Annotated in this window: 53 protein-coding genes, 7 pseudogenes and 1 riboswitch (2 of these 61 cut by a window edge); of the genes and pseudogenes, 37 read left to right on the top strand and 23 right to left on the bottom strand. The window is 60.1% G+C overall.

The window, feature by feature from the left end:
- The 3 genes and pseudogenes from V9K84_RS25915 to V9K84_RS25905 all read left to right on the top strand — a co-directional run.
- Positions 1-580, top strand: partial view of an integrase domain-containing protein gene (locus tag V9K84_RS25915; RefSeq protein ID WP_088513987.1) — the final stretch only. The gene continues 641 nt to the left of window position 1, outside the view; 580 of the gene's 1,221 nt are visible here — the last part of the coding sequence; the start codon falls outside the window, past its left edge; it ends in the stop codon at positions 578-580.
- Positions 581-672: 92 nt separating this feature from the next.
- A pseudogene (locus V9K84_RS25910) lies at positions 673-852 on the top strand (transposase domain-containing protein); the annotation flags it as partial.
- A 239-nt stretch (positions 853-1,091) separates the two neighbouring features.
- A complete protein-coding gene (locus tag V9K84_RS25905; RefSeq protein ID WP_338793195.1) occupies positions 1,092-1,478 on the top strand; it encodes a hypothetical protein in 387 nt (128 codons plus the stop codon).
- A gap of 15 nt (positions 1,479-1,493) precedes the next feature.
- On the opposite strand, the gene V9K84_RS25900 is transcribed toward V9K84_RS25905, so the two are convergent.
- Positions 1,494-2,644 (bottom strand): IS3 family transposase gene (locus V9K84_RS25900; RefSeq protein WP_095160079.1). Its coding sequence is split into 2 segments (ribosomal slippage): positions 1,494-2,401 and positions 2,401-2,644, totalling 1,152 coding nucleotides; the frame shifts between segments, so codons are not numbered across the junction.
- Positions 2,645-3,222: 578 nt separating this feature from the next.
- Between V9K84_RS25900 and V9K84_RS25895 the strand changes: the two genes are divergently transcribed.
- The 3 genes from V9K84_RS25895 (at position 3,223) to V9K84_RS25885 (ending at position 6,348) form a co-directional block, all read left to right on the top strand.
- Positions 3,223-4,385, top strand: a protein-coding gene (locus V9K84_RS25895; RefSeq protein WP_338793193.1) for an IS3 family transposase whose coding sequence is annotated in 2 segments (ribosomal slippage) — positions 3,223-3,475 and positions 3,475-4,385 — 1,164 coding nt in all. Because the reading frame shifts where the segments join, the coding sequence is not laid out codon by codon here.
- Between the two features lie 132 nt (positions 4,386-4,517).
- Entirely contained in the window at positions 4,518-4,949 is a 432-nt protein-coding gene (locus tag V9K84_RS25890) for a hypothetical protein (protein ID WP_088513844.1), read from the top strand.
- 361 nt (positions 4,950-5,310) lie between these two features.
- Positions 5,311-6,348, top strand: a complete 1,038-nt coding sequence (locus V9K84_RS25885; RefSeq protein WP_088513845.1) for an ABC transporter substrate-binding protein — start codon at positions 5,311-5,313, stop codon at positions 6,346-6,348.
- 63 nt (positions 6,349-6,411) lie between these two features.
- On the opposite strand, the gene V9K84_RS25880 is transcribed toward V9K84_RS25885, so the two are convergent.
- Positions 6,412-7,026, bottom strand: coding sequence for an XRE family transcriptional regulator (locus V9K84_RS25880; RefSeq protein ID WP_088513846.1), 615 nt, complete (start codon positions 7,024-7,026; stop codon positions 6,412-6,414).
- A gap of 180 nt (positions 7,027-7,206) precedes the next feature.
- Here V9K84_RS25880 and V9K84_RS25875 point away from each other — a divergent pair, with 180 nt between their 5' ends.
- From V9K84_RS25875 to V9K84_RS25855, 5 genes are all read left to right on the top strand, one after another.
- Positions 7,207-8,343 carry an FAD-dependent oxidoreductase gene (locus tag V9K84_RS25875; protein WP_088513847.1) on the top strand — a complete coding sequence of 379 codons (1,137 nt, stop codon included), beginning with the start codon at positions 7,207-7,209 and terminating at the stop codon, positions 8,341-8,343.
- Between the two features lie 28 nt (positions 8,344-8,371).
- Positions 8,372-8,752, top strand: a complete 381-nt coding sequence (locus tag V9K84_RS25870; RefSeq protein ID WP_088513848.1) for a RidA family protein — start codon at positions 8,372-8,374, stop codon at positions 8,750-8,752.
- Positions 8,753-8,848: 96 nt separating this feature from the next.
- Positions 8,849-9,904 carry a membrane protein gene (locus tag V9K84_RS25865; protein ID WP_043863850.1) on the top strand — a complete coding sequence of 352 codons (1,056 nt, stop codon included), beginning with the start codon at positions 8,849-8,851 and terminating at the stop codon, positions 9,902-9,904.
- Between the two features lie 118 nt (positions 9,905-10,022).
- The gene (locus V9K84_RS25860; RefSeq protein WP_043863851.1) at positions 10,023-10,802 is read left to right on the top strand and encodes a class I SAM-dependent methyltransferase; all 780 of its coding nucleotides are present in this window, start codon (positions 10,023-10,025) and stop codon (positions 10,800-10,802) included.
- A gap of 290 nt (positions 10,803-11,092) precedes the next feature.
- A complete protein-coding gene (locus V9K84_RS25855; protein ID WP_088513849.1) occupies positions 11,093-13,384 on the top strand; it encodes an autotransporter outer membrane beta-barrel domain-containing protein in 2,292 nt (763 codons plus the stop codon).
- 61 nt (positions 13,385-13,445) lie between these two features.
- On the opposite strand, the gene V9K84_RS25850 is transcribed toward V9K84_RS25855, so the two are convergent.
- Entirely contained in the window at positions 13,446-14,456 is a 1,011-nt protein-coding gene (locus tag V9K84_RS25850) for an NAD(P)-dependent alcohol dehydrogenase (protein WP_043863855.1), read from the bottom strand.
- Between the two features lie 141 nt (positions 14,457-14,597).
- On the opposite strand from V9K84_RS25850, the gene V9K84_RS25845 reads away from it, so the two are divergent.
- The 3 genes from V9K84_RS25845 to V9K84_RS25835 all read left to right on the top strand — a co-directional run bounded on the left by V9K84_RS25845 (position 14,598) and on the right by V9K84_RS25835 (position 18,624).
- A complete protein-coding gene (locus V9K84_RS25845; protein WP_043863856.1) occupies positions 14,598-15,098 on the top strand; it encodes a sigma-70 family RNA polymerase sigma factor in 501 nt (166 codons plus the stop codon).
- A 1-nt stretch (position 15,099) separates the two neighbouring features.
- Positions 15,100-16,047, top strand: a complete 948-nt coding sequence (locus V9K84_RS25840; RefSeq protein WP_088513850.1) for a FecR domain-containing protein — start codon at positions 15,100-15,102, stop codon at positions 16,045-16,047.
- Positions 16,048-16,152: 105 nt separating this feature from the next.
- Positions 16,153-18,624, top strand: a complete 2,472-nt coding sequence (locus V9K84_RS25835; protein ID WP_088513851.1) for a TonB-dependent receptor — start codon at positions 16,153-16,155, stop codon at positions 18,622-18,624.
- Positions 18,625-18,690: 66 nt separating this feature from the next.
- Here the strand turns inward: V9K84_RS25835 and V9K84_RS25830 are convergent, their stop codons facing one another.
- The 4 genes from V9K84_RS25830 to V9K84_RS25815 form a co-directional block, all read right to left on the bottom strand.
- Complete coding sequence (locus V9K84_RS25830; protein WP_043863858.1) at positions 18,691-19,281, bottom strand: HAD family hydrolase; 591 nt, start codon at positions 19,279-19,281, stop codon at positions 18,691-18,693.
- Positions 19,278-20,147: an acyl-CoA thioesterase II gene (tesB, locus tag V9K84_RS25825; RefSeq protein WP_043863859.1), complete on the bottom strand. Its 870-nt coding sequence runs from the start codon at positions 20,145-20,147 to the stop codon at positions 19,278-19,280. The genes V9K84_RS25830 and tesB overlap by 4 nt, the downstream gene beginning before the upstream one ends.
- 75 nt (positions 20,148-20,222) lie before the next feature.
- Positions 20,223-20,792 carry a GNAT family N-acetyltransferase gene (locus V9K84_RS25820; protein ID WP_043863860.1) on the bottom strand — a complete coding sequence of 190 codons (570 nt, stop codon included), beginning with the start codon at positions 20,790-20,792 and terminating at the stop codon, positions 20,223-20,225.
- A gap of 65 nt (positions 20,793-20,857) precedes the next feature.
- Complete coding sequence (locus V9K84_RS25815; RefSeq protein WP_235384365.1) at positions 20,858-22,903, bottom strand: TonB-dependent siderophore receptor; 2,046 nt, start codon at positions 22,901-22,903, stop codon at positions 20,858-20,860.
- A 384-nt stretch (positions 22,904-23,287) separates the two neighbouring features.
- On the opposite strand from V9K84_RS25815, the gene V9K84_RS25810 reads away from it, so the two are divergent.
- Both V9K84_RS25810 and V9K84_RS25805 read left to right on the top strand, forming a co-directional pair.
- Complete coding sequence (locus V9K84_RS25810) at positions 23,288-23,980, top strand: histidine phosphatase family protein (protein WP_088513852.1); 693 nt, start codon at positions 23,288-23,290, stop codon at positions 23,978-23,980.
- Positions 23,981-23,982: 2 nt separating this feature from the next.
- A complete protein-coding gene (locus tag V9K84_RS25805) occupies positions 23,983-24,828 on the top strand; it encodes a phosphatase PAP2 family protein (protein ID WP_088513853.1) in 846 nt (281 codons plus the stop codon).
- Here V9K84_RS25805 and V9K84_RS25800 read toward each other — a convergent pair.
- Positions 24,794-25,219, bottom strand: coding sequence for an EamA family transporter (locus tag V9K84_RS25800; RefSeq protein WP_088513854.1), 426 nt, complete (start codon positions 25,217-25,219; stop codon positions 24,794-24,796). The two genes, V9K84_RS25805 and V9K84_RS25800, sit on opposite strands and share 35 nt — an antisense overlap.
- A gap of 98 nt (positions 25,220-25,317) precedes the next feature.
- Between V9K84_RS25800 and V9K84_RS25795 the strand changes: the two are divergent.
- The 5 genes and pseudogenes from V9K84_RS25795 to V9K84_RS25775 form a co-directional block, all read left to right on the top strand.
- Positions 25,318-25,707, top strand: a pseudogene (locus V9K84_RS25795) (histone deacetylase); the annotation flags it as partial.
- Positions 25,708-25,919: 212 nt separating this feature from the next.
- Positions 25,920-26,294: pseudogene (locus V9K84_RS25790) on the top strand (arsinothricin resistance N-acetyltransferase ArsN1 family A); the annotation flags it as partial.
- A gap of 234 nt (positions 26,295-26,528) precedes the next feature.
- Complete coding sequence (locus V9K84_RS25785; RefSeq protein WP_232858673.1) at positions 26,529-26,861, top strand: transposase; 333 nt, start codon at positions 26,529-26,531, stop codon at positions 26,859-26,861.
- Complete coding sequence (tnpB, locus tag V9K84_RS25780; RefSeq protein ID WP_088513857.1) at positions 26,858-27,193, top strand: IS66 family insertion sequence element accessory protein TnpB; 336 nt, start codon at positions 26,858-26,860, stop codon at positions 27,191-27,193. Before V9K84_RS25785 ends, tnpB begins: the two co-directional genes overlap by 4 nt.
- 81 nt (positions 27,194-27,274) lie before the next feature.
- A pseudogene (locus V9K84_RS25775) lies at positions 27,275-28,821 on the top strand (IS66 family transposase).
- 52 nt (positions 28,822-28,873) lie between these two features.
- Here V9K84_RS25775 and V9K84_RS25770 read toward each other — a convergent pair.
- Positions 28,874-29,299 carry a DUF6691 family protein gene (locus V9K84_RS25770; RefSeq protein ID WP_088513858.1) on the bottom strand — a complete coding sequence of 142 codons (426 nt, stop codon included), beginning with the start codon at positions 29,297-29,299 and terminating at the stop codon, positions 28,874-28,876.
- A gap of 2 nt (positions 29,300-29,301) precedes the next feature.
- A complete protein-coding gene (locus V9K84_RS25765) occupies positions 29,302-29,736 on the bottom strand; it encodes a YeeE/YedE family protein (protein WP_088513859.1) in 435 nt (144 codons plus the stop codon).
- Positions 29,737-30,089: 353 nt separating this feature from the next.
- Here V9K84_RS25765 and nhaA point away from each other — a divergent pair, with 353 nt between their 5' ends.
- The 6 genes and pseudogenes from nhaA (at position 30,090) to chrA (ending at position 36,039) form a co-directional block, all read left to right on the top strand.
- A complete protein-coding gene (gene nhaA / locus V9K84_RS25760; RefSeq protein ID WP_088513860.1) occupies positions 30,090-31,448 on the top strand; it encodes a Na+/H+ antiporter NhaA in 1,359 nt (452 codons plus the stop codon).
- A 463-nt stretch (positions 31,449-31,911) separates the two neighbouring features.
- Positions 31,912-31,973, top strand: a riboswitch (Fluoride riboswitch).
- 141 nt (positions 31,974-32,114) lie between these two features.
- The gene (crcB, locus tag V9K84_RS25755) at positions 32,115-32,498 is read left to right on the top strand and encodes a fluoride efflux transporter CrcB (protein ID WP_014753597.1); all 384 of its coding nucleotides are present in this window, start codon (positions 32,115-32,117) and stop codon (positions 32,496-32,498) included.
- Between the two features lie 10 nt (positions 32,499-32,508).
- Complete coding sequence (locus tag V9K84_RS25750) at positions 32,509-32,832, top strand: DUF190 domain-containing protein (protein ID WP_041167213.1); 324 nt, start codon at positions 32,509-32,511, stop codon at positions 32,830-32,832.
- Positions 32,833-33,029: 197 nt separating this feature from the next.
- A complete protein-coding gene (gene ppa, locus V9K84_RS25745; protein ID WP_088513861.1) occupies positions 33,030-33,572 on the top strand; it encodes an inorganic diphosphatase in 543 nt (180 codons plus the stop codon).
- Between the two features lie 403 nt (positions 33,573-33,975).
- Positions 33,976-34,507 (top strand): annotated as a pseudogene (locus tag V9K84_RS25740) (type I glyceraldehyde-3-phosphate dehydrogenase); the annotation flags it as partial.
- A 332-nt stretch (positions 34,508-34,839) separates the two neighbouring features.
- Complete coding sequence (gene chrA / locus V9K84_RS25735; protein ID WP_088513875.1) at positions 34,840-36,039, top strand: chromate efflux transporter; 1,200 nt, start codon at positions 34,840-34,842, stop codon at positions 36,037-36,039.
- Between the two features lie 826 nt (positions 36,040-36,865).
- On the opposite strand, the gene V9K84_RS25730 is transcribed toward chrA, so the two are convergent.
- Positions 36,866-38,008: an NAD(P)-binding domain-containing protein gene (locus V9K84_RS25730; RefSeq protein ID WP_088513862.1), complete on the bottom strand. Its 1,143-nt coding sequence runs from the start codon at positions 38,006-38,008 to the stop codon at positions 36,866-36,868.
- A gap of 44 nt (positions 38,009-38,052) precedes the next feature.
- Entirely contained in the window at positions 38,053-38,391 is a 339-nt protein-coding gene (locus tag V9K84_RS25725) for a metalloregulator ArsR/SmtB family transcription factor (RefSeq protein ID WP_088513863.1), read from the bottom strand.
- Between the two features lie 128 nt (positions 38,392-38,519).
- Between V9K84_RS25725 and V9K84_RS25720 the strand changes: the two genes are divergently transcribed.
- The 6 genes and pseudogenes from V9K84_RS25720 to V9K84_RS25695 all read left to right on the top strand — a co-directional run.
- A complete protein-coding gene (locus V9K84_RS25720; RefSeq protein ID WP_019752756.1) occupies positions 38,520-38,876 on the top strand; it encodes a metalloregulator ArsR/SmtB family transcription factor in 357 nt (118 codons plus the stop codon).
- A gap of 20 nt (positions 38,877-38,896) precedes the next feature.
- A complete protein-coding gene (locus tag V9K84_RS25715) occupies positions 38,897-39,367 on the top strand; it encodes an arsenate reductase ArsC (protein WP_088513864.1) in 471 nt (156 codons plus the stop codon).
- Positions 39,368-39,385: 18 nt separating this feature from the next.
- A complete protein-coding gene (gene arsB / locus V9K84_RS25710; RefSeq protein ID WP_088513865.1) occupies positions 39,386-40,447 on the top strand; it encodes an ACR3 family arsenite efflux transporter in 1,062 nt (353 codons plus the stop codon).
- Positions 40,448-40,451: 4 nt separating this feature from the next.
- Complete coding sequence (arsH, locus tag V9K84_RS25705; RefSeq protein ID WP_088513866.1) at positions 40,452-41,168, top strand: arsenical resistance protein ArsH; 717 nt, start codon at positions 40,452-40,454, stop codon at positions 41,166-41,168.
- A gap of 12 nt (positions 41,169-41,180) precedes the next feature.
- Positions 41,181-41,684: a cyclin-dependent kinase inhibitor 3 family protein gene (locus tag V9K84_RS25700; protein WP_088513867.1), complete on the top strand. Its 504-nt coding sequence runs from the start codon at positions 41,181-41,183 to the stop codon at positions 41,682-41,684.
- 2 nt (positions 41,685-41,686) lie between these two features.
- A pseudogene (locus V9K84_RS25695) lies at positions 41,687-42,139 on the top strand (MFS transporter); the annotation flags it as partial.
- Between the two features lie 6 nt (positions 42,140-42,145).
- On the opposite strand, the gene V9K84_RS25690 reads toward V9K84_RS25695, so the two are convergent.
- The 5 genes from V9K84_RS25690 to V9K84_RS25670 all read right to left on the bottom strand — a co-directional run bounded on the left by V9K84_RS25690 (position 42,146) and on the right by V9K84_RS25670 (position 47,567).
- On the bottom strand, positions 42,146-42,355 hold the full coding sequence (locus V9K84_RS25690; protein WP_088513868.1) for a hypothetical protein: 210 nt from the start codon (positions 42,353-42,355) through the stop codon (positions 42,146-42,148).
- A 72-nt stretch (positions 42,356-42,427) separates the two neighbouring features.
- On the bottom strand, positions 42,428-42,841 hold the full coding sequence (locus tag V9K84_RS25685) for a hypothetical protein (RefSeq protein WP_088513869.1): 414 nt from the start codon (positions 42,839-42,841) through the stop codon (positions 42,428-42,430).
- Positions 42,838-44,925 (bottom strand): integrase, encoded by a 2,088-nt coding sequence (locus V9K84_RS25680; RefSeq protein ID WP_143516605.1) that lies wholly within the window; start codon positions 44,923-44,925, stop codon positions 42,838-42,840. Before V9K84_RS25680 ends, V9K84_RS25685 begins: the two co-directional genes overlap by 4 nt.
- Complete coding sequence (locus V9K84_RS25675; RefSeq protein ID WP_178075054.1) at positions 44,918-46,465, bottom strand: site-specific integrase; 1,548 nt, start codon at positions 46,463-46,465, stop codon at positions 44,918-44,920. The genes V9K84_RS25680 and V9K84_RS25675 overlap by 8 nt, the downstream gene beginning before the upstream one ends.
- Entirely contained in the window at positions 46,425-47,567 is a 1,143-nt protein-coding gene (locus tag V9K84_RS25670) for a site-specific integrase (protein ID WP_168186814.1), read from the bottom strand. Before V9K84_RS25670 ends, V9K84_RS25675 begins: the two co-directional genes overlap by 41 nt.
- Before the next feature lie 269 nt (positions 47,568-47,836).
- Here V9K84_RS25670 and V9K84_RS25665 point away from each other — a divergent pair.
- Positions 47,837-48,364, top strand: a pseudogene (locus V9K84_RS25665) (histone deacetylase); the annotation flags it as partial.
- Between the two features lie 151 nt (positions 48,365-48,515).
- Positions 48,516-49,751, top strand: coding sequence for a TIGR03862 family flavoprotein (locus tag V9K84_RS25660; RefSeq protein ID WP_088513872.1), 1,236 nt, complete (start codon positions 48,516-48,518; stop codon positions 49,749-49,751).
- 81 nt (positions 49,752-49,832) lie between these two features.
- Here the strand turns inward: V9K84_RS25660 and V9K84_RS25655 are convergent, their stop codons facing one another.
- The 3 genes from V9K84_RS25655 to yedA all read right to left on the bottom strand — a co-directional run bounded on the left by V9K84_RS25655 (position 49,833) and on the right by yedA (position 53,014).
- On the bottom strand, positions 49,833-51,164 hold the full coding sequence (locus V9K84_RS25655) for a DEAD/DEAH box helicase (RefSeq protein ID WP_054916356.1): 1,332 nt from the start codon (positions 51,162-51,164) through the stop codon (positions 49,833-49,835).
- 66 nt (positions 51,165-51,230) lie between these two features.
- The gene (locus tag V9K84_RS25650; RefSeq protein ID WP_143516606.1) at positions 51,231-52,085 is read right to left on the bottom strand and encodes a hypothetical protein; all 855 of its coding nucleotides are present in this window, start codon (positions 52,083-52,085) and stop codon (positions 51,231-51,233) included.
- Positions 52,082-53,014, bottom strand: coding sequence for a drug/metabolite exporter YedA (gene yedA, locus V9K84_RS25645; protein WP_058540581.1), 933 nt, complete (start codon positions 53,012-53,014; stop codon positions 52,082-52,084). The genes V9K84_RS25650 and yedA overlap by 4 nt, the downstream gene beginning before the upstream one ends.
- Positions 53,015-53,166: 152 nt before the next feature.
- Between yedA and V9K84_RS25640 the strand changes: the two genes are divergently transcribed.
- Positions 53,167-53,625, top strand: coding sequence for an Lrp/AsnC family transcriptional regulator (locus V9K84_RS25640; protein WP_043863869.1), 459 nt, complete (start codon positions 53,167-53,169; stop codon positions 53,623-53,625).
- Here V9K84_RS25640 and V9K84_RS25635 read toward each other — a convergent pair.
- The 3 genes from V9K84_RS25635 to V9K84_RS25625 all read right to left on the bottom strand — a co-directional run bounded on the left by V9K84_RS25635 (position 53,622) and on the right by V9K84_RS25625 (position 55,577).
- Entirely contained in the window at positions 53,622-54,227 is a 606-nt protein-coding gene (locus V9K84_RS25635) for a 3'-5' exonuclease (protein ID WP_088513874.1), read from the bottom strand. The genes V9K84_RS25640 and V9K84_RS25635 overlap by 4 nt on opposite strands.
- An 18-nt stretch (positions 54,228-54,245) precedes the next feature.
- Positions 54,246-54,725, bottom strand: a complete 480-nt coding sequence (locus tag V9K84_RS25630; RefSeq protein ID WP_043863871.1) for an NYN domain-containing protein — start codon at positions 54,723-54,725, stop codon at positions 54,246-54,248.
- A gap of 96 nt (positions 54,726-54,821) precedes the next feature.
- A complete protein-coding gene (locus V9K84_RS25625; RefSeq protein ID WP_054916353.1) occupies positions 54,822-55,577 on the bottom strand; it encodes a DUF2076 domain-containing protein in 756 nt (251 codons plus the stop codon).
- A gap of 152 nt (positions 55,578-55,729) precedes the next feature.
- Between V9K84_RS25625 and V9K84_RS25620 the strand changes: the two genes are divergently transcribed.
- Positions 55,730-56,251, top strand: the 5' portion of a protein-coding gene (locus V9K84_RS25620; protein WP_043863873.1) for a hypothetical protein. It continues 153 nt past the right edge of the window; 522 of the gene's 675 nt are visible here — the first part of the coding sequence; its start codon is at positions 55,730-55,732; its stop codon lies off the right edge, out of view.

The following is a 56,251-nucleotide window of genomic DNA, read 5'->3' as shown; positions in this document are numbered from 1 at the left end:
CGCCCCCGATGAGCTGCAAGAGCTCATGCTTGCGGTTGCCAACGCCAGCATAAAAAGGACTACGCGATGCTTGATCGAATGGCAACTGCACACCATGACTCGCCCAGCAGAAGCAGCCACGACTCGCTGGGCAGACATCGATATCGAGAAGAAGATCTGGATTATTCCACCCGAGCGAATGAAGAAGCGACGTACTCACATCATTCCACTTACCGATCAGGCAATCGCGCTATTAAATGCGATAAGACCCCTCAGTGGTCACCGGGAGTACGTTTTTCCGGCAGACCGCAACCCCCGTACACACTGCAATAGCCAAACGGCAAATATGGCACTGAAGCGCATGGGGTTCGAAGGCCGACTCGTAAGTCACGGCATGCGATCAATGGCTAGCACCATTCTCAACGAGAAAGGGTGGGATCCTGAACTGATCGAGGTAGCACTTGCCCATGTGGATAAGGACGAGGTGCGCAGCGCTTACAATCGTGCGGATTACATTGAGCGTCGACGGCCGATGATGGCTTGGTGGAGCCAGCATATTCAAGAAGCTGCCGCGGGCAATCTAGCTATCTCCGCCGTTTGAAAACCTTCCATAGGGAATCTAAAGCAAGGCATTCCCTATGGAAGCCTTTTTCTCGCAGATTCAATGTTCTACTAACGAGCCGTATTTCTGACCGTACGACCTGACTCTTCGCCGGATCTCTGCGCATCGACAAACGGGCGGCGGCAATCATGAGCCTGATCCACTCGACGCGAATGTACGGGCATGATCCTCAAGCCTACCTCAAAGCGATACTGCCGCACTTGCCGGCTCAGAGGGCCTGTGAAATTAAGCAATTGCCCCCGTATCGCTAGATGCGGGTCCGGCCTGCGCAAGGTCTATTGTCGTAGCTTACTCTTGGAAAACGAAAAGCACTGTGAGGCTCAAGTATCTATACAGGGGGCCGATACGGACTAGCATCTATCTCCTGATGCCGCTGCGCCGCAGTGCCACACTGAGCACATCCATTTGCATTACCTAGGCGGCCACCGGCCGGCGCGCGTGCCGAAGCTCACATGCAGCGGCACCTTGATGATCGAACGAGGAAACCACAGTGCCCCTGCAGTCCCCGGAAGCCCTACTTGAACACCTGAACAATGCCCTGCGTCATCTGCGTGGCGCCTGCACTGTCTTGGACAGTGAAGACATCGACAGCAAGCTGTTGGCCGTGATGCGCCGTTTGCTGCTGGCTCAGGTACTGGGGGACACCTGGGTGGTGGCGGTGGGCGGCTCCCAAGGGGCGGGTAAAACCACACTGATGGCCAGCCTGTACGGCTTGCTCGGTGCCGAGCAAAAGTGGCTTGAGGGCAACGAGGGGCGTGGAGAGAAAATGCCCGTGCTGATTCTCGAACAGGACGGCTCGAAGCAGGTGCAAGGCTTCGTGCGCCGCCTAGTACAAAATGAGGGTGCAACGGGCTTCACTTTGCAGGATGAGCAGTGAATCGCCCCTGGTTTCCTAGACACTCTCCAAGCTCAGGAAATAGCGTTTCTCATACTCTACTGGAGACAGCTGCATAGCACTGCTGTGTCGGCGTTTAGGGTTATAGAACATCTCGATGTAATCGAAAATATCACTTCGGGCTTCTTCACGGGTTGTGTAGATCTTTCGTCGGACTCGCTCCCGCTTCAAAAGCTGGAAAAAGCTCTCGGCTACGGCATTGTCGTGGCAGTTTCCCCGCCGGCTCATGCTGCTGATTACATTGTTGGCCTTCAAGAAACTTTGCCAATCCGAGCTACTGAACTGACTGCCTTGATCTGAGTGAATCATCACTTGCTGCTGAGGCTTGCGTCGCCAAACAGCCATCAACATCGCGTCGATAGCTAGGTCGCTGCTCATCCTTGGCTTCATTGACCAACCAATTACTTGGCGTGAGAACAGATCCAGCACTACCGCGAGGTAGAGCCACCCTTCATAGGTGCGGATGTAAGTGATATCTGTCACCCAGACCTTGTTCGGCTCACTGACCTTGAACTGCCGCGCGAGGTGGTTGGGCGAGGCCACTGTTGGTTTTCCACCATAGAACCCTGGACGCCGCCGATAGCCCGTTTGAGAACGCAGCCCCTCCGCCTGCATCAAGCGCCCGACTCGATTTCGACCGCATTCCTCTCCCAGCTCACGCAGGTCATCGTGAATTTTGCGGTAGCCGTATACACCTCCGCTTTCCAGCCAAGCGTGTTTGATCAAGCCAAGCAGACGTTGATCTTCTTTTGCTCGGGAAGATTGAGGCTCGGCCAGCCAGGCGTAATAACCGCTGGGGTGCACCTTGAGGGTATGGCAAAGGCGCCGCACCGGGTAATCAGTCGAGTGCTTCTTGATGAAGGCGTACTTCAGCCGCACTCCTTGGCAAAGTACGCGGCGGCCTTTTTTAAGATGTCTCGCTCTTCCGTCACGCGCTTGAGTTCAGCGCGTAGCTTGCGCAGTTCGGCCTGCTGATCGTCGTCTTGCTGACGCTGCTCTTGGGGCTTGCTGTAGACCTTGATCCAGGCGTAAAGGCTGTGCACGGACATACCCAGGCGCTGGGCGACATCGGCGACAGGTTTGCCTTTCTCGGTCACTTGCTTGACCGCTTCGATCTTGAATTCTTCGGGGTAACGCTGACGACTCATGGCTCCTCCTATTTGGGCCTCATTATGAGGCTTGGAGGTGTCTACGAAACTAGGGGCGATTCACTCCGATGTACCGCATGAGGCTGTCGTAGTTTTTCTGGACGGGCCTACGGTAGTCTCTTAACCGCCGTCTGAAATCGAAACTGCGGGTTATCTGGCGGATGTCTTCCACGCATCTGTTAAGACGGCCGACAAGATACGGGACATGCTCTCCCCTGGCATTCGTGATATGGAACTCGCCAAGCATCAACTCTGAGCGGTTCACGCAGGTAAGAAACGCTTCGAAATAGGGGTTAAATCTAGAATTTGGGAATTGGTCGAAGATGTCTTGTATCTCACCTCTCAAGCAAGAGAGGAAGCGCTTACCCAAGCGGCTAGCTTTCACTCTTAGGTTACCATTATGGTCAGGCTCTCCGATAAAGAGATCATGATCTGTTTTCATTATCGTTTCCAGCACGGGCTTTAACCGGTACACAAGGTCAATCCTTACCCGGTGCTCTTCACCAGGAGTAAGTGTAGTGGTCTAATGAAACCGGACACCCATTTAGGCGAGAATGCTCGCCATAGAGAGGTGTCTGATGACCAAGCAACGTCGTACCTTTACCCCTGAGTTCAAGCGCGAGGCTGCGTGCCTGGTGCTCGACCAAGGCTACAGCCATATCGAAGCCGCCCGTTCGCTCGGATTGGTCGAATCGGCGCTTCGTCGATGGGTGAGCCAGCTTCAGCAAGAACGTAGCGGTGTTACTCCCACCAGCAAGGCTCTGACACCTGAGCAGCAAAAAATCCAGGAACTCGAAGCCCGTATCAATCGGCTAGAACGGGAAAAATCGATCTTAAAAAAGGCCACCGCGCTCTTGATGGCCGAGGAACACGAGCGTTCGCGTTAATCGATCAACTGCGGGCTCAAGAGCCTGTTGATCTGTTGTGCTCGGTATTTGATGTCACCCGATCTTGCTACTACGCGTACTGCCGGAAACGTCGGTATCCGGATGCCGAACGAGTAGTCTTGCGTAGCCGCGTGAACGAGTTGTTTACGCAAAGCCGAAGCGCTGCGGGCAGCCGGAGCATCATGCTGATGATGAAAGAGAACGGCATGCAGATCGGGCGATTCAAGGTACGTAGGTTGATGCGCGAGCTGAACTTGATCAGCAAACAGCCGGGCTCCCATGCCTACAAAAAGGCTACCGTGGAGCGGCCTGATATCCCGAACGTGCTTGATCGCGGGTTCAGCGTGGCATCCCCGAACACAGTCTGGTGCGGTGACATTACGTACGTCTGGGCTGAAGGCCAATGGCACTATCTGGCGGCTGTCATCGACCTTTGTGCCCGGCGTGTTGTAGGTTGGGCGTTCTCAGCCAAGCCTGATGCCGACCTGGTGATCAAGGCATTGGATATGGCCTATGAGCAGCGTGGCCGGCCTCAGAATGTGCTGTTTCACAGCGACCAGGGCAGCCAATACGGCAGCCGAAGTTTCCGCCAGAGACTATGGAGATACCGCTTCACGCAGAGCATGAGTCGGCGCGGCAACTGCCACGACAACGCGCCGATGGAGCGGTTATTTCGCAGCCTGAAGACTGAATGGATACCGACGGTGGGCTACATGAGCGCTGTGCTGGCACAGCAAGATATCAGTCGGTTTTTGATGGAGCGGTACAACTGGCGGCGACCGCATCAATTCAACGAAGGGCTACCGCCTGCGGTCGCAGAGGAAAAACTCAATTCAGTGTCCGGGATCAGTTGACCACTACAACCCACTCTGATGGAACTGTGTCCAATCCGCCAGTGATGGCACAAAAACATCACGCCCCCTGTAGAATCCGCCGCGGCTCGGTCCGGAGGGGGCCGAGCGCGATTGGTACCAAAGGAATCCAGGATGTTCGCTCTTCGCAATTTGACGGCAGCCATGCTCATAGTATTGAGCACAGGCTGCGCAACCGGCCTCAATTCGGTCCAACAATCGGAACTCGCAAGTTACAAGGCAAGGAACCTCGCGGTTCAGGAGAAGAGCCCTGGCGTGGGAGCCGCACTTGGCCTCCTGCCTGGCGGGGGTTCCTTTTATGGACGCTCCTACGGGTTTGGCGTGGTCAACCTTTTGCTCTGGCCCATCTCGATCTTATGGGACCCTGTCAGCGGGTATGACGCTGCAGAATCGATCAACTATCAAGCCTCTAAAGCGCACGTGTCCAACTTGAAAAGAAGCGAGATGGACAATCTCGACTCCAGGCTGGCCACGGATGAAATCGACCTGAAGCAGTACACGCTTGAAAGACGCAAGGTTGATGAGAAGTACGCACACAGCCTCTGACACGATCCCAGAAAGCCCGCCAAGCGCGGGCTTTTTCATGCCTGTATGACAGCGCATGGCAAAAATCGTCAGCACATCCGGGATGTGACAATTGAACCCCCTCATCCATTCATAGTTTAGTAAACCCCAATCCAAGAATCGAAAAAGTCAGCTTTTACCCTCCTTACCCCCATGAAACCTTAGGGCACCACAAAACCACCTTAGGAGAACACTGCGCTGCGTGGCGAGCCTTGCTGTTGGCTGTGCGGTTTGCCCTGCAGCGCATGGAACGAGAACCGGATGTCTCTCGTCTGGGAGGACCGATTGATCCCGGTGTCTCGAGTGATGTGCAATCACCCTTGAACAGTAGGAGATAACAATAATGATCAAAGCTCTGAAATTCGCAGCACTCGCAACGGGGATAGTCACTGCCAGTCACGGCCTCGCGGCCGACCTCACCATCGTCTCCTTCGGTGGCGCCAACAAGGAGGCCCAGGTAAAGGCCTTCTACAAGCCCTGGCAACAAGCCCGGGGCAGCAAGATCATTTCCGGCGAGTACAACGGCGAAATGGCCAAGGTCAAGGCCATGGTCGATACCCGCAGCGTGTCCTGGGATGCCGTGGAGGTGGAGTCCGCCGAGCTTGCCCGGGGCTGTGAAGAGGGCATGTTCGAGACGCTGGACCCAGCTCAGATCGGCCTCGATACCAAGCATTTCGTTCCCGGCGCCATCCAGCCCTGCGGCATAGGGTTTCTGGTGTACTCGACGGTGCTGGCCTACAACACCAGCAAGCTGAAGCAAGCCCCCACCGGCTGGAAGGATTTCTGGGATGTGGAGAAATTCCCGGGCAAGCGCGGCCTGCGCAAGCTGGCCAAATCGACTCTGGAGTTCGCCCTGATCGCCGACGGGGTAGAGCACGCTGACGTCTATACGTTGCTGGCCACCAAGGCAGGCCAGGACCGCGCCTTCGCCAAGCTGGATGAGATCAAGCCGCATATCCAGTGGTGGGAAGCCGGCGCCCAGCCACCTCAGTATCTCGCCGCGGGGGATGTGGTGATGAGCTCGGTGTACAACGGCCGCCTCTCGGCCAAGCAGAAGAAAAAGTACGACCTGGACATTGTCTGGTCCGGCGGCCTCTACGAGTTCGATTCCTGGGCTATCCCGCGGGGCGCTTCACGCCAGGAGAAAACCCGCGAGTTCATTGCCTTCACGCTCGACCCCGCGCAACAGAAAAGCTTCGCCGAACATATCGACTACGGCGCCGCCAACCTACAGGCCATGCAACTGCTCGACAAGGACCGCATCGCCGAACTGCCCACCGCGCCAGCGAACCTTTCCCAGCAGGTGCCGGTAGACCCCTTGTTCTGGGCCGACCATGGCGAACAACTGGAGCAACGCTTCAACGCCTGGGCGTCGCGCTAACCCCCTGAACGGCCAGCCATGGGGCACTCACCCCATGGCTTTCGGAATCTGCCGAGCACAAGGTCAGACCTCCGTCATCACCACCATCACCTCGGCGTCACTCCCCGCCTCGCCCTCAGCCAGGTAGATGTGCCCGATCGCGCTGTTGAAATACACCGTCTCCCGGCAACCAACGCTGACGGATTCACCCGTTTCGAACTGAATGCGCACACGGCCCGAAAGCACCACGGCAAATTCCTGCCCGGGGTGGCGAATGTAGTCTTCGAACTGGCTCATCTCACGCGCGCAGATGCGGGCATACATCGGCGTCATGTTGCGCCCGGGAAAATCCCCCGCCATCGGGTGGTACTCGTAGTTGCCCGTGCTGTAACCCGCCGCCGTATCGATGGCCGTGCTCACCACCGTGGGCTGTACCGCACCCACGCTCACCTTGGCCGGGTTGAACAGCTGGGCGATATCCACACCCAATGCCCGCGCTGCCGCCGCCAGCTTCTCGTAACTCACCGATACCTGCGCCAGCTCCATCTTCGACAGGGTCGACAGCGCCACGCCTGAACGCTCGGACAATTGCTTGAGCGTGAGCTTCTGGTTCTTGCGTATGACACGAAGACGAGCCCCCACCTGGGCGCGATCTATCAAGGGGTGGGCCGGGGAACGCGAGACTGGATCGGAGCTCATGCAAACTTCTCTGCCATACGGAAACGATGCCTGGGCCAAGCCGGGCAAGGGCCAAAAATAATACCTCAAGGTAATAGGTTGACTGGAAAATTCTCATATCTTACATTTCTCGTATCTGAGAATTACAAGAACAGCGGCGAAGACATTGCTTCTCCCACTCGGAACAGGAGGCACCTCGGTATGCACGACAGCGAATGTTTCGATTTCGCCATCATTGGCGGCGGTATTGCGGGGGCCTCCCTGGCCTATCGCCTGGCTGGGCAAGCCAGGGTCGTGGTGCTCGAGCGCGAGAGCCAGCCGGGCTATCACGCCACCGGTCGTTCCGCAGCCATGTTCATGGAAAGTTACGGAACACCGCAGATCCAGGCCTTGACCCGCGCCAGCCGCACTTTCTATGAGCAACCGCCCGCTGATTTCACCGAGCATGCGCTGCTGGAGCCTCGCGGTTGCCTGTATGTCGCAGGCCAGGGGCAACAGCCCCTGCTGGAACAGACCTTCGCTGCCGGTGCAGCACAGGCTGGCAATGTGTCGTTGATCGATACCGAGCATGCGCTCGCGTTGGTGCCGTGCCTGAACCCGGAGGCAATGGTTGGCGCGATGCTCGAAACCGATGCCCGCGATCTGGACGTGCATGCGCTGCACCAGGGCTTCTTGCGCGCCGCGCGCCGTGCCGGTGGTGTGCTGCAATGCGATGCGCAACTGAGCGTCGCCAGTCGCGAAGGCGGCCACTGGCACCTGACCCTGGCCGACGGTCGCCAGCTGCGCGCGCGCACGCTGGTGAATGCCGCAGGCGCCTGGGCTGATGAGGTTGCGCAGCAGTGCGGCGTGAAGCCCATCGGCTTGCAGCCCTGCCGACGCACAGCCTTTACCTTCGACGGCCCCCAGGGCATGGATTTCTCGCGCTGGCCCACGGTGATCGGCATCGACGAAAGCTTCTACTTCAAGCCCGATGCCGGCCAGTTGCTGGGCTCCCCGGCCAACGCCGACCCCGTGCCGCCCCATGACGTGATGCCCGAAGAGCTGGACATCGCCACCGGCATCTACCACATCGAGGCCGCCACCTCCCTGACCATCCGCCGTCCGCGTCACAGTTGGGCCGGCCTGCGCTCGTTCGTCGCCGATGGCGACCTGGTGGTCGGCTGGGACAATCACCGCGAAGGCTTCTTCTGGCTCGCGGCACAGGGCGGCTATGGCATCCAGTCTGCGGCCGGCGTGTCGCAACTGGCCTGCGCCCAGTTGCTCGATCAGCCGCTGCCCCAAACACTGCTTCACCAAGGTGTCGAGCCACAGCGCCTGGCACCTGGCCGCTTGCGTTAATCATTCATCACCCACGAGGTTCAATGCCATGTCCGAACAACTGCAGCGTTACCCCAGCCATCTGCCCTACCCGTTCTCCAAGGCCATCCGTGTCGGCGATTTCCTGTTTCTCTCGGGGCAGGTACCAATGGACCCACAGGGCAACGTGGTGCTCGGGGATATCCGCGAGCAAACCGAGGCGGTCATGAGCCGTATCGGCGAAACCCTGACCGAGTGCGGTGTGGGGTTCGATCAGGTGGTCAAGGCCACGGTCTGGCTGACCGACATGCAACATTTCGCCGGTTTCAACGAGGTGTACAAGCGCTACTTCGACAATGGCTTTCCGGTGCGCTCCACGGTCGGCGGCAGCCAGCTGGCACTGGGGGTCGACGTAGAGATCGAAGTCCAGGCCTGGGTCGGCACCCGCTAGCACACCCTTGCCGCCTGCCACTGCGATGCCCCGGCATGGCCACGGAAAGTGGCCCGCCCCATAAGCCCTAACAACAATAATTCGAGGGAAATCGTCATGAAAGAGAGCCTGAAAATAGCCGGCGCGTTCGTCGGTGTGATTGTCGGCGCCGGGTTCGCTTCCGGTCGGGAACTGCTGCTGATGTTCGTCGATTTCGGCGTATGGGGATTGCTCGGGGCAGTGGTCAGCGCCTCACTGTTCATCTTTCTCGGCATGGCATTGGCAGGCATGGGCAGCCGCCTGCGGGCCAGCTCCCATAAAGACGTGGTGAACGCCCTGTGCGGACGCTACCTCGGCGCCTTCGTCGATCTGATGATCACCTTTTTCATGTTTGCGGTGACCGTGGTCATGCTGGCCGGTGGCGGTGCCCTGCTGGAGCAGCAGTTCGGCATCCCGGCCCTGTTCGGCAGCCTGGCGGTGACCGTAATCGTGGTCGCCATCGTGTGCCTGGATGTGCAGAAGGTGATTGGCATGATCGGCGCCGCCACCCCGCTGTTGATTCTCACGGCAGTAGCGGTGGCCCTGTATGGTGTGGCCACCCGAGGCCTGAGTTTCGGCGAGCTCGATCAACTGGCCAGCCAGCAGGACGCCGGCGCCAGCCATTGGCTGCTGGGGGCGCTGTTGTACGTGTCCTACAACATCGTGGCCGGGGTGCCCTTTCTGTCGATCATGGGCGGCACCGCAAAGACCGAGAAGCACGCCATCTGGGGTGGCATCTTCGGCGGCGCGTTGCTGGGGGTGCTGATGCTGGTGATGAGCCTGGGGCTGTTGTCGCGCCTGGACAGCGTGGCGGACCTGCCCATGCCCATGTTGTCCATCGCCACCGAGATTTCACCGGTGCTTGGCCTGGTGATGGCCGTGGTCATTTTCCTGATGATCCTCAACACCGCCGTTGGCACCCTGTACTCCTTTTCGGCGCGATTGCTGCCAGCGGGCACCCGCACGTTCCGCATCGGCTCGGCGGCCGCCGGCGCCCTGGCGTTCGTTGGCAGCCTGGTCGGGTTCGTCAGCCTGGTGGGGCAGGTCTACCCGCTGTTCGGCTACCTCGGCTTCCTGCTGATTGGCGCGGTCGTGCTTGGCTGGCTACGCGTCGGCCGCCTGGCCCAGGCTTGAGCAATGCACAGTGACGCGCTGATCGGGCGCGTCACAAATTGCATCGAACCGGCCCTCTCGAAATCGATTGCCAGGCCGATATGCTTGGCAACCGAACTAGCAGCAGAGCAGGTCACCGATGAAAGTCTGCACAACCTACCGTGAAACCTTCTATCACGTACTCAACGCGGTGTTTACCGCCTATGGCAAGCAGCCGGTGGTAGCGGAACTGGGAGTGCTGCGCGGCGAAAACGCGATGAAGCTCTACCAGGCCCTGACCCCGGAAAAGATGGTGCTGATCGACAGCTGGAGCCCTGCCTCCAATGACGACTACAGCCCATTCGACCAGCTGCCGCCATGGGTCGAGCCACCAGAGAAATACGCTTATTACTACGGCGGCCCGATGCATGAGCAGGCCACCTTCGACAACCTCTACCAGCAATGCCTGGACCGCTTCGCCGACAAGGACAACGTCACCGTCATCCGCGCCGACACCATCAGCGCCATCGATGCGATCCAGCCGCGTACCGGCATCGAGACCTTCGACGTGGTGTACATCGATGCCAGCCACCAGTACGAATTCATCCTGCGTGACCTGATGTACTACCAGGAACTGGTCGGCCCGGATGGCTTCATCCTGCTCAACGACTGCTGCCACAGCCCCAACGGCACCAAGCAGAACCTGGGCGTGCTCGAAGCCTTGAGCAGCTTCATGAAGCGCTCCGACTTCATCCCGCTGGCCATGACCAACACCGACTGGTCGGACGTGATCCTGGTGCGCAAGAACTCGATCATGGTGCAACTGGTGGACATCGCCCTGACCAACTCCGACATTCCGTTCGTGGAGATCCCGCACCAGCTGATCTCTGCCGCCAAAGTCGTTTACGGCCAGCAGCGCATCAACATCAGCTTCGCCTGATTGCGGTTGCAAGACGTCCTGGCCTTCGCCAGGACGACACCGGTCGACCCCACACGACCCATTAAATTCCCGCCAATCTGCCTGTTTTCCCTACAGATGCAGGCTGATTCACATTTTTTCCATGAAAAGCAGCCTAACCGGCTTTTGCTGCTGAATTGTCCTACAACCATCCTGTACAGTACCCAGCGCTTGATTCAGCACTCACTGACAAGCCGGCAGGGATGGCCGATACAGACGCAGCATGCGCTGGTTGTCCCGCGTCGGTTTCCGACCCTGGAAGGGACACCCTCTTGAATACTGCATCGCTGCGCCGCTCACTGCTGGCGCTTTCCATTGCCGCTGCTACAGCCACGGCCAATGCCTCTCCCGCTATCGACTTGAATCACGACCTCAGCTCCGGTGGCTACAGCAATACCGGCGATACCTTCAGCAGCGCCACCTTCAGCGGCACATCGCAGAACGCCGGCGTCGAGCTGATCGATGTCACTGTGCTGGGCAACCTGACCAACAGCGGCGCGATCAACCTCAGCGCGGCGAGTGCCACCGATATTCCCTCGGCCATTTCCCTAACCCTCGATTCCAGCATCGGCGGCAACCTGGTCAACCAGGGCAGCATCAACGTGACCGGCGAAGGCGCCATGGGCCTGGACCTGTACCTGGCCAAGATTGCCGGTGATGTGATCAACAGCGGCAGCATTGCCGTGACGGGCCAGAACGCCAACGGCATGATGATCACCTCCACCCAGTCGAGCATCATCAACAGCGGCACCATCACCGCGCGTGGCGCCGACTCGGCCGGTATCGAAGTCGAAAATGCCGTCTTCAGCGGGTCCACCACCCCGCCCTACAAAAGCAACATCAACAACAGCGGCACCATTTCGGCAGATGGCATCGGCATCCATCTGGTCAACCTGAGCGGCAGCAACCTGTTTTCGATCACCCAGACCGCCGGCCTGCTCGAAGGCGGCACTGCGGCGATTCTGGCCGAAGACAGCAACGCGCAGTCGTACTTCTACTGGTCCGGCGGCCAGGTAAAAGGCGATCTGCTGGGGCTGAGTGGCGTGCTGGTCAAAGGCGACGTGGCTTTCGGCGGTTCGACCATCCGTGCCGGCTACGTGGACATCGACGGTGGCACCCTGACCCTGCTGGCGCCGCACACCACGCTGGACGGCGATCTCGACCTCGACAGCGACACCGCACGCCTGCGTCTGCTGCTGGACAACACGACCCTGCCCGATTCACCGATTCTCAAGGTGACCGGCAACACCTACTTCTCCGCAGGTAGCCAGATCGAGCTGCAAGCCCGCTCCGACGACTTCCGCACCCCGGCCCAGGGCACCCGCTACACCCTGCTGAACTCCGGCACCTGGGAAGAAGCACAGAACCTGTCGGTGGTCTCGTCCTCGGCGCTGCTCGAAGTGAAAAACTTCGGCATCGAGGGCCAGGATGTGAAGGCGCTGGTCGCAACCCGCAGCGATGAAGCGATCGAGCAGAACCTGCTCGGCGCCCGTGCTTCGCGCAATGCAGTCAATGCCATACAACCGTTCAAGAACACCGTGATGGGCCAGCTCAGCGAAAGCGATCCGGTATTCCAGGCCTTCGCCAACGCCAGCAGCGATGCGCAACTGGCCAGTCTCGCCGAAACCCTGACCCCGGATGTCAGCCGCGGCGTGATCAATGCCGCCACCAGCAGCCAGACCCTGGTGGGCAACGCCGTCACCCGCCGCTCCAGCAATGCCCGCAACGGCCTGTCGTCCGGTGAAGGCCTGTCGGACACTGGCGTATGGGTACAGGCACTGTCCAGCGATGCCGATCAGGATCGTCGCCACGGTATCGACGGTTACGATGCCAACACCAACGGCATCGCCGTGGGCGCCGACGGCAAGCTCGACCCCGATACCACCGTGGGCCTGGCGTACAGCTACCTGACCAGCGACGTCAAATCCGACCGGGGCAACAAGACCGATGTCAGCGGCCATGCCCTGACCCTGTACGGCAACTGGACCCTCGACAACTACTTCGTCGACGCTTCGGTGATGTACGGCTGGAACGACAACGAGTCCAAACGCTACATCGCCGGCAGCCGCGCCAAGGCCGACTACGACAGCGAGATCTTCGGCGTCAACGCGCTGGCCGGCTACACCTTCCAGCTCGACCGCCAGGTAGTGCTCGAGCCGCAGATCGGCGCGCGCTACGCCAATGTCTCGATCGACTCGTACCGTGAAAAAGGCAGCTCGGCGGCGCTCAACGTCGGCAGCCAGCGTTACGAAATCGGCGAGATGGGCCTGGGCGCACGCCTGGCAGCCGCCTTCGACCTGGGCGTGGGCAGCCTGGAGCCGGAAGCCAAGCTGATGGCCTGGCATGACTTCATCGGCGACAAGGCCGGCACCACCTCCACCTTCGTGCTGGGTGGCACGCCATTCACCACCCGCGGCGCCACCCCGGCGCGCGACAGCTACGAGCTGGGCCTGGGCGCAACCTACCGCGTCGGTGCCTGGAGCGTGGGCGGGTCGTACAACTACCTGACCAGCAGCGGCTTCGATGCCGACACCTTCACCGCCAACGTGCGCTACGACTTCTGACCTCAACCGCCCGACACGACAAAGCCCGCCAGAAGCGGGCTTTGTCGTGTCGGGGCGTGCCTCAGATATCCAGCACGATCTTGCCGAAATGCTGGTTGGTTTCCTGATAGCGGAACGCATCGGCGATCTGCTCCAGGCCAAAGTGCTTGTCGATCACCGGGCGAAGGCCGTTGGCGTCGATGGCGCGCACCATGGCCTGCTGCTGGGCACGGCTACCTACCAGTACCCCCTGCAGGCGCAACTGGCGCACCAGCGCCTGCACCAGCGGCAACTGCCCCGCCACGCCGGTGAGGATACCGATCAACGAGATGTGCCCGCCAATGCGCGCGGCAATCATCGATTGCTCCAGCGTGGCCGGGCCGCCCACTTCGATCACATGGTCCACACCACGATTGTGGGTCAGGCTGCGCACCTGCTCGCCCCAGGCCGGGGTGGTGCGGTAGTTGATCAGGTGGTCGGCGCCCAGGGCCTTGAGGCGTTCGAGCTTGGCGTCGCTGGAGGAGGTGGCGATCACCGTGGCGCCCGCCAGCTTGGCGAACTGCAAGGCGAAGATCGATACCCCACCGGTGCCCTGCACCAGCACCGTGTCGCCTGGCTTGAGTGCGTCGTCGGCCATCAGTGCACGCCAGGCGGTCAAGCCCGCAGTGGTCAGCGTGGCCGCTTCGGCGTGGCTCCAACCTTTGGGCGCATGGGTAAACGAAGTGGCACGGGCCGTCACCTGCTCGCGGGCATAGCCGTCGATGCCATCGCCTGGCACCGTGGCAAAGCCTTCGATCAGCGGCGCGCCATCCAGCCAGTCGGGGAAGAAGGTGCTGACCACCGCATCACCGACAGCGAACTCGCTGACCCCGGCGCCCACGGCCACCACTTCACCGGCACCATCGGCCATCGGAATGCGCGGCTCGGCAGGCCCCCACATGCCGCTGACCACGGCAAAGTCGTGGTAGTTGAGCGAGTTGGCACGCAGGCGCACGGTGATCTCGCCCGCCTGCGGCGCCGGCGCTTCGCACGTGCCCACCTGCACCTTGTCATATCCGCCGCCGGGTTGAACGTAAATGGCCTTGTGGCTCATGGGAAGCGCCTCGCTCGTGTCTGTAAAGGGTCAACCAGTCTTCGCCCGTGCCTGACGCAGGTCAAGCACCAGCACTTGCACAATCCGCCGGCAAACCACAATAATGCGACTAATTATCAATTACTCAGTATCCTCCGCGCCATGCCCGCACCCGATCACGCTGCCCTGCACGCGCTCTACAGCGAACACAACGGTTGGTTGAAAAGCTGGCTGCGCGCGCGCCTGGGCAACGCCAGCGATGCCGCAGACCTTGCCCAGGACACCTTCATCCGGGTGCTGACCGCACGCAATGCCCAGACCATTCGTGAACCGCGCAGCTACCTGGGCGCCATCGCCCATGCGCTGATGGTCGACAAGTTTCGCCGCAAGGCCCTGGAACAGGCCTACCTCGCCGAACTGGCCACCCGCCCGGAGCGCGTCGTCGAGTCGCCAGAGACGCGCCTGCTGATTCTCGAAACCCTGGTGGCCGTCGATACCCTGCTCGACGGCATGGGCGAACGCACCCGGCAGATCTTCCTGGCGGTGCAGCTCGAGGGCCTGAGCTACGTGGCCACCGCCGAGCGCATGGGCGTGTCGGTGACCACGGTGAAAAAACACATGATCCGCGCCATGACCCACTGCCTGCTGCTGACGGACGACTGACATGGCCCAGCCCCTGGACTACTCAACCCTGGAGGCGGCGGCCAGCTGGTACGTCAAGCTCAATGCCGCGCCGCCCAGCGAGGCCCAGGTGCAGGCCTGGCGGGACTGGCTGGGCAAAAGCCAGGCCCATGCCCAGGCCTGGGCGCGGGTGGAAAAACTGCAGCGCCAGCTTGGCCGCCTGCCCGCCGACGTGGCCCTGCCGACCCTGGCCGGCGTACGCGCGCGACGCCGCGCCGTGCTCAAGACCCTGGCCCTGCTGATGGGCGTGGGCATCACCGGCTGGGCCGTGCGCGAAAGCGACATGGGCCGCGAGCTGATGGCCGGGCTGCGTACCGGCAAGGGCCAGCGCCGCCACGTGACACTGGCCGATGGTAGTCAACTGGAACTCAACACCGACACCGCGCTGGATATCGAATTCGACGGTCAGCAGCGCCTGCTGCGCCTGTACAGCGGCGAAATCATGGTGCAAACCGCCGCCGACGCCGCAGGCCGGCCCTTCCTGGTGCAAACCCCGGAAGGCCGTATCCGCGCCCTGGGCACCCGTTTCAGCGTGCACAGCGAGGGCGGCCTGAGCCGGGTCAGCGTACTGGAGCACGCCGTGGAGGTCCGCCCCGCCGATCAGCCCGGGCAAGTGCTGCGCCTGGACAGCGGGCAAAGCGTGAGCTTCGACGCGCATCAGCTCGGAGCGGTCGGTAGCGCGGCCCCCGGCACCGGTGCCTGGACCGACGGCATGCTGACCGTGATCGAGTGGCGCCTGGCCGACTTCATCAGCGAGCTGCGCCGCTACCGTCCCGGCCTGCTGCGCTGCGACGAGCGCATTGCCGACCTGCGCCTGTCCGGCGCCTTTCGCATCGACGATACCGACACCGTCCTGCAGAACCTGGGCACCTCGCTGCCGGTCAAGGTGCGCTACCTCACGCGGTACTGGGTGAGCGTCGAGCCGGTCTGAAAAAACATCGAAAACCTGGTTGCCGATTTTCATTCTCATTCGGCTACGCAGTTAAAGCGGAAAAAAAAGCCGCGCCCCTGCCCAGCCAATCGAAGGAAAACCTGCATGTCCGCCCCTTGCCCGCGAGCGCCTCGCCCTCTGCTACGCGCCGTCCACCTGGCCCTGTTCAGCCTGCCGCTGGCACCGTTGCCATTGCTGGCGGTGCTGCCGTCAAACGCCCTGGCACAAAGCGCAAGCACCCACTTCCAGATCGCCGCAGGCCCGCTGGGCACCGCGCTGAGCCTGTTCGCCACCCGCGCCAGCATCACCCTGTCGTTCGATGCGCGGCAAACCCAGGGCCTGCAATCGGCGGGCCTGCAGGGCAGCTACAGCATCGATGAAGGCCTGGCGCGACTGCTGGCGGGCAGCGGCCTGCAGGCCCAGCGCCAGTCCAATGGCGGCTACGTGCTGGTGCCAGCCGGCAACGGCGGCGCCGTCGAGCTGGGGGCCACCAGCATCGAAAGCAATACCCTTGGCGAGACCACCGAAAACACCGGCGCCTACACCACCGCCGCCACCCGCACCGCCACCAAGCTGCCGCTGTCGATCCGCGAAACCCCGCAATCGGTCACCGTGGTCACCCGCCAGCAGATGGATGACCAGGGCGCGCAGAGCATCACCGACGTGCTGCGCAACACCCCCGGCGTCTCCGCCCAGGCCTACGACAGCGACCGTACCGAATTCTCCAGCCGTGGCCTGGCCATCACCAACTTCCAGTACGACGGCGTCAACACCATCTACGACGGCGTGTACGATGAAGGCACCGCGCATGTCGACATGGCGATCTACGACCACGTCGAAGTGCTCAAGGGGGCCACCGGCCTGATGACCGGCTCCGGCGACCCTTCGGCCACCGTCAACCTGATCCGCAAGAAACCCACCGCGCAGTTCCAGGCCTCGCTGTCGGGCAGCGCCGGCAGCTGGGACGACTACCGTGGCGAAGGCGATGTTTCCGGCCCGTTGAACGACAGCGGCAGCGTGCGCGGGCGCTTCGTCGGCGCGCAGCAGGACAGGAAGGGCTACCAGGACTACTACCAGCAGAAGAAAGAGGTGTACTACGGCATCCTCGAAGTCGACGTCACCCCCGACACCCTGCTGACCGTGGGTATCGACCAGCAGACCACCACCCCGCGCGGCACCTCCTGGACCGGCAACCCGGTGTACTTCGCCGATGGCGGACGCACCGACTTTTCGCGCCGGTTCAACCCGGGGGCCGACTGGAGCCGCCGCGACTTCCAGAACCGCACCTACTTCGCCTCGCTGGAGCAGGCGCTGGCCAACGACTGGAGCCTGAAGCTCAGCGTCAACCAGCTGCAGAGCGACCACGACACGCGCCTGGCCTCGGCCAGCGGCGGCAATCCCGACCGTGCCACGGGCGAAGGCATGTTCATGTTCTGGGGCCGCTGGGAAGGTCACCGGGTGCAGAACACCGCCGACATCAACCTGTCCGGTCCCTTCACCCTGCTGGGCCGCCAGCACGACCTGGTGATGGGTTTCAACGCGGCCAACTCGCGCCAGACCGGCGCCACCTGGGACACCAGCCTGGGCGGCACACCGGGCAACATCTACGAATGGAACGGCAAGATCGGCGTGCCGGACTTCCCGAAAAACGGCAAGTACGAGCAGACCAAGCGCCAGAACGGCGCGTACATCGCCACCCGCCTGCGCCCCACCGACGACCTGTCGCTGATCCTCGGCACCCGCGTCAGCACCTTCAAGTACAACGACAACTACGATTACGACGGCCTCAACCCGGTGTACTTCAGCGACAACCAGGCCGGCTACAAGCAGCATGGTGTGGTGACCCCGTATGCCGGCGTGGTGTATGACCTGGACGACACCTACTCGGTGTATGCCAGCTACACCTCGATCTACCAGCCACAGACCTACAAGGACGCAAACCGCACCCCGCTGGATCCGGTGGAGGGCGACAGCTACGAGACAGGGCTGAAGGCGGCCTACTTCGAGGGTCGGCTCAATGCCAGCCTGGCGCTGTTCCGCATCGAGCAGGACAACGTGGCGGTGCAGACCGGCACCACCAACACCAACGAGGGGATCTACAAGGCTACCCGCGGCGCAACCACCGAGGGCGTGGAGCTGGAGATTGCCGGCGAACTGCAGGAGGGCTGGAACCTGTCGGCCGGCTATACCTATGCGCGCTCTCGCGACAAGGACCACCAGCGCATCTTCGGCTCGCCGATGAGCACCACCAAGCCTGAACAACTGCTGCGGCTGTTCACCACCTACCGCCTGCCGGGGGCGCTGGACAAGGTCACGGTGGGTGGCGGGGTGAACTGGCAGAGCGCGTTCTACGGCCAGATCTACAGCCCTACGGTGAAGGATTACACCTTCATCAAGCAGGGTGGCTACACCCTGGTCGACCTGATGGGCCGCTACCAGTACAACGACCACCTGAGCTTCACGCTCAACGCCAACAACGTGTTCGACAAGCGCTACCTGGCAGGGCTGGGCAACTTCGACACCACCTACTATGGCGAAGCGCGCAACCTGATGCTGACTACGCGCTGGGCGTTCTGATCGAAGGCCTGGGTCGATGATCCGGGCCACTTCGCCGGCAAGGCCGGCGAAGTGGCCAGCACGGACCTACTCCAGCATCCCGTGCAACACCCCACAATCAGCCGCATGCCAATCCACCAGCTGCGGCCACGGGTTCTGCGGCACATTCACCAGCACCGTGCGCGCACCCGCCGCACGCCCGCAGTCCAGATCGAAGCGATAGTCACCGACCATCACCATCTGCGCCGGTGCCACGTCCCACGCCTGGGCCAGTTGCAGCAGCCCGCCCGGGTGCGGCTTGGGCGGGGCCTCGTCGCGGCCGATGATGTCCTGCACCGGGAAGCAGTCGGCCAGGCCGATCGCCTCCAGCGTCACATGCGCCAGCTCGCGCGCATTGCGCGTCAGGATCCCCAGCCGGCAGCCTCGCGCCGCCAGCTCGCGCACCAGCGCCACCGCCCCCGGCGCCGCCTGCGAGGCCACTGCCAGTTCGCGCTCGTGCTCCAGCAGCCAGGCATGCTTGGCAGCCGCCTCTGCCGCAGGCAGGGCCGCCAGATGGGTAAGAATGTCGTCCTGCGCCGGGATGCCCAGCGCCACGCGAATGGCCGCAAAGTCATGCACGGCGACGGTCAGGGTGCCGTCCATGTCGAACACCCAGTGGCGAATCGAGCGCAGGCTCATGCCCAGTCCTTGCGATGGCGAATCAGGCCTTCCTGGCACGACGAGGCCACCAGCTGCCCGGCGCGATTGAAGATGCTGCCACGGGCAAAGCCGCGCGCATTGCCCGCCCACGGGCTGTCCATGGCGTACAGCAGCCAGTCATCGGCGCGCAGGTTGCCGTGAAACCACAGCGCATGGTCGAGGCTGGCCAGCTGCATGTCGCGGTGCCACACCGACTTGCCATGGGGCATCAGCGAAGTGGTCAGCAGGCCGAAGTCCGAGGCGTATGCCAGCATGTACTTGTGCAGCGCCTGGGAGTCGGGCAGGTTGCCGTCGGCACGAAACCACGCGTACTTCACCGGGTCGCCGGGCTTGGGGTTGAAGGGGTCCTTCTCGGTCACCGGGCGCACTTCGATGGGCTTGGCGCACAGCAGCTTGTCGCGAATATGCTCGGGCAACTGATCGGCCATGCGCTCGGCCAGTTCCACTTCCGACGGCAGGTTCTCGGGGCCGACCACCTGGGGCATCTGGCCCTGGTGCTCGAAGCCTTCCTCGTCGTACTGGAACGAGGCGCTGCAGGTGAAGATCGGCTGGCCCTTCTGGATCGCCGTCACCCGGCGGGTGCTGAAGCTGCCGCCGTCACGCACGCGGTCCACCGAATACACCACCGGCATCGACGCATCGCCCGGACGCAGAAAATAGCCGTGCAACGAATGCACGTGGCGCGCCTCTTCGACCGTCTGGCTGGCCGCCGACAGCGACTGGCCCAGTACCTGGCCCCCGTACAGCTGACGAAAGCCCAGGTCCTGGCTGCGTCCGCGGAACAGGTTTTCCTCGATCGCCTCCAGACTCAACAGGTCGACCAGATCGTCCAACACGTGGCTCATTCGAGATTCTCCAAAGCAAGGCCCAGGGCGCAAATAATACAGGGTTTGTCATTGGCGGCCTGTATGTTCTGCGATTCAGCCATGCAAGGTGGCCTGCCACTGGGCGCGGTTGATCCGGTACAGCACATGGGGGCGCAAGGGGTGGCCAGGCTCGAGGCGCGGGTGCTCGAAGTCGCCCAGCGGATCGGGCTGCATGCCGATGGCCTGCATCACCTTCTGCGACGGCAGATTGCCCTGGGTAGTGAACGACACCACTTCGTCCAGGCCCAGCTGGGCGAACGCACAGCGCAGGCAGGTCCAGGCCGCCTCGCTGGCGAAGCCCTGGCCCCAGTGGCGCCGCGCCAGGCGCCAGCCGATCTCCACCGCCGGGGTGAACGGCGCATCGAAGCTCACATTGAGCAAGCCGGTCATGCCGATGAACGCCCCGCTGTCCTGGCGCTCCAGGGCCCACAGGCCGAACCCGTACTCGGCAAAATGGCCGCGGATGCGGCCAATCAGTGCGGCGCTTTCGACCCGGCTCAGCGGCGCCGGGAAGTACTGCATCACCAGTGGGTCGGCACACAGGGCGGCGAACTCGGCGAGGTCGTCGTCCTGCCACTGGCGCAGCCGCAGCCGCGCGCTCTCCAGTTCAAGTATCGGGGTCATTGCCTGCTCCGTGATCACTGCCTTGCAGTGTACAGCGTAGGCAGGCAATGCCCGAGCGCCCAGCCTCAGAAACGGAAGTTGGCAGTCAACTCGGCTGAACGCCCCGGGGCCACCGTGGCGAACAGGCCCACGTGCGAGGCGTCGTAGATGGTTTCGTCGGTCAGGTTGAGCAGGTTGAGCTGCAGGTCGAGGTTCTTGTTGACCTTGTAGCCGACCATCGCGTCGTAGCGCCAGTAGTCGTCGACGGTGATGGTATTGGCGTCGTTCATGTAGCGCTCGTCCATGTAGTTGGCGCCAGCGCCGACTGTCCAGCGTGCATCGATGTCATACGAGGTCCACAGGCTGAAGCTGTTGGGCGCGATGAACTTGGACTGGTTGCCGTCGTTGGCGCCGTTGCCACCGGCCTTCACCACTTCGGCATCCAGGTAGGTATAGCCGGCCCACACCGCCCAGGCATCGGTGATGCGTCCGGTGGCGCCCAGCTCCAGGCCGGTGACACGCTGGTCGCCATCCAGTGCCACCAGGCCCGAGACTGGATCGGTCACGCGTGCATTGGTCTTCTCGGTACGGAACACCGCTGCGGTCAGCGACAGCTGCTCGTTGAACACGTCCCACTTGGTGCCCAGCTCCAGGCTGCGCGAGCGTTCGGGGTCGAGGTTGGCCTTGTTGCCGTTGAGGTTGCCGGCACCGGCACCATCGGCACCACCGGACTGGGTGTTTTCGCCCGACGGGTTGGACGAGGTGCCGTAGGACAGGTAGATGCTGCCGTTGGGCAATGGCTTGAAGACGATACCCACCTGGTAGTTCCACAGCTCGCTGGACGACTCGGCGCCACCGGCGACGCGGTTCTTCACGTCGTAGTCGTCGTAGCGCAGGCCCAGGTTCAGGTCCCACTGCTCATGCAGGCCGAGCGTGTCGAACACATACAGCGAGCGGGTGTCGGTCTGGTACTTGCTGGTGACCTGGCCGGTGCCCGGCAACAGGGTCCAGCCCCCGTCGTGCGGGTTGGGGTCGTAAAGGTCGCCCGGGCGTCCGTTGTTGCCCTGGTACTTGTCCTTGTCGGTGATGGTTTCGCGGCTGACTTCGATACCGGCTGCGTAAGTGTGCTTGATGGTGCCGGTGTCGAAGGTACCGAACAGGTCGGTCTGGTTGATCAGCGACGTGTTGACCACATTGCGCGGGCGAAAGCCCCGGGACACCAGCCCGCTCTCTTCCTGGCCCACATTGGCGAACACCGGACGGCTCATGACATAGTTCTGCATGGTGCGGCCACCGCGCAGGGTATTGCGCAGGCTCAGGTGTTCATTGAAGTCATGTTCAATGCTGAAGGTGGCAAGGTCGGCGGAAGTTTTCCGGAAGTCTCGATCCACCAGTCCGTAGAAGTTGTCGCGGTCGACCTTCACCGGCTTGTTGGTAATCAACGAAACCGGGTGGCCCTGATCGGGAATGTCGTCGGTTTGCAGGTGGTAGTAACTGGCGGTGACCCGGGTCGGGCCCTGCAGGCCCCAGGTGATCGTCGGCGCAATGCCCCAGCGGCTGACCTCGACATGGTCGCGCCCGGGGGTGTCGGCCTCGTGCTTCATCGCGTTGAGACGAAACGCCAGGTCCTGCTCGCCCAGGTACTGGTTGACATCGAGGGTGGTGCGACGCAGCTGGTCGGTGCCCAGGGTAAAGCTGCCGCCAATGAAGTCCTCGGCCTTGGCCGCCTTGCTCACCAGGTTGATCGAGCCGCCGGTGGAACCCCGGCCGCTGTAGGCCGAGCCCGGCCCCTTGACGATTTCCACGGTCTCGATGTTGAACGCCTCGTGGGAGGCGCGGCCCAGGTCGCGCAGGCCGTCGATCTGGATATCGGTACTGGCTTCGAAGCCGCGAATGAACGGGCGGTCGCCCAGTGGCGTGCCACCCTCGCCCGCGCCCAGGGTGATGCCGGGAGTGGTGCGCAGTACATCGGTCAGGGACGTGGCGCCACGCTCCTTGATCAGCGCTTCATTGATGATGGTCACGGACTTTGGCGTGTCGCGCAGCGGGGCGGTGAACTTGGGCGAGGAGGCGTTATCGACCTTGAACGTTTCATGGTGCACGCCCTTCACATCGGTGGCATCGAGTTCCACCGACGATGCGGTGGACGATGCAGCCGGTGTGGAAGTTTGCGCAATACTGGCTGTCGACCAGGAGGCTACCGCCAACCCCAGTGCAGTACACAGATGACCGGATTCAGAACGACGGCTTTTTATTGAAAGTTGTGCCATTGGTAATGCCCACCATCAGAAAATGATGCGCAATACTATTTACGAGCAATTATCACTCAAAGCCGATTTACATTATTTACGCCGCGTTTCAGTTTATGTCCGAAAGTAACAACTTATTACTTCATTGAATTGAAACTGCAACGTGCTGTTGCCCCTTGCCCCACAAGGCTTTCACATCGCCTTCACCGATTCACCACAGGCCGTTGCTTACCGTGCACACATTCTCGCGGTAGCCGGAGCGGCCCCATGTTGCACGATGCAGTACTCGACCAGACCTTGATCCCAGCCCGTCCGGGGCGACGACGACGCCTGCGTTCGGCGACGTTCCTGCTGGGCCTGTGCACCTTGCTTGCACTGGCCGTTTCAAGCCTGTGGCTGTTCAGAGGGTTGGCGATCGTGGACCTGGGTAGCGAAAGACAGATGCGCAACAGCGGTGTGTATGCCGACTGGGCCAAAGGTGAAGTCATCGTGCTGGTGCGGCATGCCGAGCGTTGCGACCGCTCGCGCAACCCGTGCCTGGATGATCCGCAAGGCATCACCCAGGCGGGCAGTCAGGCTGCGGCGCAGGTGGGCGAAGGGCTGCAGCGCCTGGGCCTGGAGCATGCCGACATACTGGCCAGCCCCCTGACCCGCACCCAGCAAACCGCGCACTTCATGTTCGGCAAGCTGGCAGCCAGTGAGGACTGGCTGCAGCAATGCAACAAGGGCTTCGCCGACAACGCCCTGGCGCGCAAGGCCGCCGAGCGCAACCTGGTGCTGGTGACCCACAGCGGCTGCATCGACCAGCTCGAACGCCAGTTGAACGTGCCCGGTGGCGAACGCTCCAGCGCCTACGCCGAAGCCGTATTCGTCTCGGTGGGCGCCAGCGGCAAACCGAGAATCCTCGGCCGCATGAACGCCCCCGAATGGCGCAAGCTGCTGGCCAGGGCGGAGCAATGAGCATGTCGCCACGCCAGTCGTTCTACCTCACCCACCTGGGCCTGCCCCTGCTGCTGGCACTGGTCGTGTTCGTGGCCTTCGACCTCACCGGCCTCGACCGCTGGTTCAGCCAGTTGTTCATCGACCCGGCCAGCGGCCAGTTCACCCTGCTGCACGACGCCTGGTTCGAGAAAGTGACCCACAAGTGGCCCCGCATCCTGCCCAACTGGACAGGCGAAGCCGCACTGATCGGCGCCCTGCTGTCCTTCGTGTGGCCGCTTTTCGCCCGCCATCCGCAGGCCGCCGCCACCCGGCTGCTGCAACGCAGCCGCATTGCCGGCGTGCTTCGTTTCACCACCCGGCACCGGCGCGACCTGCTGTTCGTGGTGGTGGCATTCGCACTGTGCACCGCCATCATTCACTACCTCAAGAGCCACACCGGGGTGTACTGCCCGGTAGAGACCACATTCTACGGCGGTGCCCATCCGCGCCTGGAGTGGTACCAACAGTTCGACCTGCTGCACAAGGCCGGTGACGGGCGCTGCTGGCCCGGCGGGCATGCCTCCAGCGGCTTCACCCTGATGGCGCTGTACTTCGTGGCCCGCCGCTGGCGCTGGGTGCACGCACGCAAGCTGCTGGGGTTCATCGTGCTACTGGGCATGGTGTACGGCACAACCCGCGTGATGCAGGGCTGGCACTACATGTCGCACACCTTCTGGGCGGGGATCTTCGTCTGGCTGACCTGCCTGCCGACCGCGCTGTGCTTCTACGGCCGCACCGTGCTGCAGGCACCGCTGAAGGCACCGCTGGAGTTACCGGCAACACCTCTGCGCGCTAACGCCATGCCAGCATCACTACGCCCAGAGTGATCAGGCTGATGCCGCCCCACTGGCGCAGGTCGAGCCGCTCGCCCAGCAGGGTAACGCCGAGCACCGCCACCAGCACCACGCTGAGTTTGTCCACAGGTGCTACCTGCGAGGCTTGCCCCAGCTGCAGGGCGCGGAAGTAGCAGACCCACGAGGCGCCGGTGGCCAGCCCCGACAGCAGCAGGAACAGGTAGCTGCGCGGCGAGATCGACCCCAGTGACTGGTACTGGCCGGTGGCGAACAGAATCAGCGCCAGGCTCACCAGCACCACCACCGTGCGCAGCAGGGTGGCGAAGTCCGAATTGATGCCGGTCACGCCAACCTTGGCAAATATGGCGGTCAAGGCGGCGAATATCGCCGACAGAATCGCCCAGAACGTCCAGGAAGCCAGCATGGGTGCACCCCTGTCGAGAACCTGCGCGCAGTGTAGATCGCTGGCGCTGGCTGTACAGCAACTGGCAAGATCGAGGCCTGCCCCGGTTAGAAGCTGCCATGCCCCTGCCCCTGATCTACCACGACGACTACAGCCCGGAGTTTCCTGCCGGGCACCGCTTCCCGATGGACAAGTTCCGCCTGTTGCGCGACCACCTGGTCGACAGCGGCCTGACCACCGATGCGGCCTTGCTGCGCCCCGAGCTCTGCCCCAGCGACATCCTCGCCCTGGCCCACGAGCCGGGCTACATCGAGCGCTACATGAACGGCGACCTGAGCCGCGAAGACCAGCGCCGCCTGGGCCTGCCCTGGAGCGAAGCGCTGGCACGGCGCACCGTGCGCGCGGTCGGCGGCTCGCTGCTGGCCGCCGAACAGGCCCTGCAGCATGGCATCGCCTGCCACCTGGCCGGCGGCACGCACCACGCACACTACGATCACCCGGCCGGCTTCTGACTTTATGCTGACCAGCTCTGTAAACAAAGTCAGCATCCTTTTGAAAACAGCTATTTTTTTGCACCTGCCGAGAGCAGAAACGTCATAAACCAAGCATTTCGGGGATAAAGTTTACAATTCCTAAGCGGATTCCAATACCGTGCCAAGCGGTTTTGGGGCATCTACGACACGCATGTTTAAAGCTTCGGTCCTCTCGAAAAGGAATGCAGATGCACATCCGCCACGCCCAGTTCAGTGATGTTCAGGCCATTGCCGAGATATACAACCAGGGGATCGAAGACCGCACCTCTACGTTCGAGACCCAGCCGCGCACCGCCATGGATGTACAGCCCTGGGTTGCCGATATGTCCCGCTATCCGGTACTGGTCGTCGAGTTCGACGGCGCGGTAGTGGCGTGGGCGAACCTGAGCAGCTACCGCGCGCGTTCGTGCTACGCCGGCATCGCCGACTTCTCGATCTACCTGCACCGCGACGTCCGCGGACGTGGCATCGGCAAGACGCTGCTCAAGGCATTGCTCGGTGAGGCAGAAGCACGTGGTTTCTGGAAAGTGCTCTCCCGCATTTTCACCTTCAACGAGGCGAGCTGGGAAATTGCGCCGTACTTGACCAGTGAGTCTCACCAAAGCTGACCTAGTGTTTGCATTCGACTTGACCACTCAATTGCATTCGACTTGACCAGTCGTTTGCGTTCAGCGCCGCCAGGTGCACCTGAGCTGTATCCATCCGGCGAAGTCATCTACCCAGCCCTGCAAAGCCAAGACATGGTGTGCACTTAAATTTTAGTGGACACCATTTCTAGCCTTTTGAGCGGGTATTTCATGCAGCCACAACGCCGTTCCTACTCCAAATCCTTCAAGGCCCAGGTCATTCAAGAGTGCGCCCAGCCCGGGGCCTCGATTGCCAATGTCGCGCTGAGCCACAGCCTTAACGCCAATCTCGTCCATAAATGGATTCGAGTGCAAACACAGAAAGCCATGGCGCTGCAACCTGCGTTCATTCCGTTGTCCTTGCAGCCAGACGGAGAAAATTCGCAGGCTGCGTTATCGACTATCTGTCTCGAAATCTCACATCCGCGCGGCACCGTCAAAGTGAACTGGCCGACCGAAAGCGCTGCCGCCTGCGCCACCCTTCTGCGAGACCTGTTGCGATGATCCGCATCGATGCCATCTGGCTCGCCACCGAGCCCATGGACATGCGTGCCGGTACCGACACTGCTCTGGCGCGGGTGGTCGCGGTGTTCGGTGCGGCTCAACCGCACTGTGCTTATCTGTTTGCCAACCGCCGCGCCAATCGAATGAAAGTGCTGGTGCACGATGGGTTGGGTATCTGGCTGGCGGCGCGCCGTCTGCATCAGGGCAAGTTTTTCTGGCCGGGTTCTCGACACGGCTCTCAGATGGAATTAGGTGCCGAACAACTGCATGCCCTGGTGCTGGGTTTGCCTTGGCAAAGAGTTGGCCCAGGCAGCGTAATTTCCATCATATAACGCCTGCCACGACCAGCCAGGCCTTGCAATTGTCCGGTGAGCCTATCGTCGCTTTTAGGCTGTTCTGGCAAAATCGGCGGCATGACTTCGCTTCCTAATCTCGACCGCTTAAACCCTGAACAGCTGCGTGCTCTGGCGGCGCAGTTGATGCAGCGTGTCGAGAATCTCGATCAGAAAGTCGAGACGATGGGTAAGCAAATCCACCATCACAAAACGGTCAACGAAAAACTGGCCCACGAGATAGCGCAGCTCAAGCGCTTCAAGTTTGCCAAGCGCAGCGAGCAACTAAGCCCGGGTCAGGCCAGCCTGCTTGATGACCTGATCGACACCGACATCGCGGCCATCGAAGCCGAGCTTGAAGCGCTGCAACCCGCGCCTGTTTCGACCGAGGCTCGGCAAAAACCTAAACGTACCGCCTTGCCGCCGCAGTTTCCGCGCACCCTGATCCACCACGAACCCGATAACAGCCACTGCCAGTGCGGCTGCGTCCTCAAGCGCATCGGCGAGGATGTCAGCGAGAAGCTCGACTACACGCCGGGCGTGTTCACCGTGGAGCGTCACATCCGTGGCAAGTGGGTCTGCGATCAGTGCGAAACCCTGATCCAGGCACCGGTTCCGGCGCAAGTCATCGACAAGGGCATCCCGACCGCCGGCCTGCTAGCCCACGTGATGATCGCAAAGTTCGCCGACCATTTACCGCTCTATCGTCAGGAGTCGATTTTTGGTCGGGCCGGTCTGGCCATTGCCCGTTCGACCTTGGCGCAATGGGTCGGCAGCTGTGGCGTGCAGTTGCAGCCGCTGGTCGATGCCCTGCACGATGCTGTTCTTGAACATGGCGTAATCCATGCCGATGAAACGCCGGTGCAGATGCTTACGCCGGGCGCAAAAAAAAACCATCGCGCGTATGTCTGGGCCTACGCCACCAGCCAGTTCTCGGACTTGGCAGCGGTCGTTTACGACTTCAGTCCGAGCCGCGCCGGAGAGAATGCACGCAACTTCCTGCAAGGCTGGAAAGGCAAGCTGGTCTGTGATGATTTTGGCGGCTACAAGACTAGCTTTGAACTGGGCGCCACCGAGATTGGCTGCATGGCCCATGCACGGCGCAAGTTCTTCGAGCTGCACGCCACGAACAAGAGCCAGCTCGCCGAACAGGCCTTGCGCTACATCCAGTTGCTTTACGAAATCGAGAGTGAAGTCCGCCACGTGGAACCGGACTTACGCCGCCGAATACGCCAAGAAAAAGCCGTGCCGGTGATGGATGCCTTGCATGCCTGGATGATCACCCAGCGCCAACTTGTACACGATGGCTCGGCTATCGCCAAAGCTTGGATTACAGCCTGAAACGCGGGACAGCGATGTCGCGATACCTCGATGACGGGGCCGTACCCATAGACAACAACTGGGCAGAGAACCAGATCCGACCTTGGGCTCTTGGACGCAAGAACTGGCTCTTTGCAGGGTCGCTACGCAGTGGAAAACGGGCGGCAGCGATCATGAGCTTGATCCAATCCGCGCGGCTCAACAGGCATGATCCGTACGTGTATCTTAAAGATGTCCTCACGCGCCTGCCGACGCAGCGCGCGAGTGAAATCGATCAGCTGCTGCCGCATAGTTGGCAGCCAATCTAATCACGCAAAGCGTGATAACAGCACATAGCTAGGAGCATGTTGTCCATAGCCATCAGCTAATTAAGACGCGTCGACTTTCCAGAATGGAAAAAAAGTACATGCCAGCCAGCATGGCTAAAAAGAATATGAGGGCTTGCCAATGCCAGGTAAGTAAAAGAGCGACTGCTGGCCCAGGGCAGATTCCCGCAATTCCCCACCCTGTACCGAACAACAGGCTGCCACCAATCAAGCGTGCGTCCAACTCGTTTTTCAGTGGTAGCTGCATGCGGGCTCCCAGTAAAGTTCGTCTTTTCTTACGCGCCCAATTCAGAGGGATGACCGCTACTGAGATCGCCCCTAGTATTACCAGTGCGAGTGACGGATCCCAGGCCCCAGCCACATCAAGAAAGGCCAATACTTTAGCGGGGTTCGCCATGCCTGCCAGTAGCAGACCCAATCCAAATATCAAGCCTGCAAAAAATGCAGTTAATTTGATCATCTTTAAACTCCCAGCACATGGCGACTGACGTATACCGTCGCAAATCCAGTAGTCATAAAGCACGCCGTTGCTACGATGGAGCGAGGTGATAGTCGGGAGACCCCACATACTCCGTGGCCGCTCGTACAGCCCGAACCGTAACGCGTTCCCACGCCAACGAGCAGACCCGCTATGACTAGGGCAGGCCACTCTGTATTAATCGCTATCTTTGGCAAGACAGTGAACGCGCCCCACAACAATGGTGAAATCACAAGGCCAAGCAGAAACAATGCTTTCTCGCTCCAGCCTTCACTGGGAAATTGCATCACGCCTCCAAGCAAGCCGCTGATGCCTGCGATACGGCCATTTGCGAGAATGAACAAGCTGACGGCCATTCCTATTAAGGCTCCACCGCACAATGAAGTCCATGGCGTGAAGTTGATCCAATCAATGCTCAATCTGTATCTCCTGCACAAAAGGGGCCGGTAAAGGACGTTGATAAGCAAAGCATAATAACCATTCGTACGGCTCGGGGTATCTGCGGGGAAAATTCCCTGAGGCCAGACAGAACGCGGTGATCAACCAAGATGTGTTTGGCAGACGCTTACGTACTAGCGGCACCTGGCACGGGAGTACAGGCAGGTTGCTCGTTCAAACGATGAGCGGCAAATCAGCACTTTTTTGACGTCAGTCCGCGGTTAGCCCTACCCATGCGATTCCAGTAGACTCTCACTGGGTGCTAGCCGCATAGGGCGGTGAGGCAGGTTAAAAGCAACGCCGGTCGGGCCGCCGCGCGCGAGTAACTGTGCCGATGCATACACCTGAGCTCCCCCGCGCCCAGCAAATGGCTGAGCGTGCCTTTGCCAACCTAGAGCGTTTCCTGCATATCGAAGCCGTCAGTGGCATCGTCCTTTTGGTCGTCGCCATTTCCGCACTGATCTGGGCCAATTCCCCAGCGGCTGACAGCTATGAGGCCCTCTGGCATACCCCGTTGTCATTCGGTATCGGAACGTACGTCGTATCGCAATCCCTGCACTTCTGGATCAACGACGGCCTGATGACCATATTCTTCCTGGTTGTCGGGATGGAGATTCGTCGCGAGATCCATGAAGGGGCGTTATCCAGCCTACGTCAGGCGACTTTACCAATGGCTGCAGCGCTTGGTGGCGTTGCCGTGCCTGCGCTGCTTTACCTCGCGTTCAATCACCAGGCACCACAACAAAACGGTTGGGCGGTACCCACCGCCACAGACATCGCGTTCGCCGTCGGCATACTGGCTCTGCTTGGCAAGTCGATTCCCTCGAACATCCGAGTATTCCTTCTGGCCCTTGCGATCATCGACGACATCATTGCCGTTCTGATCATCGCCTTCTTCTACTCGGGCGGCCTTGAATACTCAGGTTTTGCTGTCGCAGCGGTAGGCCTCGTGATGGTTATCGCTTTGCAGAAGATCGGGATTGGTTCCGCCTATGCGTATGTCATCCCGGGAGTCATCACCTGGATCGGGATACTGATGACAGGCGCTCACCCTACGTTGGCTGGTGTGGTTCTCGGGATGATGACGCCAGTCGTCGCGATACCCATGCGCGAGCGCCCGCTGGATGCCATTGCACGGTTCTCAGGTGAATTAATAGGTCGTGCCAAGGCCACGGAGCAAGATGCAAGTGATTTAATGGACCCGCTCAAACGACTGCGCCTGGCCCAGCGTGAGCTCCTGCCTCCGGTGGTTCGGGTGCAAAGTGCGCTACACCCCTGGGTGGCGTACGCCATCATGCCGTTGTTCGCCTTGGCCAATGCGGGAGTAAATTTGGGTGGGATCGACCTGTCGAGCGAGGCGCCTCATTGGGTGATGCTAGGCATCGGTATTGCATTGGTGGCAGGCAAGCCGCTAGGCGTTCTGAGCGTAAGCTGGCTGATGGTCCGCCTAGGCTGGTGCACACTGCCGGCGGGCGTTAACTGGAGTGGCATTACCCTGATCGGCTTGTTGGCCGGCATCGGCTTCACCATGTCGATCTTCATTGCCACGTTGGCGTTCGCCGACGCCAGCTTGCTTGGCGCGGCCAAGGTCGGAGTACTGTCCGGATCGGTGATCTCTGCTGTCATCGGCATTGCTTGGGGAATGCGGAAAGTGCGCCGGACACACCCTGGCGCCTCAGCGAAAGCAGCCTAACTTCAAGCCTCGTATACCAACCTGTCAGACATTGAAGCTCTGGCAGGTTGCCCTGGTGCGCCGAGAGTGCGGTCGCTTATCAGGCCGGCTCCGGTTGATCCGCTCGGACAAATGGCACTGGAGTGGATGTGATCGGCGTGAACCGGGCGACAACCACACTGGTGGATCGTTCTGGTATGCACGATAAACCCGATGGTGTTGATACCTTGATGGGCCACTGACAACAGGCATAAGGCCATCTTAACCAGGAAATTAAGGTGGCCAGCTAGGCGTGAGGTTGTACCCTCAGCAAGGGGTAGGAGAAGGCTTCAGGTGAAAGATCATCGCCTTAAAGCCCCTCCTGGCCGCGCGTTCCGGTATTCATTTAGGTCGATGCAGCTTAGATCAACATGACAAAGAGCCATGGACGGGGTTACTGATTGGAGTGCGCGCTGGTTGAAGATTTCGATACGCTTGCTATAAGATCTTTACAGGAGATGGCATTCCTCCTTTAAACCGCCTCGTGCTGATGATGCCTACGTGAACCCTGGACAGGGTGCGTAGGTGTGCCCCCTGTCCGCCAATTCAGGACAGAACCGTGACACAGAATTTTATCTCAGCCTTCTCTCGCAATCGCCTGTTATCAGCACCTCCTCGGCTCTATCAGCCAAGAGGAGATACTCAGCCATGCTGAAATCACTGATTGTTATTGCTATCGGCGCATCACTTGGCGCTTGGTTGCGCTGGCTCCTTGGGATGAAGCTCAACGCGTTGTTCCCGACAATTCCCCCAGGTACGGTGGTAGCGAACATGGTCGGGGGATACATCATTGGTCTGGCGATCGCGTTCTTGGCCGCGTCTCCCTCCCTAAGCCCTGAGTGGCGGCTGCTGATAATCACGGGTTTCTGTGGGGGACTTACCACCTTTTCCACCTTTTCAGCCGAAACAGTTGCTCTCATCCAAGAAGGGCGATTGCTGTGGGCACTCGGTTCGATCTCGTTGCACGTAGTGGGCTCGTTGGCGATGACGGCTGCCGGGCTTCTGTCCTTTCAAATGATTGGCTCGCGTTGAGGAGATTACAATGAAAGGCTTCCTCGTGATTTTCTTTACCCAACAAAACCGTCGCTACCAAGGAAAGATGCTCGGTGACTGGATCGTTGATTTAGCCAAGGAAATGGGGCTGCGTGGCGCAACACTCTCTACAGGCATTGAGGGTTTTGGGCATACCGGTCGACTGCACTCCTCACATTTTTTTGAATTGGCGGATCAGCCGACAGAGATCCGCATGGCCATCACCGAGGACGAATCCGAAAGGTTGTTCAAGCGATTGGAGCTTGAGGAGATCTCCGTGTTTTACATCAAGACCCCAATCGAAATGGGCACCGTTGGCAAAAAGGCCACCTAGTGTCCTGTCTCGGAAATAAGCTGTTCACTTTTGGCGGCGTCCTGGGCGCCCGGCCGGCGTTGCCACTCCTCGCCATAGCCCTGCTATGACTCGTCACGGCGCCTTGGCCGAACACCCAAGTCACTCGCCAAAAGAGAACGTATGTCTGAGACAGGCCACCTAGCCTCTTCCTTCATTCGAACACTGGAGTTATGTAAATGAGCTATGCGGATATCCCTGCTGGAAATGCAATTCCCGATGACTTTTTTACCGTTATCGAGATACCTGCAAATCACTCTCCGATCAAGTACGAGGCGGACAAACAAAGCGGGCAGATCTTCGTTGATCGCTTCCTCAGTACGCCGATGTTCTATCCGGCCAACTACGGATTTATACCGAACACGCTAAGCGATGACGGCGATCCCATTGACGTATTGGTGATCTGTCCTTATCCGGTCTCTCCTGGTGTTGTCATTCGCAGTCGTCCGGTTGGCGTGATGTACATGACAGACGAAGCAGGCGCCGATGCCAAAGTAATCGCTGTTCCTCATGACAAACTCAGCTCGATGTACAGCGCTGTCAAGGAAAGCGAAGATCTTCCCCCACTTCTGCTTGCGCAAATCCAGCACTTCTTCGAAAACTACAAGGCGTTGGAGCCGGGTAAGTGGGTGAAGATGGAGCGCTGGGGTAACGCAGATGAGGCTAGGGAAGAAATACGTAAGTCAGTAGCGGCTTACACCACAAAAAAAGCTGATGCTTGAGAGGGAAATCTGGGCTCAACGGATTAAGCGCTTCGGGTCGCACCGGCTGAATCATTGTCAGACGTACCAAGGGGCGCAAATTTTTCCATGACTTCTGCATGAATGACTTGAAATAGCGGCGCCTCGAAGCGTGCGCCTCACATAGCCAGACTAGAAAATGGCGTCCATTTGAATTTGATCGGACGCCAGCGCATCACCTGATTTAGTCAGAAAGATGTGCTGCCCGAACGGATACGGAAAAAGCCGCCCGAAGGCGGCCAAGGGGACTACATGGATGAATCCTGAGTGTAGTCCTGATCCATCACTTTTTCAGGGTTTCGAGGTACTCCTTCAGAGTCTTGTCGTCCGCCGCTTTGACGGTCATGCCTTCAGGGCCGGCACCGACATCAGTGAACTGCTTGGCCGGCTCACCGCGAACAAGACCATCGCCGACACCGACTGGTCGGGCTGCGACCTGGTCATCGAGGCCAGCGGTAAGATGAAGTCGGTAGCTGTGCTCCAAGCCTACCTGGATCAGGGCGTCAAACGTGTGGTGGTCTGCGCTCCAGTGAAGGAGAAAGGTGCACTGAACGTGGTGATGGGCGTCAACCAGCACTTGTTCGACCCGGCGCAGCACCGGATCGTCAACGCCGCCTCCTGCACCACTAACTGCCTGGCCCCGGTGGTCAAAGTGATTCACGAAAGCCTGGGCATCCGCCACGGTTCGATCACCACCATCCACGACCTCACCAATACCGAGAGCATCCTCGATACGCCGCACAAGGATCTGAGCCGCGCGCGCCTCGGGCATGAGCTTGATCCCAACCACCACGGGTTCGGCCACCGCGATAGCCGAGATCTTCCCCGAGCTGCGCGGCAAGTTGAATGGTCACGCCGTGCGCGTACCGCTGGCCAACGCCTCACTGACCGACTGCGTGTTCGAAGTGGAACGTGAGATCACGACTGCCCAGGAAGACGGCGTTTCCCTGGATGTGGGCTTCTACTACATGTCCAACGCCCTGGGGCGCTTGGTCGGCACCCTGCTGTCAGGTTGGGTGTTTCAGGCCTATGGGTTGGAGACTTGCTTGTGGGTTTCCAGCATGTTCGTATTGACCGCCGCGCTCATCTCGATCGGACTGCCCAGACACCACGAAATGAAACAGCAGAGCCACTGATTACTTAATCAAGGCGGATGCATTCGTTGGCATAGCTCTAGCAGACTATCTATGCGCCATGCCCGCGACGAAGAATTACTATGTTGGATCAGCCTCTTATGAATCAAACAAACATCACTGATACTCCCCAAGATTCACGCTGGACTGTTTTCCTCATTTTTTTGCGTTTGGGTCTGACCTCTTTCGGAGGCCCAATCGCTCATCTGGGGTACTTTCGGGATGAGTTCGTGGTGCGTCGGCAATGGCTAAGCGAGCGCAGTTACGCAGATTTGGTTGCCCTTTGTCAGTTTCTACCAGGTCCTGCTAGTAGCCAGGTTGGCATGGCACTGGGGCTGACACGCGCTGGCTATGGCGGCGCACTGGCTGCATGGTTAGGTTTCACATTACCTTCGGCGATTGCCCTCATCCTCTTCTCACTTGGCATTGCCAACTATGGCGATGCTCTGCCGGCTGGCGTGCTGCACGGTTTGAAGGTAGTAGCTGTGGCAGTAGTCGCCCAAGCGGTGTGGGGTATGGGACGCAATCTGTGTCCTGATGTGCCACGTATTTCTATCATGGCAGCATCGACATGCTCGGTATTGCTGCTCCCATCCGCCTTGGCGCAAATAGGGGTCATTGCGCTTGCCGCAGTCATTGGCGTGCTGCTATTCAAGCCGCAACCGTGCGGAGCCCATAAGCCGCTGCCCATTGGCATCCGACGCCGCGCGGGCCTGTGCTGGCTGACTTTGTTCTTTGCCCTGTTGCTCGGCCTACCTCTTCTGGCTACGTGGTTACCAAGTCAGATGCTGTCGAGTATGGATGCCTTCTACCGTGCCGGATCGCTGGTTTTCGGGGGCGGGCATGTCGTGCTGCCACTCTTGCAATCCGAAGTCGTGACTTCAGGCTGGGTCGATAACGATGTGTTCTTGGCAGGCTATGGCGCCGCGCAGGCAGTTCCTGGACCGCTATTCACCTTCGCGGCATTTCTTGGCGCCTCGATGAACCAGGAGCCCAATGGCTGGGTAGGAGGTCTGGTTTGCCTGCTGGCGATCTTCGCACCTTCATTTTTACTCGTGGTGGGCGCTTTACCGTTCTGGGAGCATCTGCGCCGTGACATACGCACGCAGGCAGCACTGCTTGGCATCAACGCAGCTGTAGTCGGTCTATTGCTCGCCGCCCTCTATCAGCCAGTTTGGACGAGTGCGATACACGCTCCGCAGGACTTCGGCTTGGCGCTCATGGCGCTGGTTGCCTTGGTGTTCTGGAAGCTGCCACCTTGGCTGGTCGTACTCGGCAGCGGCATTTCGGGTGGTTTGTTGAGTATCGCCTTATGAATTCACAACCTGCTTGCCTCTCTAGGCAGTTAGCACCCCGCTTACATACTCCAGCGGCCTTTTGCCCGTAGCAACCATATCCCATATCGGTTCTGGATGATCTGCCAGCATACATGGGGTAGTCGGGAAGAAGTGGCACGTTGGACACCTTGCGCTCTCCCCATTCAGTGAACGGTTGAGGGTGGTGGACTGGCAACGAGAAGCTGGAAATCGTTCACCGCATGGTAAAGCGACTCGGCCAAAATCCAAAGTCGGCGAACCTCATGTGCTGGGGCTCCGCCCTCGTCAGCATCCTTAAAGGCCCGATAAGCTGACAGTGCCTCAAGTAGCCGAAGCTCGCCAGCGAGCACCGCACCCTCGATTGTCCGTTTCATGGCTCGCCCCGGCCAATTGATTAGAAAACTATAGGACATCTCGCGCCGCTGGACGCCTGAATCGCCCTTGGTTCACTAGAAACGCTCCGCCGTGATGATTACGAGGATGAAACTACGCGTAGGCTCTCAATGGGCCACCAAGGCTAATCTCCTGACCGGCTAGCAGGAGTGCGCTGTGCTAGCCGACTCTGCTCAACTGCTTGGTTTACATAATCCCAAAGCCCTCTGCCCGTAGCGCCCACATCCAGTATCGGTTTGGATGATCTGTGCGCCATTCAAAAGGGTTATGAGCACACCTTGCAGAGACGGCATTTTCTTCGAGCCAACGCCATGATGTGATAAGGCAAGCCCTGGCGGCGCTGAACGCAAACGACTGGTCAAGTCGAATGCAAATGGATGGTCAAGTGAGTGCAATTACCCAGCGAGCCTCGCGCTCTGCCAGGCCTGCGACTTCAGGACTGTTGGCGTCTACGAGAAGCATGCTTGTCTTGAAGGTCGGTGGCTGGATTGCGCGATCGTTGAGCGGGTTTTTCCGTCGAACCAGCCCGGCCCAGATGGCGAAGCAACTGGGGCATGAGGTAGCCCGCGTCAGCCCCTACACCCCTGAGGGTTGCTGAGGCAAAGTTCCTTTGCTTGGGCAGCCCGACGAAGTACAGGCCGGGCACCTGATCTGCCACGCCGTTTCGCTGCAGGACACGACCTTGCTGATCGGCGACTGGAAGCTGTGCCAGAAACTCCAGGTTCGGCCGGAAACCGGTGGCGAAGATCAGCGCGTCGACCTCGTGGGTGGTTCCATCTGGCCAGACAACACCGTCGGGCAGCACCTGCTGGAACATCGCTTTGCGCTGAAGTCGGCCGGTACCCAAGGCCTGCCGGTACTTACCGGTGTCCAGCACAGGTGTGCTCTGATCACTCAACCACCGCGTTTGCTCCAACCCGGTGAGTTTCAGCCAGGCATGAAAATCAAGCCCCAGGATCCGCTGGGGGAAGAAGCGGATCTTTTCGCGGGTAGCCAGCACTACCTGCGCAACGCCGGCAAGCTCATAGGCAATTTGAACCGCCGAGTTCGCCGCGCCGACCACGACGACGCGCTGGCCAGCAAACGCCTCAGGCGTTCGATACATCGAGCTGTGCAGACAGGTACCTGAAAAGCTTTCCAGGCCAGGAATGTCAGGCATGTAGGGCCGGCTGAAACCGCCCGAGGCCACTACCACGGCGCGCGCGGTGAAGGATGCTCCATTGTCGCAGCGGACCTTAAATGCCTTGTCCTTCTGCACGACCTTCCGCACTCGGATGCCGCCCTGAAAAGGCAGCTTGTGATCGGCGGCGTAGGTCTCCAGGTACTGCACCACTTCGTCTCGCAGCGGGTAGCCCTTGGGATCGCCGGGAAACACCATCCCCGGTAGCGCGGAGTACTCCGCCGGGGAGAACAGCTGCAGGCTGTCGTAGTAGTTGCGCCAGTTCCCGCCAGGGCGTGCCTGCTCATCCAAGATCACAAAGCCCAGGCCGTGTTGCTGCAAATGCCAGCCCAGCGCCAAACCCGCTTGCCCACCACCGATGACGACCACATCCACTGTCTGACTCAACTTATCCATATGTGCGCACTCATGCATATATAAGGGCAAAAAAAGGGCACGAGTTACGGGCAGCACAGCGAGACCAGACCCTTGGTTCGCTGGAGCAAGCCCTCCAGGCGCTCGACGATCGCCCCACCGTTCACTTCGTAGAACACCTGCCTGCCCAGCTTCGTGGCCTTCACGATCTGGGCGTCATGCAGCACCTGCAGGTGACGGGAGATCACTGAACGCTCCTGCGGCAGCTCTTTGGCGATTTCACCGACATCCGCCCGGCCCAGCAGAAGCACGCGCTTGAATACCGCGACCCTGGAGGGCTCGCAGAGCGCTTTGAAGAAGGCTTCGTCCAGCGACTCTATGGCAGCGTCGATGGCTTGGGTGCGGAGGTTCTGGTTGGTCGTCATGCCGCCAATATATGTGCATGAACGCGCACATGTAAAGCCGATCATCCCCGGAGGGGTTGCGATACATTCGAAAAATCGTATATTCGAAAGTACATATATATGCAGTACCCCGCACACAGAGAGCCGCCATGACAGATCCGCTGACGCCTACCAAGGTTTTCAAATGCCTCGCCGACGAGAACCGCATTCGGATGATGCTGCTGATCGCTCGCGAAGAAGAGCTCTGCGTCTGTGAGCTGACCTGTGCGCTGGAAGAGAGCCAGCCCAAGGTTTCCCGCCACCTGGCGCAACTGCGCACCTGTGACTTGCTGGCAGACCGCCGCCAGGGCCAATGGGTTTACTACCGGCTGCATCCTGAACTGCCCGCCTGGGTACGCGAGATCCTGAAAACGACGCTGGAGGCCAACAGCGAGTGGCTGAACAGCAGTTCCACTCGACTGGACGCCATGGGTGACCGCCCACAGCGTGCCGCCACCTGTTGCTGATTACTGCCGAGCAAAATCCGATGAAAGTATTGTTCCTGTGCACCGCCAATAGCTGCCGCAGCATCCTCTCCGAGGCTGTATTCAACCACCTGGCCCCGGCCGGCATGAAAGCCTACAGCGCTGGCAGCCAGCCAAAGGGCGAGGTGCATCCGCTGTCCATCTCCGCGCTGCAGCGCGCCGGTATTTCCACCGAGGCCCTCAGCAGCAAATCCAGCGATGCGCACGCCGAGCTCGCCCCGGATTTTGTCATCACCGTTTGCCACAAGGCCGCCGGCGAAGCCTGCCCTGTGTTCTTCGGGCCGGCAGTAAAAGCCCATTGGGGGCTTTCCGATCCGTCGGACCTGCAGGGCAGCCCCGCCGAGCTGGACGCGGCGTTCGACACCACGCTTGAGCAGATCAAGCGACGCCTCAAGGCATTCCTCGCACTGCCGTTTGAACAACTGGATGCCGCTCAACTCAAGGTCGAGTTGGCCCGCATCGGAACGCTCTGACGTTCAGGGAGATCCACCATGAGCAAAAGCCGACTTTCATTCCTCGATCGCTACCTGACGGTCTGGATCTTTCTGGCCATGGGCCTGGGTATCGCCCTTGGCAGCCTGTTCCAGGGATTGCCGGCCTGGCTGAACAGCCTGTCGGTAGGCTCGACGAACATCCCTATCGCCATCGGACTCATCGTCATGATGTATTCGCCCTTGGCCAAGGTGAAGTACGAGGAGCTGCCCCAGGTTTTCAAGGACAAACGCATCCTCACACTGTCGCTGATCCAAAACTGGGTGATCGGCCCGGTGCTGATGTTCGGGCTGGCCGTTGTCTTCCTTTCCGACAAACCTGAGTACATGACCGGCCTGATCCTCATCGGCTTGGCGCGTTGTATCGCCATGGTGCTGGTGTGGAACCAGATTGCCGGTGGCAACAACCAGTACGTGGCGGGCCTGGTCGCCTTCAACAGCATTTTCCAGATCCTGTTTTTCAGCGTGTACGCCTGGATCTTCCTGGGCCTGCTGCCGCCGCTGTTTGGCCTTGAGGGTAGCGTCATCGAGACCAGCTTCCTCGAAATCGCCCAATCGGTGCTGATCTATCTGGGAGTTCCGTTCCTGGCCGGCTTCCTGACCCGCAAGATTCTGATCAGCAGCAAGGGCGAGACCTGGTACCAGGAGCGCTTCATTCCGAAGATCAGCCCGCTGACGCTCGTGGCGTTGCTGCTGACCATCGTGGCCATGTTCAGCCTGAAGGGCGACATGGCGCTGCAACTGCCGCTGGATGTGCTGCGCATCGCCATCCCGCTGACCATCTACTTCGTGGTGATGTTCTTCATCAGCTTCTGGATGGGCAAGCTGCTGGAAGCCGACTACCCACGCACCACCGCGCTGGCGTTCACCGCAGCGAGCAATAACTTTGAACTGGCCATTGCCGTGGCCATCGCCACTTTCGGCCTCGCTTCGCCGGTCGCCTTTGCCACCGTCATCGGGCCTTTGGTGGAAGTGCCGGTACTGATCTCTCTGGTGGGCGTGGCCTTGTGGCTCAAGCGCCGCTGGTTCGATCAGGCGTCCGGCGCCTTGTCTCAGGAGTGAAATCATGACCGAACACCACATCCCCAACATCGACAACGACCTCGTCGACCTGCTATCCGCCGACAAGCTGGCGATCGAGCAGCCGTCCACCCACAAACCGCGCATCCTGTTGCTGTACGGATCGACCCGCGAACGCTCCTTCAGCCGTCTGCTCACAGAAGAAGCGGCACGCCTGCTGGAGCACTTCGGTGCGGAGACGCGGATCTTCAATCCCACGGGCCTGCCACTGGCGGATGACGTGCCCGATGACCACCCCATGGTCAAGGAGCTGCGCGATCTGGTGCTGTGGTCCGAAGGTATGGTCTGGTGCTCGCCGGAACGCCACGGTGCAATGACCGGCGTGTTCAAGTCTCAGATCGACTGGATTCCACTGAGCATGGGCGCCGTGCGCCCGACTCAAGGCAAAACCCTTGCGGTGATGCAGGTCTGCGGCGGCTCGCAGTCGTTCAACGTGGTCAACCAACTGCGCGTCCTCGGCCGCTGGATGCGCATGTTCACCATCCCCAACCAATCGTCCGTGCCCAAGGCCTACCTAGAGTTCGACGACGCCGGTCGCATGAAGCCGTCCGCCTACTACGACCGTGTCGTCGACGTGATGGAAGAGCTCGTGAAGTTCACCCTGCTGCTTCGTGACCGCTCCGATTACCTGGTCGATCGCTACTCCGAGCGCAAGGAGTCGGCGGAAGAGCTTTCCAAACGCGTTAATCAACGATCCATCTGAGGCTTATCGAGCATGCAATTGCACCCGTACTCCGTGCTGGCCAACTCCGAGTTGATCGGTCAGCTGATCTTCACCCCGTGCCCGGGCACCAAGGACACCTCGGTATCTCAGGCGTTGGCAACGCTGCGCGAAGCCGGCGCGAGCGCACTGGTCACCCTGATGCCCAGTGAAGAGCTGCTGCAGAACGAGATCGATCTGCTGCCCGAGGAGTGCCAGTTGCTCGGCCTCGAATGGTTCCACCTGCCGGTGGAAGACGACCAGGCGCCCGGCGAGCCCTTTGCTGCCGCCTGGGAGACCCACCGGGAACGCCTGAAGGCGCTGGTGACGAACGGTGAGTCGATCGCTATTCACTGCAAGGGCGGCTCCGGCCGCACAGGCCTGTTCGCCGCTCGACTGATGATCGAGTGCGGTATTCCCGTGCAGGAAGCTGTTGCTCAGGTCCAGGCCCTGCGCCCACGAGCGATCCTGAACCCTGCGCACGTCGACTACATCAACCAGTTCGCCAATACCCTCTGACCGTCATTGGCTACGGCATCGTCCAGTCGTTTGCTCCTCACATCACCGGCAAGAAACGCGGTCATGTGCCCGACGGCCGAGCGGCCTTCATTTGGGCGCTCGCCCTGGCCGGCCTGCCTGCGCTTATTGCCGTGGGCCTATCGGCAGGTTGGACGGCGCAGGTGGTGCTGCTCGGTGGGCTGATGCTGCTCGGTGTACTGTTCGCAGTGAACTCATCTCTGCACAGCTATCTGATTGTCAGCTATGCCAAGGAAGATGGCGTCTCCCTGGATGTGGGGTTCTACTACATGTCCAACGCCCTCGGGCGCTTGGTCGGCACGCTGCTGTCAGGTTGGGTGTTCCAAGCCTATGGGTTGGAGGCTTGTTTGTGGGTCTCCAGCATCTTCGTATTGGCTGCAGCACTCATTTCTATCGCCTTGCCCAGGCATGGTGAAACGGCAGAACCGGTAAGGTGAATGTTCTCAGAATGGATCAGGCCCATCGTCGAAACCGTGGAAAGTGATCTCTACGGGTTCAGTCTCACGCTGCCATCCGAACACATACTGGACCCACTGATGTTCACCCTGCTGCCGGTCGGCTACCAGCAGAAGCGTCCAACCCGCAGTAAGCAGCTGGTTGGCATTCACCTCACTTCGAGTGCTGATGAGCCGGGTTGTCTTGTCGATACTCATTGAATGTGCCCCTCCTCTGATTGACCAATGATGAAGTAGCTCAGCGCCTAGGAGATTCGATCTGAGCGCCTTCTACGGCGTCCGCTGCCGGTCTGTCGGAGGTAGAGGGCAGGAAAGAAATTGCTCATCCAAACCTCGGCTGAACGCGTTATAGGCCCAGCGCACGAACTGTTCGAGCAACCGGTCATTTTCCATTCGCAGACGCTGGTTTTCCCCCTCCAGTCGCGCGATACGATCGGCGGCCGCTTGCAGCTCAGGGGTGGCAGCTTTCTTCGACACAGGTGAATCTATGAGTGCCTGCTTGCGTAGAGTGAAGGCGTGCCGAATCCGCTCGTGCTTGTGCAAAGCCTGTCGCGTATAGGTACTCCGCAAATGCCGGGAGACTGCAACGATGAGCAAATCCCAGGTCAACTTCCCGGCCCATCCGTCCAAGATCGATACAACCTGCTCAATTGCGGAGGGAGTGAGATTTCTTGAGCGGCTCATCCTTTTTCCTCTTCCGAAGAAAGCCTAGGACGCAGATTGATGCCTGTGTCCTGCCCTACCTCACTCTGTGGCACCTGGACAGAGCCCACTAACTGCTGCAGCTTCGATGCAGGCACGACACCACTGGGCCTGATCACAGCGCCAATTGGAACGCCAGGATCGTCCAGGATTGCGCACAAGTCGTTCAGCCTTTTTAACGTCAGCGTCTGATGCTCAACCCAACGGTTGGCACCAAACTGCTCCTCGCCCAGCGCCTTGAGTGCCTTCTGCAACAGTGATTCCGTTTCTTGACGATGTTTTCGTATGGCGCGTTCTCGAACAGGATCACCTTTTATACAGAGGTGCTCGTCGCAATTTGAACAGTCTCGATGTAGCTGACAGGGAAGCATCGAAAAATCATGCACGCAGTAGCCTAGATCAGTGGTGTGCGCAGTTAGAATTTTAAGCTCGGCAAATTGATCCCGACTGATCAAACTACTCTGAGGAATACTTGCAACGTGACCAGCTGACTTCTCTGGGTTACCTAAGGCCTCCCTAGCCAAAGCAAGAATGTCCCGATCAGATTGATGGTCATAGCATTTGTTCTGTGTGATCTTTGCCCGCCCGCTCCACTTAGCAACATCAAGCTGTGAAAGTCCTCCCATCTGAGCCACCGTGTTCAGATAGTGCCGAAACTGATGCGTAGTAATTTGCATTTTACCCCCGTCTTTTTCGGAAAAACCAAACCTATCAAAGATATTGATCACTGACGGGGTACCGGTTAGCTGAGCTTGAATGTAGCCTGTGTCTGGCAAAACAATCACAGCTCTATAGGTCATAATGTTATTCAGCTCGTTTTTTCGAACCAAACACAAAGCATCGCTGTACTTAAAATTACGTTTCTTATCCACATATGGGAAACCCTTTGGCTTGAGTTCAAGTATTGAACTTTCCACATCTCGAAAGGCGTACCTGGGTGCGTCCTGATGTTTAAGATCGTACGGAATAACCTCAGGCACATTGTGCCTTCTGCACCAATCCCCACCACGCCTAGTGTCGTCACCATTCAAGGGAGGATCGAGAAAAACAATCCTGCTGACTTGTTTAGGCGACAAAAGATGACAGTTACGAAGTTCTTCAAGTTCGGGAGGTAGAAACAATCGATCTGGGTTTAATTCATACCATCTAGCAATTTCTCTTGCTGGATCTGATAAGCCCCTCAGCTTTTGTACAGCATCACGCACCACACTGGCCATCGACTGAACCACCCATTTCACTTGTGGCTTTCCTCCCTTCGAAGGAAACCAGCGAAGACCGTACAAAACCTGATTACTCTTAGTGTCGAACTCTTCAACCTCACAATCAATTGATATTGAAAGCACCTCATTGATACGACTCGGCGCAGAAGCTAACACCGCACAAATACTGGAAGTAAATACGTCTCCCGGCTGCCGGGCAGCCCCAAAAATTTCCGCGATTGCTGATAGCGACTCCGGCGAGGGCAACCGTGCACGTCGGGTCGTATCAAATTCAGGCCCTACACTACGATCAATGTTTTTGGGGCATTTGAGATGATTTCGCCATGGAGCGAACAAGGAACAAAGTTGGTGTCGCATCAGAAAATTAGAAATTCTTTTAAGCTCCTCTGCAGCCATAAAAGCTGAGGCGGCCTGATAGCGATCATTGAGGATTGAGCAGGCTCTATTGAAATGCAAAAGGGTAGCTTTGACCGGCGTAATATATTCTTCCGTTTCCTCTAACGCCATTGCGAGCGCCCGTAGAGCTGCCAGCCGTGAGCTTACAGTAGTGTAAGCAACCATCGAGTAATCGTAACAACAATACGCTTTGGCAAAGTCCTTGTAAGGTTGACTGAAGCTATTAGCATCTTTGGATCCTTTCACGCTCGGGAAGCCGCGAAAAATTATTCGAGATCGAGTGTTCCTTCTTTTCAGTCTCACATAATCAGAGACGTCCCACGCATCACTTTCAAAGTCAAGATCTTCGCCAAAAACCTTGATTTGTTTTGCCAACGAAATAAAACCTTGCAGATTTTCATCCATTGTTTTCTCTTTCAGCGACTTAAACACAAAAACACTGTCATTCATCGACCTGTTTCCTTCTTTCACGGCAAAGCTGGACAACTTGAGCTACGGCGAGCACCGTACGGTCATTGATCGATGCAATACGCTCATCAGAAAAGCGCTTTTTATCCTTTAAGAGAAACTCCAGGACAGCTTCATGAGGTCCGTCCAACCAAGGTTGAAAACATTGGCAGGTATAACAAGCAAGAGGTGCGTTTAACCCACAGAAGCTATAACTACCGCAAGACCCCATAGGCCGTGCAGCTTGGTCTATTCGCAAGTCGACAATTCGACTAGATGAGTCCGAGCCGCGAACTGCTTGAGATTCATGATCAACCAATTTACCTTTGAATGCCTGAGCTAAAGGAGCCATGTGCTGAGCGGTTGCTTTATCGATGCGTACTGCAAGCTCGGGAGTTGCCGCGACATACACAGAAGCAGTATCTGTTCTCGTATGATCGAGCAGTTCCGCTATTACGTGAACACCATGCCCTTCTCGCGCAACATTTGTACCCATGGTTCTGCGAAACCGTATTGCACACATATTAATAGCTTTCCCTGTGCGCTCAGAGCAGACGGAAAGATTTTCTAGGGCCCTGACTAAAAACTTGCTAATGCTTTCGCTAGTACGGTGAAACTTGCTCCACTCGGGCAGATTCTGATCCAACCCCGAACGCAGGTTCGCAGGTATAGGAAATAAAGGTGCCTGTAAAGGGTCAGCTAGAACACTGGAAAATTCCGACCTCACATTCATTGCGTAACGAAATATCAGGCAGCCTAGTTGATTTATCAAAACCCTTGCCTTTAACTCTTGCCGAATTGATGCGTTTTGTTGCTTTGCTCTAGGAACATAGATCAAGTATGACTCAGTTCCATCATCCGCCACAGAACGTATAACGTCACAAACCTTCATCGCCGCAATCTGGATAGGCCGTGCCCCCAGAACAATAAGCAACCAGGACAGAGCATGCGCCTCTTCGGTCAGCAAACCTGCTCCGTAAGCATCAATAAGCGCGCCCTGAATACCCTCTTGTTCAATTTCAGTAAAGGGTCCTAAATCTTGGTCCCAGGTCAAAACGGCCGCGCCAAGCTCTCGACGCCGTAATTTTTTATAATCAAGGACGTAAATAATATCTTCGTTTACCCCCGGAAGCCCTAATGCGCGCCATCGGCGCAACAAAGAAAAAAGGTTTCTGGTACTGAAATCTTCCGTATCACAAAATTCCAGAATATTAATTTGAGATATTTCGCCTAACGGAACTGTACTATTCTTTTGCACCCGCATCGCAAAATTTTTCAGAGCACGAAAGTGGCCCATGAATGTTGACGGCGCCCGATTCTCGACAAACCAAACTAACGTCAGACGGAACGAATTCATAAACAGCGGAGTAAAGTTTAGTGTAGAAAAATCCATTAAAATTGAATAAAGGCCATCTTGGTAAGACCAAAGTGATTGTCGAGGATCTAGATCAACGCCCCCTTTAGTCCGAATCTGTGAAGGCAGGGGCGGAAATAGAAGTTCTTCAGCTTTGATCGGTGGTATCTTGTTTTGACTTTTTCTCATCTGAGCCTCCGGCCATGCTAATTCTGCCTTGCATTTCCAATGAAACTTCAGTTGCTTTTTTTCTAATGTGACGTTGATTGTAAACCTTCGCCATTCCAGACGTTTCAGACCACCCCATCATCCGAGAGCGTATTTTTTGCTCTAACTCAGGTGAAACCCCATGTTTATCTACAGCATCAGAAAACAGCTCATTCCAGGTGTGTCGGAGAGTATGCGGGGATAGATCGTCGGGTAGGAGTTCACAATTTAGGCGCAAGGTTTTGAAAATCTTGTTCAAACACGCAAGGCTCATAGGTCTTCCAGTTCCCATCGCTACCCATAAGAACTCATGCCGCTGTGCCCCCGGAATCATCCTTCGGTCTGACATTATGTAGTTACGGGTCAATCCCGCCAGTTCAGGATCAAGTGCCAATAACCGTGACGAGGTTTTCGTACAAGGTTGGCGCCGTCGTGGATCAGCGGGATCATCTGATCGTCTGGCAATGAAAACCTCATTACTTTGAAAGTTAATATCTGAAATTTTTATCCCGAGCAGCTCGCCTCTGCGAACCCCTAGCGAGAGTAGCCAGCGAAAAATCAGATAGTTCCTCTGCCGAACGTGGGCTCCCCCCCAAGGATTCGCCTCGAAATCTGGCGCAATATACCGCTGCATCAACTTCAAGTCGCTTTCACTCAAACCTGCTTTCGATCCACTTCCTAGATAATGCCGACCTGATGGAATTCGTGCCTGCACAGACTCCAAGACCAGCACTTTAAGTTTTTCTAACGGTAGAAAATTTGGACTGCTCGCACCAATGCCCATCAAGTGAGTGGTAGCGAGCCAACCGAGATAGCGTTTTATGTAATACAGTCTGATTGAAACAGTGCTCACGCTGACTTGAGGACTTGATTTCTCTACAGCATTTACTTTCCCACCGGGCATTGCACCTAGCGATTTTGCTACTTCAGCAGCTGGAAACTTACAGCGCCGAGCGAGAAGCTCAATTTCACAGACTGTTAAAAAGGCACCACTATATAGCCGCTCGACCAAATCAATTTTCAACTCATCAAGCACACTCAACAAAACCATTATTGACTGAAGTGCTTGCTGGATTGTGCTCACTGACAAATTCACTGCCCGCAACTCTGTCAGCACCCACAAAGTTATCTTATGGATCGGCAGACCACTCTGTCGATCACACAGTATCGGGAGGCGCTCGCCACTCTCCAATCGCACCAGCTTGATCGCATACTGAGCCATTGTTTACTTTTCCGATAGGTAAGCGCTAAGAACGCTAGCTCACCATCGACGTCGACGCCAATAAAAAACTTAAGGCTCTAATCTCTATAAGAAAAATAACTTTATGTTTACAGATGCAGAGAAGTCATCCTTTCTGCATCTTCAACGACCTGGCGGTGATCAGCCGCTACCTGCTCGAAGCCGGGCGCGTGCACCGGGTGCTGATCTTCGACTGCGACGTGCACCAGGGCGATGGCACCGCGCGCATCCTGCACGACACCCCGGACGCGATCACCGTGTCGCTGCACTGCGAACAGAACTTTCCGGCACGCAAGGCCCAGAGCGACTGGGACATCCCGTTGCCGCGCGGCATGGGCGACGCCGACTACCTGAAGGTGGTGCACGACGCGCTGAACTACTTGTTGCCGCTGTACCAGCCCGACCTGGTGCTGTACGACGCCGGCGTGGACGTGCACAAGGAAGATGCGCTGGGCTACCTGCAACTGACCGACGCAGGCGTCGCTGCCCGCGACGAAGCCGTGCTGCGCCACTGCCTGGGGCGCGATATCCCGGTGGTTGGCCTGATCGGCGGCGGCTACAGCAAGGACCGCCACGCCCTGGCCCGACGCCACGGCATCCTGCACCACAGCGCACAACGGGTACTCGATTACCCACAATGACTGTGGAGCTGCCTGTGGATAACCTGAGCGCAAGCCCATCCGGCCCTTGTGGCACGGGGCCTGCACCGTACTGATCGTTTTTTGTACAGTGCCTGGGCGGGGCCGTGTCGGGTAGAATGCCCGCTCTTTTATCCCCAGCCTGCAGCCGCCCATGACCGATACCCCCCCAACCACCGCCCCCCACGTTGCCATTATCGGAGGCGGGCCGGCCGGGCTGATGGCCGCCGAGGTCCTCAGCCAGGCCGGTGTGCGGGTAGACCTGTACGACGCCATGCCCTCGGTGGGGCGCAAGTTCCTGCTGGCGGGCGTGGGCGGCATGAACATCACCCATTCCGAAGCCTACCCCGCGTTCATCTCGCGCTATGCAGAACGCGAACACGAAATCGCGCGCCTGCTCGACGGCTTCGATGCAGACGCGCTGCGCGCATGGATCCACGGCCTGGGCATCGACACCTTCGTGGGGACATCCGGCCGGGTGTTTCCGCGCGACATGAAGGCCGCCCCGCTGCTGCGCGCCTGGCTCAAGCGCCTGCGCGATGCCGGGGTAGTTATCCACACCCGGCATCGCTGGCACGGCTGGGATGCCGACGGCGCCCTGCGGATCACTTGTCCACAGGGCGAGGTGAGCGTGCAGGCCGATGCCGTGGTGCTGGCGCTGGGCGGCGGCAGCTGGGCGCGGCTGGGCTCGGACGCTGCCTGGCTGCCCTGGCTGCAGGCGCGGGGTGTGGATATCTCGCCGTTGCAGGCAGCCAACAGCGGCTTCGAGGTAACGGGTTGGAGCGACGTGCTCAAGGGCAGGTTCGCCGGTGCACCGCTGAAGAACATCGCCCTGAGCCTGGCCGGCCAGGCGCCGCGCCTGGGCGAGTTCGTGCTGACCGAGGGCGGCGTCGAGGGCAGCCTGGTGTATGCCTGGTCGGCGCAGATTCGTGAAGCGATCAACCGCGAAGGTAGCGCGACGGTGCTGCTCGACCTGCTGCCGAACCGGCCTGTGGACAAGATCGAGGCGGCGCTGCGCAAACCCCGTGGTTCGCGCTCGATGGCCAGGCACCTGCACGGTCAGCTGGGCCTGGACGGGGTGAAGGCGGCGCTGCTGCGCGAGCTGACCGGGCCCGAGGTGTTTGCCGACCCGGCGCGCCTGGCGGCAGCGCTCAAGGCGTTGCCGATCACGCTGGTACGACCGCGCCCGCTGGACGAGGCGATCAGCAGCGCCGGCGGCGTGAAGTTCGAGGCGATGGATCGGCACCTGATGCTGCCCCGGTTGCCGGGGGTGTTCTGTGCGGGCGAGATGCTCGACTGGGAGGCACCGACCGGCGGCTACCTGCTGACGGCGTGCTTTGCCAGTGGGCGAAGGGCGGGGTTGGGGGTGCTGGAGTGGCTGCGCCGGTGAGGCCGGCGCCTATAGGGTAAGCACAGCCCTTGTAGGAGCCGGCCTTGCCGGCGAAAGGGCTGCAGCGCAGCCCGTGCCCAATCAAGGCTTGCGCTTGCGCGGCCCGGTATTGAAAGTCGGCACCTTGCGCACCGGCTTGACCTGCGGCGCGGCGGCGGGGGTATCCCCGCTGTCGGTCCAGCGCCCCAGGCTGCCCTTGCCGCTGCCCTGCTTGGGCTTCTTCGGTTTCTTCGGCTTCTTCACCACCTGCCCGCTGGCGTCGGTTTCCGGCACCCGGTGCTCCGGCACGAAATCCGGCTCTTCATGGCGCGGCAAGGTCTTGCGCGTGAGCATCTCGATGGCCGACAGCATGTTCACCTCGTCGGCACACACCAGCGAAATGGCTTCGCCGGTATTGCCCGCACGCCCGGTACGCCCGATACGGTGAATGTAGTCCTCGGCCACGATCGGCAAATCGAAGTTGACCACCAGCGGCAAGTCGTCGATATCCAGCCCGCGCGCCGCCACATCGGTGGCCACCAGGATCTGGATCTCGCGCGCCTTGAAGCTGTCCAGCGCACGCTGGCGCGTGGCCTGCGGGCGATCGCCATGGATGCCGTCGGCATTCACGCCCTGCGCCTGCAGGCGCTCCACCAGCGCATCCACACCGTTGCGGGTCTTGGCGAACACCAGCACCTGCTTCCAGCGCTGCTTGCGCAGCAGGTGCATGAACAGCTCGGGCTTGCGCTTCTTGTCCACAGGCACGACCCATTGCTTGACGCTGCTGGCCGCCACGTTGCGCGGGCTGACCTCGACGCTGAGCGGGTCGTCGAGCATCTGCCCGGCCATCAGGCGGATCTCGTCGGAGAAGGTCGCGGAAAACAGCAGCGTCTGACGCTTGACCGGCAACGCCGCGTAGATCGAGCGCAGCTCTTCGGCAAAGCCCAGGTCGAGCATGCGGTCGGCCTCGTCGAGCACCAGCGCCTGCAACTGGTTGAACTTGACCGCGTTCTGGCGGAACAGGTCGAGCAGGCGCCCGGGCGTGGCCACCAGCAGGTCGATGCCCTTGCGCAGTTTCATCATCTGCGGGTTGATGCTCACCCCGCCGTACACCGCGTAGGTGCGCAGCGGCAGGTGTTCGGCGTACTCGACGATATTGGCGTGCACCTGTTCGGCCAGCTCGCGGGTCGGCACCAGCACCAGCGCACGTACCGAGTTGCTGGCGACCTTCTCGCCTTCCATCACCAGGCGCTGCAGCAGTGGCAGGGCGAAGCCGGCAGTCTTGCCGGTGCCGGTCTGCGCCGCCGCCATCAGGTCGCGGCCGGCCAGCACGGCCGGGATGGCCGCCGCCTGCACGGGTGTCGGAGTGGTGTACTTGAGGTGCTCGAGCGCGCGCAGCAAGGGTTCAATCAGGCCAAGTTTGGCGAATGTCATGGCAATACCGTCTGGGGAATTCAGCAATGGCGCAAGTTTACCCTGTTCGCGCGGGTTCACCGAGCTTCAATCCACAGGCGGCAGGTACACGTACGTCAGGCGATCCAGGCCATTGCCGACAAACAGCGACAGCGGCCTGCCCAGCTGGCTGGCGCGCGAACGGCACAGGCCGTAGATCTCGTTCAGGCTCGAATCGCGCGCCGATATCGGCGTCCAGCTGTGCATGCCCAGCGACCCCAGTTCGAAAATCATGTGGTCGCGGTCCTTCTCGCGGCTGAAGCTGACGGCTACCTGGCCGCGCGCTACCTGATTACGCAACCCGCCATCAGCGAACTCCAGGCGCACCGGCGTGCGCCTGAGCTTCTGGTCCGGGGTGCGCAGCGTCATCACGCCCTGACTGTAGTCGAGCACCTCGAAGGGCAGGTTGGCCCTGAGCCTCACCGGGACCCGGCAATCGACCTCGCCGCGCGCCGTGTTCTCGATCAGCGAGCGCATCGCTTCGCTGAGCGTAGGATGGCTCTTGATCGCGACATCGTTGGGGAAGGCCAACCGCAACGCGATCGGCTGGTCAGGTTGATCCGCGAGGGTCAGGGTGACGTTGCCGGTGACTGCCTGGCGCGCAGCCAGCACGGCGTCGACCGTCGCCTGCAGAGCCTCACGCCGCGCCGGGGTCAATACGTCGCCTGGCATGCGCAGGTTCACCACCCAAGGGGTCTCGTCATCGGCCCACATTTCCACTCGGGCCAGGTCGATCTGCTGTTCGGCCAGCAGGTTACGGACCGCTTCGGCGTAATACCGGTCTGCATGGCCGTGGGCGTAATTGTCGATAACCGATACCTGAAACTCCAGGCCGACTTCCTGTTCATCACAACCGGACAGCATCCCAACCAACAAGCCTGCCATGGCAATACGACGCTTCACTTGGACAACTCACCCCTCAAGGCGTCAGCCGGGGTGGCCACGCTGGCCGGCACCTTGCGCCATTGCGGAACGCCGATCAACACCACCGCGCCGATGATCACCGCCATCGCCACGCACTCCTCCACGCCGATCTGCTCGCCAGCGAACAGGATGCCCAGCAGCACCGCCACCGCCGGGTTGACGTAGGCATAGCTGGTGGCCGCCGCCGGGCGCACATGCTTGAGCAGGTACATGTAGGCACTGAAGGCCAGGATCGAACCGAAGAACACCAGGTAGAGCAACGCCCCCCAGCCGGCAGCGGTCGGCATCTGGGTCATGCGTTCACCGCTGAGCGCGCTGCCCAGCAGCAGCGCCGCGCCGCCCACCAGCATTTCGGCGGCACTGGCCATCGGCCCGGCCGGCAGCGGCAGGCTCTTGCTCCACACCGAACCGAAGGCCCAGGACGCTGCAGCAAACAGGATCAGCGCCGCGCCCAGCGGGCTGGCCTGCAGGTTGGAGCCCAGGTTGAGCAGGCCGATGCCGGCCAGGCCAAGGCCGATACCGGCCCATTCCAGACGCGTGTTGCGGTGCCCGAAAAATCGCCCGAACACCAGGGTGAACAGCGGCACGGTCGCCACCGCCAGGGCTGCGACCCCGGACGCCACGCCCGCATGTTCGGCCAGGGTCACGCCGCCGTTGCCGCAGCTGAGCAGCAATATGCCGATGGCCCCGGCGGCCTTCCATTGCGCCCAGCTGGGCGCCGGCACCCCGCGCCAGCGCAGAAAGCCATACAGCAGGCTGCCGGCAATCAGAAAGCGCACCCCGGCCATCAGCAGCGGTGGCCACGACTCGATACCGATGCGGATCACCAGATAGGTCGACCCCCACACCAGGTACAAGGCCAGGAAGGCACCGATCAGCACCAGCGGAAAGCGACGGGAGGCAGGCATGGGAGGCTCGAAATCAGGGTTTTGGAGCTGTAGTTTAGAAAGCAAAACGGGTAATTTTAAGTTACAAACCCTGTTTATACGACCACCAGACTTTCGAAAAAACGGATGTTTGCCCGTTTCGCCATCGTTTCAACACCTGGTACCCACGCCCCATGGACAAGTACGATCGCATGCTCCTCGCCGCCTTGCTCGACAACGGCCGCGCCTCCTTCGCCGAACTGGCGCGCAAGGTCAACCTGTCGGCCCCGGCGGTGGCCGAGCGGGTGGCCAAGCTCGAGGCCAGCGGGGTCATCACCGGCTACCAGGCCAAGGTCGACATGAGCCGGATCGGCTTGCCGATCCAGTGCGTGATCGAGCTGCGCCTGGCCAGCCACGGCAACCAGCAGACCTATGAGGACCTGGCGCGTATCCCGCAGATCACCGAGTGCCACCGGGTCACCGGCGATCCGTGCGTGATCATGCAGGCGGCGGTCGGCTCGATGCCGGAACTCGAAGAGCTGATCAACCACGTGGCGCAGTTCGGGTTCAGCAAGACCTCGATCATCCTGTCCAGCGCGGTAGAGCGACGGGTGCCGCTCGGCCAGCTCGACAGCAACGGCAAGAAAGCCTAGCGGTAGCGCTTGAGGGTTTCGGCAACCTTGGCTGCCGGAACCTTCTGCAGGCTGCAGAACAGCGGGTGCGTTACCTCGCTGATACCGTGGCGCTGGCGCAGTTCGCCGGCCAGGTGCTGGGCCAGGTTGGCGGCCATCTCGGCATCGGCCATGGCCCGGTGAGCGGTGCCGGTGTCGGGCAGCCCGGCCCAGCGCGTCAGGGTGCCGAGCTTGTGGTTCGGCGCAGCCGGCAGCAGGCGCCGCGAGAGCAGCATCGAACAGGCGAACGACTGCACCCGCGAGCGTCCGATCAGGCTCAGTTCGTAGTCCCAGAACTTCTGGTCGAACGAGGCGTTGTGCGCCAGCAAGGGCGTGCTGCCGACGAACTCGGCCACCTCGTTCATCACCTGCGCATTGGCCGGCGCACTGCGCAGCATGGCGGTAGTGATGCCGGTCAGCCCGGCGACAAAGGCCGGCACCGGCACGCCGGCATTCATCAGGCTCTGGTAGCGATCGACGATGCGCCCGCGTTCGAGCATCACCACTGCCACTTCGGTGGCGCGGCAGTAGGCACCCGGCGAGATGCCGGTGGTTTCAAAGTCGATGACCGCAATACGTTCCACAAAAACCTCGGGTAGCTCTCAGTGCTTGAGCAGGAGTGCGCCTTCGATGGGCACATAGCGGGTGGCGGCGCGAATCAGCGAGTTGGCGGTGAGCCCCGGTACGCCATAGGCCACCGCTTCGGCGCCATGACGGTTGATCACCCGTTCCAGCAGCAGGTCGAAATCGCCATCGCCGGAGGCCAGCACCACTTCGTCGACCCGCGAGGCGGCGTCGATCACGTCCAGGGTGATGCCCACGTCCCAGTCGCCCTTGGCCGAGCCGTCGCTGCGCTGGATATAGGGTTTGAGTTTGACCGTGAAACCGAGGTTGCGCAGGATCTGCTGAAACTGCTGCTGCTTGCTGTCGCCGCGGTCGATGGCATAGGCCACCGCCTCGACGATCTCGCCGTCCTGGCTGACGTGCGCCCAGAAGGCGGCGTAGTTGAAATGACAACCATAGGCCTGGCGCACGGTGTAGTAGAGGTTCTGGACATCGGCGAACACCGCAATCTTCTTCACCGCACTTCCTCGTCACGCCAGGGGCCGGCCCCGCATACCGGGGCCGTTTCGGCGCCCAGTATGCCAGCCTGACGGCAGTACGGGTATGTGCGCGGCTCAGACGAAGGAATCGTCGTCCGAAAAGAAGCCGCCGCCATCGTCACCGTAGTCGGTGTCCATGAAGCCGCCCTGATCATTGCCGTAGCCACCGTTGTCGGCGGTCAGGCGCTGCTCGTCGTTGCCGCCCCAGCCGCTGTCGCTGGCCGGTGCCGGCGCTTCGTTGATGATCTCGGTGACTTCCTGGGGCTGCGACGAATGATGGCCGAACAGGCTGCTGATGCCCTGCGCCAGCATCACCCCGCCTGCCACGCCGGCGGCGGTCTGCAGTGCACCGCCCAGAAAGCTGCTGGCGCCGCCGCGGGCCGGTGCGGCCTGGGGCGCGGCGTTGAAACCCTGCTGCTGAGGGGCCACGCCGGGCCCGCCAAAGCCGCTGGCCGGTTCACGCCAGCCGCCACCACTGGTGGCAGGTGCCGGGGCCGGCTGGGCCGCGCGCTGCGGCTGCGGCTCGGGTTGCCGTGCCCCCCCGCCGAAGATGCTCGACAGGAAGCCGCCGCTGCTCGGCGCAGTGGCCGCCACCTGTGCGCGGGCCTGGTTCAGATCGGCCTGCAATTGCCTGTTCTGTTCATCGAGGCGCTTGAGCGCGGCCTCCTGCACCAGAATCGCCTGGGCCATGTAGTAAGGGGCCGACGGCTGTTGCTGCAGGTGCTCGGCAATGCGCGCCTGGGCCTGGGCATCACGCGGTGCGCCTTCGCTCTCGGCTTGCTTGAGGCGGCCGAACAGGCCGTCGATCAAGGTTTGTTCTTCGTGGTTCATGGGGCGACCTCACTGGATAGCCGGGGGATTACAGGTGAGCACTAGATGGGGTTCCAGCATGGGCGATTCAATCGGCCCGCGGCATGAAACTTTGTTCAGGTTCGACCGCTGGGCTAAAGTAGCGGCCTGCTCTGTCACTGCGATATCGACTGATGAATCCGCTTAGCGTTCTGCAAGACTCCTTGTATTTCTTCCGCCGCCACCTGCTGAGCATCGCCAAGCTGTGCCTGCCGCTGATCGTCATCGAAACGCTGCTGGCCCAGGCGATCTACGCACAGTTCGGCAGCCAGACCCGTACCCTGGCCTACGGCATGCTGCTGGGCCTGGTGTTCTACCCGCTCTACAGCGGCGCACTGATCCTCTACCTGGACGCCCGCAGCCAGGGTGAAGAGCCGCGCAAGCGCGACCTGCTGGCCATGTCGCTGCGCCTGTGGCCCTCGTTCGCGCTGCTGATGATCGTCTGCCTGCTGCTGATCGTGGCCGGCTGCGCGCTGTTCATCCTTCCGGGCATCTGGGTGATGGTCAACCTGGTGTTCGCCGAGTACCTGCTGGTGCTGCGCGGCCTGCAACCGCTGCCGGCCATGCGTCAGAGCTTCGAGCTGTGCAAGGGCCACTTCTGGCAGATCCTGGTGTGCATGATCGTGGCCATGATCCCGTTGTGGCTGATCGATGCG

Source organism: Pseudomonas sp. AE27 (assembly GCF_037113495.1).
Taxonomy (GTDB): Bacteria; Pseudomonadota; Gammaproteobacteria; order Pseudomonadales; family Pseudomonadaceae; genus Aquipseudomonas; species Aquipseudomonas palmensis.
Note: the sequence above shows the minus strand (reverse complement) of the source record. Positions and strands in the feature narration are given on the sequence as shown.

What these genes read in the sequence shown, in the direction of transcription:
- V9K84_RS25840 (WP_088513850.1), top strand. Translation starts at nt 15,100, where the DNA reads ATGGCCCAGCCCCTGGACTACTCAACCCTGGAGGCGGCGGCCAGCTGG.
- V9K84_RS25880 (WP_088513846.1), bottom strand. Translation starts at nt 7,026, where the DNA reads ATGAGCTCCGATCCAGTCTCGCGTTCCCCGGCCCACCCCTTGATAGAT.
- V9K84_RS25810 (WP_088513852.1), top strand. Translation starts at nt 23,288, where the DNA reads ATGTTGCACGATGCAGTACTCGACCAGACCTTGATCCCAGCCCGTCCG.
- V9K84_RS25865 (WP_043863850.1), top strand. Translation starts at nt 8,849, where the DNA reads ATGAAAGAGAGCCTGAAAATAGCCGGCGCGTTCGTCGGTGTGATTGTC.
- V9K84_RS25675 (WP_178075054.1), bottom strand. Translation starts at nt 46,465, where the DNA reads ATGAGAAAAAGTCAAAACAAGATACCACCGATCAAAGCTGAAGAACTT.
- yedA (WP_058540581.1), bottom strand. Translation starts at nt 53,014, where the DNA reads ATGCCTGCCTCCCGTCGCTTTCCGCTGGTGCTGATCGGTGCCTTCCTG.
- V9K84_RS25785 (WP_232858673.1), top strand. Translation starts at nt 26,529, where the DNA reads ATGCAGCCACAACGCCGTTCCTACTCCAAATCCTTCAAGGCCCAGGTC.
- V9K84_RS25720 (WP_019752756.1), top strand. Translation starts at nt 38,520, where the DNA reads ATGACAGATCCGCTGACGCCTACCAAGGTTTTCAAATGCCTCGCCGAC.
- crcB (WP_014753597.1), top strand. Translation starts at nt 32,115, where the DNA reads ATGCTGAAATCACTGATTGTTATTGCTATCGGCGCATCACTTGGCGCT.
- arsH (WP_088513866.1), top strand. Translation starts at nt 40,452, where the DNA reads ATGACCGAACACCACATCCCCAACATCGACAACGACCTCGTCGACCTG.
- V9K84_RS25700 (WP_088513867.1), top strand. Translation starts at nt 41,181, where the DNA reads ATGCAATTGCACCCGTACTCCGTGCTGGCCAACTCCGAGTTGATCGGT.
- V9K84_RS25870 (WP_088513848.1), top strand. Translation starts at nt 8,372, where the DNA reads ATGTCCGAACAACTGCAGCGTTACCCCAGCCATCTGCCCTACCCGTTC.
- V9K84_RS25655 (WP_054916356.1), bottom strand. Translation starts at nt 51,164, where the DNA reads ATGACATTCGCCAAACTTGGCCTGATTGAACCCTTGCTGCGCGCGCTC.
- arsB (WP_088513865.1), top strand. Translation starts at nt 39,386, where the DNA reads ATGAGCAAAAGCCGACTTTCATTCCTCGATCGCTACCTGACGGTCTGG.
- ppa (WP_088513861.1), top strand. Translation starts at nt 33,030, where the DNA reads ATGAGCTATGCGGATATCCCTGCTGGAAATGCAATTCCCGATGACTTT.
- V9K84_RS25750 (WP_041167213.1), top strand. Translation starts at nt 32,509, where the DNA reads ATGAAAGGCTTCCTCGTGATTTTCTTTACCCAACAAAACCGTCGCTAC.
- V9K84_RS25850 (WP_043863855.1), bottom strand. Translation starts at nt 14,456, where the DNA reads ATGAGCCACAAGGCCATTTACGTTCAACCCGGCGGCGGATATGACAAG.
- tesB (WP_043863859.1), bottom strand. Translation starts at nt 20,147, where the DNA reads ATGAGCCACGTGTTGGACGATCTGGTCGACCTGTTGAGTCTGGAGGCG.
- V9K84_RS25830 (WP_043863858.1), bottom strand. Translation starts at nt 19,281, where the DNA reads ATGAGCCTGCGCTCGATTCGCCACTGGGTGTTCGACATGGACGGCACC.
- V9K84_RS25730 (WP_088513862.1), bottom strand. Translation starts at nt 38,008, where the DNA reads ATGGATAAGTTGAGTCAGACAGTGGATGTGGTCGTCATCGGTGGTGGG.
- V9K84_RS25875 (WP_088513847.1), top strand. Translation starts at nt 7,207, where the DNA reads ATGCACGACAGCGAATGTTTCGATTTCGCCATCATTGGCGGCGGTATT.
- V9K84_RS25860 (WP_043863851.1), top strand. Translation starts at nt 10,023, where the DNA reads ATGAAAGTCTGCACAACCTACCGTGAAACCTTCTATCACGTACTCAAC.
- V9K84_RS25800 (WP_088513854.1), bottom strand. Translation starts at nt 25,219, where the DNA reads ATGCTGGCTTCCTGGACGTTCTGGGCGATTCTGTCGGCGATATTCGCC.
- nhaA (WP_088513860.1), top strand. Translation starts at nt 30,090, where the DNA reads ATGCATACACCTGAGCTCCCCCGCGCCCAGCAAATGGCTGAGCGTGCC.
- V9K84_RS25835 (WP_088513851.1), top strand. Translation starts at nt 16,153, where the DNA reads ATGTCCGCCCCTTGCCCGCGAGCGCCTCGCCCTCTGCTACGCGCCGTC.
- V9K84_RS25845 (WP_043863856.1), top strand. Translation starts at nt 14,598, where the DNA reads ATGCCCGCACCCGATCACGCTGCCCTGCACGCGCTCTACAGCGAACAC.
- V9K84_RS25725 (WP_088513863.1), bottom strand. Translation starts at nt 38,391, where the DNA reads ATGACGACCAACCAGAACCTCCGCACCCAAGCCATCGACGCTGCCATA.
- tnpB (WP_088513857.1), top strand. Translation starts at nt 26,858, where the DNA reads ATGATCCGCATCGATGCCATCTGGCTCGCCACCGAGCCCATGGACATG.
- V9K84_RS25660 (WP_088513872.1), top strand. Translation starts at nt 48,516, where the DNA reads ATGACCGATACCCCCCCAACCACCGCCCCCCACGTTGCCATTATCGGA.
- V9K84_RS25820 (WP_043863860.1), bottom strand. Translation starts at nt 20,792, where the DNA reads ATGACCCCGATACTTGAACTGGAGAGCGCGCGGCTGCGGCTGCGCCAG.
- V9K84_RS25805 (WP_088513853.1), top strand. Translation starts at nt 23,983, where the DNA reads ATGTCGCCACGCCAGTCGTTCTACCTCACCCACCTGGGCCTGCCCCTG.
- V9K84_RS25640 (WP_043863869.1), top strand. Translation starts at nt 53,167, where the DNA reads ATGGACAAGTACGATCGCATGCTCCTCGCCGCCTTGCTCGACAACGGC.
- V9K84_RS25690 (WP_088513868.1), bottom strand. Translation starts at nt 42,355, where the DNA reads ATGAGTATCGACAAGACAACCCGGCTCATCAGCACTCGAAGTGAGGTG.
- V9K84_RS25885 (WP_088513845.1), top strand. Translation starts at nt 5,311, where the DNA reads ATGATCAAAGCTCTGAAATTCGCAGCACTCGCAACGGGGATAGTCACT.
- V9K84_RS25680 (WP_143516605.1), bottom strand. Translation starts at nt 44,925, where the DNA reads ATGAATGACAGTGTTTTTGTGTTTAAGTCGCTGAAAGAGAAAACAATG.
- V9K84_RS25625 (WP_054916353.1), bottom strand. Translation starts at nt 55,577, where the DNA reads ATGAACCACGAAGAACAAACCTTGATCGACGGCCTGTTCGGCCGCCTC.
- V9K84_RS25715 (WP_088513864.1), top strand. Translation starts at nt 38,897, where the DNA reads ATGAAAGTATTGTTCCTGTGCACCGCCAATAGCTGCCGCAGCATCCTC.
- V9K84_RS25770 (WP_088513858.1), bottom strand. Translation starts at nt 29,299, where the DNA reads ATGATCAAATTAACTGCATTTTTTGCAGGCTTGATATTTGGATTGGGT.
- V9K84_RS25685 (WP_088513869.1), bottom strand. Translation starts at nt 42,841, where the DNA reads ATGAGCCGCTCAAGAAATCTCACTCCCTCCGCAATTGAGCAGGTTGTA.
- V9K84_RS25890 (WP_088513844.1), top strand. Translation starts at nt 4,518, where the DNA reads ATGTTCGCTCTTCGCAATTTGACGGCAGCCATGCTCATAGTATTGAGC.